Raw genomic sequence first — 57,671 nt, forward strand, 5'->3', positions numbered from 1 at the left:
TCCACATTTAGGGTAAGATTAATCTGGGTCATATTCATCCTCCATTACATTTTTTCTTGGTCGAAAACATTGTAACATGAGGGTGATATGACCCTTTTTCTATTTACACAATTATATGGACTTTACCCAAGATTTAAATATATCGACCGGAATCACAGAATATCGGTCAAGATTGCAATAAATCGGCCGAAATCATAGGATATCGGTCAAGATTTAAATATATCGGCCGAAAATCCAATATATCGACTTTTCAACAGGATTCGACAAGGATTACGCTCACCCCATGTAGTTTGCGCTCCCCGGGACATGGGTAAAAATGAGAAGATAAGTACGAACGAGCAGGAGGGGCCAATGAACGTTAACCGATATCAAATCCAAGGCGATAAAAAAATCAGATTGCCTCACTATGCCACTGCGGAGGACCATGGATACAGCGAAGAGGAGCTGCGGACTCAGCTCATTCCTGAGAGTGTGAATAAGCTGAAGGATTTACACTGGCGCCTTCATGCGGAAGGGAAAAAAGGGATTGTCGTTGTTTTGCAGGCGATGGACGCAGCCGGAAAGGATGAGGCGATCAGCTACATTTTTTCCAACTTGAATGCCCAGGGCCTGAAGACGACTTCGTTTCAGAAGCCATCAGAAACTGAGCTTAACCATGATTACTTATGGAGAATTCGTGAAGGCCTTCCGGAAAGAGGACAGATCGGTATTCTGAACCGGTCGCATTACGAAGATGTCATTGCCCCAAGAGTCCACGATCTGCTGGAGGAAGGAACCGTTCCGGAAGATAAGGACGAGGAAGAAATCTGGTCCATGCGCTACCGGCAAATCAATGACTTTGAGCGGTACCTTGTGGAAAACGGATTTGAAGTCGTTAAATTCTTCTTTAACATGTCAAAAGAAGAGCAGAAAAACAGACTGCTGGAGCGAATGAAAAACCCGAAAAAGAACTGGGAGTTTTCCTTCAGCGATGTGGAAGAACGAGAGCATTGGGACAGCTACCAGAATATCTTTGAAGACATGCTGAATGAAACATCTACAGAATATGCCCCGTGGTATATCCTTCCGGCAGATGATGAATGGCACTCCCGTTATATCATTACCAAAACCATGATCGAATGCCTGGAAAAAATCGACCCGCAATTTCCGGAGATTTCAGATGAAAACCGGAAGAAGCTCAATGAATATATTGAAAAGCTGGAAAACGAATAAAAAGAGGGGGAACGAAATTCGTTCCTCCGTTTTACGTTCTCTTCAGAACATAATGATTGAACGTCTCCCCATCCAAGAAAACCTTCCGCAGAAAAAGAAAACCGCTTTTCCTAATCACCCGGTTGGACGCAGGATTATCCTCCCGTGCAATCGCATTCAGGATATCCGCATGTTTTTCTTCAAAAAGGTAGCGGCTCAGTCCTTCTACAGCAAGCGTCGCATAGCCGCGTCCTGTAAAACCAGCAGAAACCGCATACATAATTTCCCGGTTTGGAGCAGGCAGCTCTTCTTTAATGCCCGTACAGGACCAGCCGATCAAACGTCCGCTTTCTTTATGGATGATCCCAAGCTTAAGATGCCGGTCTGCCAGTTCAGCCGCACCCAAAAACTCCTTGTTTGCCGGAATTTCATAATTCGTCACCCAATCTCGCCGCTGTTCCCTCGTAGATTTCCAATCTGGAAGAAAAGCGGAAACCTCGGGCTCGTTGGAAATACGGTAAATCTCGTCCGCATCCTCAACAGTGAATTCACGAAGAAGAATTTCTCCCAGGTCTATTGAAAAAATAGTCATCATTTTTTCTCCTAGCCGGTTATTTAGTCATCTATTATTCTACCTTAAAATAAGAACGGGTGGATATTTTTTCCTGAACACCCTTATATACACGTACAAAAAAACAAGCCGGAGGTCTGAATGATGAGAAAAGCGTACATGTTCATTTTAATATTGGGGGTGATTGCAATGACAGCTGCGGGCTGTGGTACGAGTGCGGAAGAGAAGGAAGAGCAGGAAAAAATTAAGGATCATGCTGCACCAATTGCAGTTGATTATGCAATGAAATTCTATCATAAAGAATTTATTATTGATGGATTTGAATTTTCATCACAAATTGGAGGCGGGGTTTTATTTGTTCGTGGACACTTTGAAGGTGAAAAACCAAACCAGAGAACTGTGCAAATATCCTATAATCCTGAAAATTATAAAGAAATGACAGCAGATGCTATGAAAAAGTCGAAGCTAGATTAGGAGGGGGAAGAGATCTATCATATAACAGCCTGCAGTTGAACTTGCTAAGGATAAAGATGATAAGGAATTCATTATTAACTGCTATGAATTCTCATCTAAAGTTGGCGGTGGTACAATTTTTGTAGACGGTCATTATGAAGGTGAAGAACCTAACTCTCGTTCTGTACAAGTAGTCTATAACCCAGAGAACATTCAGGATATGGAAGCTAGAGGTATGAACGAGTCAGAAAATTAAATGGAGAATAGTAGGGATCAGATTATTTATATAGTTATTTATCTGAAACAAGCCTATCGAGATGACAGTAAGACTAAAAAGTTTGTCCCAAAATAAGAGGAGAATACCAAGAGTGGAAAAGAATCAACAGCATCCAAATAAATGGTTTATTACAATAATTTACAGGGTAGTGATTAATAGTTCCTTTTTCTCTTGTTATAAACACACATTATCTACTAGTTTTAAAGAAGTAAAATTTTCCAAGAAGAAAAAGGGAGGTACTGATAGTGAAAAAGCTATTTTTTTAATTATAACAACGGTGGTGTTTATTGTGGTAGCTGCAGGATGTGGGAAAAGTGAAGAGGAGAAGAAAAACCAGGAGAAAATTAAAGAGTATGCTGCCCCTATAGCGGTTGAATTTGCAAAAGAAATGGATGGTAAAAAATTCATTATTGATGAATACGAATTTTCCTCTAAGATGGGTGGTGGCCTTCTGTTTGTTCGAGGACACTATGGAGGGGAAAAACCTAAAAAACGAACAGTTCAAATTTCTTTCAATACAGAAAATTATCGAGAAATGACCGCGGATGCTCTCAAACTATCTAAAGTAGAATAAACAGGAGATGAAATTATCATGATTACTGATAAGTCATATAGTGCTCTCTCGGATGCAGCATATGATCCAGATGAAGATAAACTATCTAATCAGATAATAGCAGGAGTGATTTTACTTCCCAGTGATGAATTTTTCAGCGGAGATACAAAGTGCGGGTTTGAAAAATCTTTAGCGTCCAATTAGATAAAGGCTTGTCAGATAAGCTCCCGCGACCGCGAAGGAGTTTTTTGTTTTTGCCAATAAGGATAGACCCTTCCTGTATGAGAGAAGGGTCTTACATATTTTTATAAAAAGGAGTCGTTTAGCTCCTGTTGCATTGCATCTGTCTTTGACTTGACAGCTGGTTTCGGAATCCTGTAATGGTTCTCATATTTACACATCTCGCAGGAACAATTTAAATGGGTCTTAGATAATTTCCCGGGGTGTTTCAGGTAGGGGTGAAGCATAGCGGCGCTTTCATCCAATCCCCAAACCTGTTTCAGAATTCCCAGCTTCCGGTTAACGGCTTTCTTTGGTGACGGTAATACGAACGTGATCAATTTTTCATAAATGAAACCCTCCCTAGAGTAGCATACCTCCTGCAGGGGGTCTCATAGGGTTCGTGAACCCTTGCAGGCAGGTACTTGAGGTTTTCATTTGATGAATTACTTTCTTCATAGATTTTTCTTAGCTGATGAGGGCAAAATTGTGATAGAGCGTATTGTGATTTAACCCTGCAGCGCAGTTCGTAAAGCTTAAAAGGAGCGGGTCCTTGGAGAGGCTATTTATAGAAATACCGGAAATGTTCTTCTATGTTCATCGCTCGAAATTTTTTTGGGAGGACCCGACAGCCCCCCTTGGTCATCAGCTCTTCATTCGGTATTTATCTATGCTGATCCACAAGAATGATGTTACCATCCGGATCTTTGAGGGTGAAACTGGCAGGACCTTCAGAGTCCGCATCGGCTTCCGAAAGCAAGGAGATTCCCTTTGATTTCAGCTCGTGCTGGAGGTCGCGTACATCCGTAAATGATTCAAGGTTCTCAGCCTTCTGATCCCAGCCAGGATTGAATGTGAGAATGTTCTCTTCAAACATTCCTTGAAACAGTCCGATAACGGTATCTTCGTTTTTCATGATCAGCCAATTATGTTCAATGTTCCCGCCCATTGAATCAAAGCCTAGCTTTTCATAGAACTCTTTGGACTTTTGAATATCCTTCACGCTTAAGCTTACTGAAAATGAGCCAAATTTCATCCCTGTTTCCTCCTCAATTAACGTTCTATATCCAGTATAAAATGATTTTGATCAAACTTCATTAACTTGGACAGAATTTCTCGATTTGGTGAAAAGTTAAAGCCTTTAAGGGGGAAAGTGTTTGAAATGATGCGGAGGATGATTTAATAAGATAACGGGGCACCCCGTCCCGCAGGATCTCCTATATCCTCGAAAACCCTGATATATCTCCAATAGTCACTGACTATCGATTTTTAGGGAAAGCTCGGCAAGCTGGCGCCAGAGTTTTTAGCCACCCTCCCAACTATGCTATAATACAATCACCATTTCACGTGCGAAAAGAGGGGTTTAAGATGTGGCAGGAACAGGTTCAGGTGGCGGCGCCTTATGATTTTGACCGGGTGCTGGAGCGGCTTTCGATTGATTCGATGAATGTGCTGGATTTGGCTGAGCGGTATGTGAAGGTTCCGCTGCGGCTGAACGGCTTTGAGCCGCATGTGGTTACCGTTCAGGCAACGGGGACAAAGCAGGAGCCTGCTTTTACCGTGACCGGCAGGACCGAGGCGGTCAAAGAGGAAGCGATGGCAGAGGTTCGCCGGATCTTCCAATGGGACTTACAGCTCTATGCAGTGGCGGAGCATTTTAAGCCGTCCACGATCGCTGAAATATTCGCCGAGCACGAGGGCACGCCGCTCGTTCTGGATTTCAGCCTGTACGGAAGCCTCATTAAATGCATCATCCATCAGCAGCTCAACATGGCTTTCGCGATGACGCTGACGAAGCGGTTCGTGCAGACATACGGAGAAGAGGTGGACGGGGTCTGGTTTTACCCCCATCCGGAAAAAGCTGCCGCCATCCCGGTGACGGAGCTCCGTGAGCTGCAGTTCAGCGGACGCAAAGCGGAGTATATCACCTCTATATCCGCGCTCGTCGCAAACGGCGAAATTGATCTCGAGAACATGCACAACCAAACTGACGACGAAATTTATGAACAGCTCATTAAAATAAAAGGGATCGGGCCGTGGACCGTGCAGAACATCCTGCTGTTCGGCCTCGGCCGCCCGAATCTGTTCCCACTCGCTGATATCGGCATCCAGAATGCACTGAAGCAGCATTTTCAGATGGATGCGAAGCCAACCAAGGAAGAAATGCTCGCTTTCAGCAGGGAGTGGGAGCCTTATTTAAGCTATGCGTCCCTTTACCTGTGGCGCAGCATCGAAAAAAGAACGGAGCGTTAGCATGAACAACAAGCGTACACATCAACCAAAACAGCAGTCCGGCATCACGATGGAAATGGGACAGACCTTTCCACTTACGATAAAACGCCTCGGCATCAACGGAGAAGGAGTCGGCTATTTCAAAAAGCAGGTCGTCTTCGTATACGGCGCCCTTCCCGGCGAAGAGGTCGTCGCGAGAGTAACGAAGCTTCATGCGAAGTTCGCAGAAGCGGAAATCAAGAAAATCCGGAAGGCATCCCCGCACCGGGTCAAAGCGCCGTGCCCGTATTTCGGCAAATGCGGAGGCTGCCAGCTGCAGCATCTTGACTACCAGCAGCAGCTGAAGGAAAAGCGCGATATCCTGATCCAGGCACTCGAGCGCCATACGAAATTTGATTTGTCCAAGCTTGAGATCCATCCGACAATCGGCATGGACAACCCGTGGGAATACCGGAACAAGAGCCAGCTTCAGGTCGGCAAACAGAACGGCAAGGTTGTCACAGGACTGTACGGCTTGAACACCCACCAGCTCGTCGCCATCGACCACTGCATGGTGCAGACACCGGCCACCGACCGCGCCACTCAGGGCGTCAAGCAGATTCTGCAGGACTTCAAGATCGAGCCATATGATGAACGGAAGCGCCAAGGGCTCGTGAAAAACATTGTTACCCGTGCCGGCATCGAGACAGGCGAGGTGCAGGTCGTCATCGTCACAGAAAAAGAGGCCTTCCCGAGGAAAGACCTGATTGCGGATGAGATCATGAAGCGCCACCCGGACGTCAAATCAATCGTGCAAAACATTAACCCGGGCAAAAACTCAATGATCTTCGGGGACAAGTCCGTCAAGCTGAAAGGGAAAGACACGATTGACGAAAAACTCGGTGAGCTCTCCTTCGGGCTGTCGCCAAGAGCGTTCTTCCAGCTGAACCCGGAGCAGACAAACAAGCTCTACAACGAAGTCAAAAACGCAGCCGCCCTGACCGGCAAAGAAAAAATCGCCGACGCCTACTGCGGAGTCGGAACAATCGGCCTCTGGCTCGCCGACGGCGCCAAAGAAATCCGAGGCATGGACGTCATCGAAGCCTCCATCCAGGACGCCAACCAAAACGCCAAAAACCACAACATCAACGCCACCTACGTCACCGGAACCGCCGAACACTGGCTCCCGAAGTGGACCAAAGAAGGCTGGAAACCAGACGTGGTTGTCGTCGATCCGCCAAGAACCGGCTGTGACCGGACATTGCTGGATACGATTAAAAAGGTAAAACCGAAGAAATTTATATATGTGAGCTGCAATCCGTCTACACTTGCGAAGGATTTGGAGTACTTGGCTAAAGAATACAGAGTAGAGTATATGCAGCCGGTGGATATGTTTCCGCAGACTGCGCATGTGGAGTGTGTAGTGCAGATGACACTAAGGAAAGGCAACTAACCCTAGTGGTGGTTGCTTTTTTATATTTATAATGAATTTACTAACTTGCAGGTTATTTTATCACTGCCATTCAGTTTAGAATTATTAAGTATCGTAGCTGTTGTGTTAATTTTTTGAGAGCCTTTCTCCGATGTTATAGCGATAAAAAGAAGTGTAACCGTTTCTAAATAATTGATAGATAAATATTGGTAGAAAAATGGTATAATAATATCAGGATTATATAACTAGACTTAATAAGACCAATAGACAAATTTGTAACTGATGAGGAGTATTAAATGAGCAGATTGATAGATAACAGCATATCAATATATGAGGCTTTACAAAATATTAAAGATGGAAGATATGTAATGCCTGCGTTCCAAAGACAATTTGTTTGGGGTACGGAGCAAATTGAAAAACTGTGGGATTCAATTTTATTGGATTATCCAATTGCAACATTTCTATTTTGGCATGTAGATGACTCCAATGTGTCTTGGGACACCTATTTTTGCAGTTTTTTATCAGAGGTCACATTTGATAGCAGAAAGCAGGCTGACACTGTTAATTACGAGCTGACGAGTATAAATGTTAAGAATACAAATATTGCAGTGTTAGATGGACAGCAAAGGCTGACATCAATGTATTTGTCATTGTTGGGGCATGCATACATACGTCCCAAAAATTCCAGAAAGAAGTCCGGTGATAAGATTGTTACTAAACTTCTTATAGAACTGAATAAAAATAAGATAACTGTCGATGAGGAAGAGTACAACAGCAAAAAATATGATATTAAATTTAGTGAAAAAATAGGAAGATTAAGTCCAACCCAGTTTGAAATAAAAAATATCCTTGATGATAAATTTCAGAATGATGCTACAAGAGAAACAGCAATTGAAGAAGCGATCGTTAATGTTCCGGGAGATAGTAAGGACTATGCACGGAGCATTTTAACAAAGTTGTATAATAAAATTTTTGTCGAAAAGCTAGTTAGATACACAGAAATTAAGGAAATGAAACAAGATGATGCTCTTGAGATGTTTGTAAGGTTTAATAGTGGTGGCAAAGCACTTCGTAAATCCGAAATAACAATGTCAATTCTAGAGGCATACTGGCCAAGTGCAAAAACAGAATTTGGCAAAATACTCGTTGACTCATATGCTGGCTTTGGAACGGACTTTATTATTCGTTCAGCTTTAATGTTGTATGGTGATGTAGTCAAGTCCAATATTAACAAAAAGATTGCAGAGGAATTGAAAAACGATTGGAATGGATTTAAGCAGGCACTTACAAATCTAGAAAGTCTGCTAAAGGAAATGAAAATTGATGTAAGCCGTTTCTCAAGCAGCTGGAACGTACTGCTGCCGATTATCTATTACATATATTATAGTTCTGATTACGTCAAAAACATCAAAGGTATTCAGGCATATTTATTGAGGGCGATATTCTTTACATATTTCCAATCCGGTACTACGGGTAAACTTCAGCAGATGAAGAGCAATATCATTAGTTTTGATTATGATATAACAATTGAAATGCTCGATCAGATGAATGACCTGAGAGTTACAGATGGTAAAATTGAGGATGTACTCAATTCGGAAAAAGGAAGCAGAGTTGCTGGTGAAGTACTGTATTATTTAAATCTTTCCTGGACAAACAAAAGCTTTAAATATGAACAAGATCATCTTCACCCAGATAATAGATTTAGCGAAAGTAAGCCAGTATCTGTATCTATGGAAGAGTGGAGAAAATGGCGTGGCGTGCGTAATCGGCTGCCCAATCTACATCTTCTGGAAGGCAGAAGCAACGGCAGCAAAAACGCTATGCGACTCGTTGATTATTACAATGATATGAATGATGAACAAAAGGCGGAATTTATTGAACAGGCTATGATTCCACAAGATCTTTCATTAGAAATAGAAGACTTTGAAAAATTATATGAGGCCAGAAAATCATTACTCGCAGAAAGGATACGTGAATTACTGGGGTAAGAGATTGCTTTAACGATAGGTAATCTATTTCTGATAGGCATCCTAGATTAAAGGAATCATCAAGTTTAATAGCGAGCTGTCATAACTGCTTCCAAGATTGTGGTTGATTTTCTAAACAGTCAGGGTAATAAAAATGATGAAAATTATGTTTTTGCTTGCAGTATTAAGTGTTGGCCTATTTGCATTCTTAGATAAGCATTTTTGGGGTTTGATACTTTGACTTGCATTCTTTGTTATCGGTTTATTTTTCAATAAACCACGCTTTTAAAAAAATAATGATTAGCGCAATTGCGATTGGAGAGAATTACCGAGGCACAAAATATCGGTGGAATCATTGTGCTTCCCGTCATAGGAATGCTCATCGGGCAGCTAAGCGGACTTTTCCTGCTTGGAATAGAGCTCATGCTGATGATCTCGGCTGCTGTCCTGCTGCTTAATGGTTTTCTGTTTTACTGGATTATGAAGTTTAATAATCGCAATTCACTGTTTGAGAATCAGATTGGATGAGATAACAACAAATGCAGTTCTTTCAGCTGTCAAAGTTTTTGCAATTGAATCCATTCCTTTTCCATCGAGGTATTCTCTAAAGATCCGTCTACCAATCTCCGGTGTATTAAAATTTTCAGCTTACCGTTGTCTGAGTAGTATCCACAAAAAACACGGGGACGGTTCTGCTGCTTCAGAAGCATCAGAACCGTCCCTTTATTTACTTGCTTGAAAATCATCTTTCAAAATATGGAGTTGCTGTGCTTAGGACCAATCCACCCCACCCCAAGAGGATTGCAGCTTCCGAAGCAGAACAATTTGCCCAATATGATACACAGCGTGCATTATGGCATTGCTTAGTAAACGCTCAATGGAGTACCTGTCTGCTGCATACGGTTCTTTTAGCTTTTCATCATTTAGTTCCGCGATCACGGCTTTTAATTCATTCATAACTTCGTTTAGGCGCTTTACGGTTAGGTTCCAGCCATTTTCGTCTTCCGGATTCCCTGGATTTGCGAAGGTTTCTTCATTATCCTTTGGTTTATGAGGATTTTCAGTGCCTTTGATTCGATGGATGACGTCTTCATTCCAAAAAACCAAATGGTTGACGATCTGCCAGATTGAATTGCTGGTTCCAGAACTTGTCCATGAGGCCTCAGCGGGGGTTACTCCATCAAGGGACTGCTCCAAGGATTTGGAATATAAGGCCCCGCACGCTTGTCGCCGTCTTTGCGGGTATAAACCTGGCACTATCGGGTGCCTTGCTGCAAGGGGTTATGCGGAATCCTATGGCTGATCCTCATATTATCGGTGTTTCCTCTGGTGCAGGTTTATTTGGTATCACCATGCTCCTGGTTTTCCCGGCTTATTCGTATTTGCTCATTCCTGTTGCATTTGTCGGAGCGCTGGCCTCGGCCCTGCTCATCTATCTGCTCGCATGGGACAAGGGAGTCTCTCCAATGAGGATTATCCTTGCCGGCGTTGCGGCCTCTGCTTTTTTAAACTCAGGCGTTTCAGCCCTGTATACATTCTATAGTGATCGGATTCAGGGGGCTGTTTCTTTTATGGTTGGAAACCTGTCAGCCAAAAGCTGGGGCCATGTCGAAATCATCGTTCCTTATAGTCTGATTGGCTTAGCACTGGCATTGCTAAGCGCGCAGCGGATGAATGTACTATTGCTTGGTGATGCTGAATCAAAGTCTCTTGGACTAAACACGGAAGGCTATCGTTTGTGGTTTATTGCTATTAGCGCCCTGCTTGCTGCCAGTGCAGTGAGTATCGTTGGTCTTTTGGGTTTTGTTGGATTAATTGTCCCACATGCTGCAAGGCTTCTCGTCGGGAATGATTATCGGATATTGCTTCCGGCTTCAGCCTTGCTGGGTGTAAGCGTTCTATGCTTATCTGACACCATTGGCCGTGTTGCCTTTGCACCAATCGAGCTTCCTGTCGGTATTATTATGGGGGTTATAGGGGCTCCATTTTTCCTATATCTGTTACGAAAGAAGAGAACGATATGACTATTGAGGCAAAGAATGTGCATATTGGATATGATGAAAACGAAGTCATTTCAAGTTTATCTCTTCAGTTTGAATCAGGAAAAATTCACAGTATTCTTGGACCGAACGGCTGCGGCAAAAGCACGCTTTTAAAAGCACTTGGAAAGCAAATTCAGACGACTGCTGGAGAGATTTATTTTAAGAATAGTGAAATCAATAAATGGAGCAGGAAAGCCTTTGCCAGAGAGCTTGCTTTCTTAATGCAAGTCCATGCGAATAACCCCGAGATTACGGTAAGACAGTTAGTGGAATATGGACGTTTCCCTCACAAAAGGAAATTTGAAAGGCTAAATCAAGAAGATCAGGCAATTGTGGAGCAAGCGATCAACCTGACTCATTTAGAAGATTTAGCTGAGAGAGCAGTAGATCGGCTGTCTGGAGGGGAGCGTCAGAGGGCATGGATTGCAATGGCACTAGCTCAAAAGCCTGCTGTATTATTACTGGATGAGCCTACGTCTTATTTAGACATCCACCACCAGCTTGAGATAATTGAACTGATTAAACAATTAAATATGGCTCATGGCATTACGATCATTCTAGTCCTCCATGATATTAATCAAGCAGCCATGATTTCAGATCAATTGGTTGTGCTTCAATCAGGAAAACTTTATGATAGTGGAATTCCAGAGAATGTGATAACAAAGAAGATGCTGCGTGATGTTTTTAAAGTTCATGCTGAAATAAATTTTTCATCTGATCGTAAATCAATTTCTATCAGCAATTTTCATCTTCTGGAAAAATAACACACAAAACCTCTGAAAATCAGAGGTTTTTTCTATCGAAGGAATAGGTGGAAGACTGGGAAGCTTTATACCGCAGAAAGATTTGGGATTCTTTCCTGCTTGAATAAAACTGAATCTTTTCTGATTGCGAATCTTTCAATGGATGAGCCTCATTTAACTGTGCATAATTGACGTAGTTATGGACTTTGAAAACAGGATGGGGGTCAGTTACTTTTAAAACTACCTTACAAACTTGATGCATGGAATAAGAAGCCGATAATTTAATTTGAACTATAAAAAATGTGGTAGCCGTTAAAAAACTTTTTTCGGCTATTCATTTTTTGGATTGGATATGGCGGCAGGTATTTACATTGGAATTTATCCATATGACTTATCTGCTATAATTGATAACCACCCCCAAACCATGATATAAGTGTAAAGGAGCAAAAAATTGTTTGTTCCTATCAATTGAACTTTATGATCCACCCATATAGAGAGGAATGGAAGAACAAATGAGTACTAATTTTTGGCGTGAATTGCCGCGGCCGTTTTTTGTGCTGGCTCCGATGGAGGATGTGACGGATGTGGTGTTTCGTCATGTGGTGAGTGCGGCGGGGCGGCCGGATGTGTTTTTCACGGAGTTTACGAATTCGGATAGCTATTGTCATCCGGATGGCATCGAAAGTGTGCGCGGGCGTTTGACGTTCACGGAGGATGAGCAGCCCATGGTGGCGCATATTTGGGGAGACCGTCCTGATTATTTCCGCCAGATGAGCATCGGCATGGCTGAGATGGGCTTTAAGGGCATCGACATTAATATGGGCTGTCCGGTTCCGAATGTGGCACAAAGAGGGAAGGGCAGCGGCTTGATCCTCCGTCCCGATACGGCAGCAGAGCTGATTCAGGCTGCGAAGGCCGGCGGACTGCCTGTCAGTGTGAAAACAAGGCTTGGTTTTAAGGAAATTGATGAGTGGAAGGAGTGGCTCGCGCATATTCTGAAGCAGGATATCGCGAACCTGTCCGTCCATCTGCGGACAAGAGACGAAATGAGCCAGGTGGATGCTCACTGGGAGCTCATTCCTGAGATCAAAGCACTGCGTGACGAGATCGCTCCGGATACGCTGCTTACGATCAATGGAGACATTCCTGACCGTCAAAAAGGATTAGAGCTTGCTGAGAAGTATGGCATTGATGGCGTGATGATCGGACGGGGGATCTTTAAAAACCCGTTTGCCTTTGAAAAAGAGCCGCGGGAACACACCAGTGAGGAGTACCTGGATCTGCTGAGATTGCAGCTCGATCTTCAGGATCAATACGCCGAGACCGTGCCGCGCTCCGTAACGGGCCTTCACCGCTTTTTCAAAATTTACGTCAAAGGCTTCCCTGGAGCTGCTGAACTGCGGAGCCGGCTGATGAACACGAAGTCGACAGATGAAGTGCGGGCTTTGCTGGATGGGTTTAAACAGGAAGGTACTGCTTAAACTAGCACGTTTACCCTTGGGACAATGAATCCCGGGGGTTTTTATATTGGAGAGCAAGGAAACACACGTGCTATACTTACCCTACCACACCACCAAAGGAGGAACGCACATGAGACTCGGGATTATCGGACTCGGTGACATTGCCAAAAAAGCGTACCTGCCCGTGCTGTCTGAAAGGGAGGATATCGAGCTTGTCCTCTGTACGCGAAATCCGGATACATTAAAGCAGCTGGCGCAAAAGTACCGGCTGGATGAAATGGTTCAGACAGTGGACGAGCTGGTGACGAAAAAGATGGATGCTGCGGTCATCAGTACAGCGACAGAAGCGCATGCGGAGATTGCTGAAAAGCTGCTGGAAAACGGGATCAGCGTTTACATAGATAAGCCTGTTTCTTTGAATTACAGGGAGACGAAGAGAATCTCGGAGCTTTCTGAAAGCAGCGGGAAAGTAGCGATGACCGGCTTTAACAGGCGTTTTATACCGCGGGTTCAGGAGTTGAGAGAACACGGGAAGGCGAGCCTGATTCTGATGCAGAAAAACCGGTTTGCTGCACCGGATCATGTCCGGAGGTTTGTTGTCGAGGATTTTATTCATGTGGTGGATACGCTCCGGTTCCTGATGGATACAGAAGTGACGGATGTCAAAACGCAGTTTTTGAAAAATGGAGAGCTGCTGGATCATATCGTCGTCCAGCTGAATGGGGACGGATGCACGGCCATCGGGATCATGAACCGGAACGGCGGGGTGACGGAGGAAATCATCGAATACTCAGCAGGCACCCATAAATATGTGGTGAATAGTCTGGTTGAAACGACTCACTACCATAATGAAGAGAACAGTGTCACGAAATTCGGAGACTGGGAACCGACCCTGCTGAAGCGCGGGTTTTATCAAATCATGGATCATTTCATAGAATGTGTAAGAGAAAGCCGCACACCGGATCCATCCATCCAGGACTCCCTCATTACCCATGAAATTTGCGAGGAGATTGTCCGCCAGATTGATCCTGAAGCATGAGCGGGGTATTTTCGGTGAAACAATGGAATAATTACTTTTATAATAAGCTTTTTTAGAGGATGACATTGATTTTAACACCTGTTGATTGGAGCGGAAGGCGTGAGACTCCGTGCTGAGAGCAGCGGGACAGGTGAGACCCCGCATTCGCGCAGCGGCGAGGAGGCTCACCGCCCAAGGATAAGCGAATGCCGGCAGCGCAAATCAACAACTAAGTTCATAAGAGCGTTATTAAAAAGAAAAAGAGGGAGAAAACATGATTGCGAAAACAGAAGAAGATTTTAACGGTTTAAAGGAAATTGGCAAAATTATCGCGTCCATTCGGGACGAACTGGTCCAAAAAACGGTTCCCGGCATCACGACGAAAGAGCTTGATGATCTGGCAGGAGAGCGCTTTGAAAAAGCAGGGGCCATTTCAGCACCAAAAGGCGAATATGATTTCCCGGGGTTTACGTGCATCAGTGTGAATGAAGAAGTGGCGCACGGGATTCCGGGTAACCGGGTCATCCAGGAAGGAGACATCGTCAATATCGACGTATCTGCTTCCAAGAACGGTTATTTCGCGGATACGGGAATCTCGTTTGTCGTGGGAAAAGGCGAAGAAGTTTTAACGAGAATATGTGACGTGGCGAAAAAGGCATTCGAAGCGGGCCTTGAAAAGGCAAAGCCTGGTTCCAAAAAAAGCAGGATCGGAAAAGCGGTCTTCGAAACAGCGAGAGAGCATGGGTTCACCGTTATTAAAAACCTTACCGGACACGGAATCGGACGCACGATCCACGAAGCTCCTGACCATATTTTAAATTACAATGACCCGTGGGATGATGAGATTTTAAAAGAAGGAATGGTCATCGCCTTTGAACCGTTTATCTCCACCTCAGAGGAAGAAGTGTTCCAACTGGATGACGGCTGGACCTTTGCCACGGAAAAGAGCTTTGTTGCTCAGATTGAACATACAATCATTCTGACAAAAAACGGTCCGGTTATTTTAACCCAGTAGGAGACCTTGAAAACGGATCAAATTGTGCGGTATGCTTAGACATACCATTCCAACGTAAGGCTGTGATGAACATGCGTATTAATAAATTTATAAGTGAGTCCGGGAAGGCGTCCCGGCGCGGGGCGGACCGGCTGATCGAAGAAGGCCGGGTCATGATCAACGGCAAGAAAGCGAAGATCGGGGATCAGGTGAAACCTGGGGATGATGTCCGGGTGAGCGGCGATCAGATTCAAGTGTCCCGGAACAATGTGTACATCGCATTGAATAAACCGGTTGGCATCACGAGCACCACCGAAAAAAATGTCAAAGGAAACATTGTCGATCTCGTCAATCATCCTTTGAGAATTTATAACATCGGACGCCTGGACAAGGAATCCGAAGGCTTGATTCTTCTCACGAATGACGGTGATATCGTCAACGAAATCCTGCGTGCCGAAAACGAGCATGAGAAGGAATACATCGTTTCCGTGGATAAGCCAATCACACCGGAGTTTGTTGAAAAGATGGGGAGCGGCGTCAAAATCCTTGGAACGAAAACCCTCCCATGTGAAGTGGAGCAGCTTTCAAAATTCGACTTCAAAATCATCCTGAAGCAGGGACTCAACCGCCAGATCCGCCGCATGTGCGAAGAGCTTGGCTATGAGGTGTTCAGGCTGCAGCGGGTCCGCATCATGAACATCCACCTCGGAAACCTTCCACCAGGGCAATGGAGAGATCTGTCCAAGAAGGAAAAGAATCAGCTGTTCAGTGAGTTGGATTATTATCCGAATGAGTGGTAAACAGAAAGGATGGGCCGGGGCCCATCCTTTTTTATATGTAGATATGGAGTGTATGTTTCAAATAATAAATTAAAGAAGAACAAAACTTTAAGTGGAATATGGTGGAATTAGTCCCTATTAATAGTGTAATATAGGGTATAAAGGAGTGGGTTAAAAGTAATGGAAAATAATGCAGCATTAGCCGATCATAACGCCATCATTAATCAAAATCATTCATTTACAGACACAGAAGCACGTTCTTATTTTGATGGGGGATTGTTTCAATTCATTGGTTGGACTTTATTGGGCTTACTAGTAACAGTATGTACATTGGGTATTTGCTATCCTTGGTCAATCACGATGATTCTTGGCTGGAAAGCACGTCACACTGTAATCAATGGTAAAAGACTAAAATTTACAGGCTCAGCAGTAGGACTTTTTGGAAATTGGTTTAAATGGTGGTTCTTTACAATCATCACTTTAGGAATATATAGTTTCTGGGTTTTTATTGCAATGGAAAAATGGAAGACTAAAAACACCACTTTTGAAAATTAATCAATTTTTGGACTAATTCTTTCTATTATTCTTTAGACATAAATGACCACTTTAAGGATCAAATGAAAATTTATTCTCACTCTGCAAGTCCCCGAACTCCTTAATAACCGGATAAAGTCGAAACGTGTTTTAAGGAAATTCCAGTGTACTTAATGATATGTACTGAAAAAAGAGCACCGGTATCCGGGGCTCTTTCTTGTCTATTTTTGATTAAATACGGCATTTGAAATCAGCCTGAATAAATAATCCGTATGGTTCCTGAAGCCCGCTTCAATGCCGATTAAGTGAACCTGTTAAACTCCTAATGGATTTTCCAGTTGTTATACCGTCATCTTCCAGCTCGACCGCGCAAGCCACCCCTCATCTTCCTTATAATCCGGAACCATTTTTCCAACAAGCCGCCAGAAGGAGCGGTCGTGGTTGAGGTGGACCATGTGGCACATTTCGTGCACGACCACGTAGTCGATCACTCGCGGCGGGGCCATGGCGAGGCGCCAGTTAAAGGTTAGCCGGAGTCCGGAGTCGCATGTTCCCCACGTTGTTTTGCTGTCTGTGATGCGGATGGAGCGCGGTTTTGTTTTAAAATGCTTTTGATGGACGGAGATTCTTTTTTCCACCAGTGCCTTGCATTGCCGGTAATAGAACCGCTTTAGCGCCTGTTTGATTTTTTCCTCTTCAAGCTGCGCTACCACAACGTGCAGTTCGTTTCCTTTCATGCGGACAGAATCCTGCTTGGCCTGAGGATCGTGGTGAACGTTCAAGGGGCAGGCCTTTCCCAGATAAAGAAAGGTTTCTCCCTGTTCATACTGCTTGACCTGAGGCCCGAGCAGCCGTTCCTTGTTTTCTTTCACTTTTTGCTGAATGAGCTCCCAATTTTCCTCGATGACATACAGCACTGCAGCGTCCAGTGTCCCTTTTGGAGCGTGGACCTCTATGTTTCCGTAAACATCTACATAGATACCGATGGCCGAACGCTTCTTATATTGAACGTCGAAGCTGATGGTCTCCCCTGAATACTTATGAATCATTTTTTTCACTATCCCCGATACTTGATTGCCAGTCCTTTTAGAAAATTGCGGGCATATCTGTCTCCGCATTCCTTATAGTTTTTCTGGCCTTCTTTTCTAAGCAAAGCACCGAGCTCTCCCTTTGTGACGGTCACTCCGGCAAGCTCCAAAACGTCCAGCATTTCCTCGGTTGTAAGAGATAAAGCGATTTTCACTTTTTTAAGTAAAACGTTGTTTGGATGTCCGTGGGAGATGGCAGGCTGAACCGGCTGCTCCTCCTGCTTTCCTCTTCTAAATACAATGAGCCCATTCAAAAAGGACTCATATAGGAGAGGACTGCAGCTGAGGTGGTTTTCCTCATCCTCTTTTGTCAGCAGCATGCCGACCTCTTCTCTGGAAACGTTCACGCCGCCATATTTAAAAATCTCTTCCATCTCTGAATTCCTCAAATCAAGTGCATATCTCAGCCGTATTAACCGGTCATTATTATCCATAGTCATCTCCTGGTTACGCATTTTTCGTTCTTTTAGAATAACACGTTGGTAACCATTTATACAGCCGCGTCCTGCCCCTCTTCAGCCTGCTGCCACCTTAGCTAAATCTGCTGGATAGTTAGCGCCTCACAGCTATAGATGAAACGACTGTTACCCCCAATGATAAACGTCGAAGTATTCTTCCGTAAAAAACGGTCCACAGGTATTTTCCACACTTGATTTTAAATATTAGTTTATTTATAATGTAATTGATCAATAAATAACTACAAGTAGGTGTTTGTCATAGCTAGGTCTACTAAAGAAAATCGTATGGATGAAATTCTTGAAGCTGGATTAGAAGTGTTTGCAAAAAAAGGTTATTATAATACAACTACCGCACATATTGCAGAAAAAGCTGGCATATCACAGCCTTATGTTTTTCGATTTTTTAAAACAAAGGAACAGTTGTTCATTGCAGCTTTGGAGCGAGCGTTCGAAAGAATTCTTCAAACTTTTAAAAATTTGGATGCTGGTCCGGATCAACTCGTTTCAAAAATGATCGCTGCATATGAAGAACTTTCTGAATTATATCCCAATGAAATTGCCTTGCAGGTGATAGGCATATCCGTAACAGAAAACGATGTGCGAAGTGCAACTCAAAAAGGGTTGTCGAGTATCCAGAGCTACACTTTAGAGCGGTTTAAAGCAGCAGGGATAAAGAACGCAGAGAATGAAGTGACTACCTTTTTAGCGAGAGGAATATTATGTAATATAGCTTACTTCATCGACACCCCTGAGCTGATTGATGGAAAAAAGTGAATAATCAAGTTTGATTATTTATTTTTAAAATATAATTTATTAATTGATTACTAACAAGTGCAAGGAGGTGAAATGATGAGATTAGCTACAATTGACTATGCTTCAATCGCGGTAATTGCTGTTTGTGCGTTAAGTTGGCTCGACTAATTTATATGACTAATTGCTTTAAAGGGGGCTGTTGCAGATGAATAAAAGTAAGGAGGATTCTATTTTCTCATTGTCCATTGTATTAGGTATGATCGCCGTTGTAATTGTTTTATTCACATTATGGGATTAAGTTGGATCAGGCATGGGGACTTGAGCATCATGTTTCGTATGTAATATAGGACAATGACAATTATTTTTTTATAAATTTTAGTTATTGATTAATCACTAAATAAATGAGGTGTTATAAATGAATAAAGCTATAGTATTAGGTGCAACCGGCGGGTCAGGTCAGGTCATTGTTTCGGAATTATTGAACAGAGGAATAGAAGTGATTGCTTTCGGACGTTCTCAACGTAAATTGAATGCTTTAATGGAGGAACATGATCATAATCCCAACTTAACATATAAACTGGGGGATATATTTGATCATCAGACGATTATAGAAGCGGCAAAAGAGGCGGAAATCATTTTTCAATGCGCAAATGTGAAGTATCAAGAGATGAAGGATAAACTTCTGCTACTTGGTGAGAGTGTGATGAAAGCAGCAGATAGTCTAGGCAAGAAGATTGTTATAGTTGATGGAATTTATGTATATGGGCGTCAAGTTGCAAAAGGAGATGAAAGTCATCCACATTATCCACATACAAAAAAAGGTAAGACTAGAGTGGAATTCGAGCAACTGATATTTAGTCCTGAATGGAAAAGAGCTAAAGCATTAATCGTCCGGTTACCGGATTATTATGGTCCTACATCGCAAAACTCTTATCTGCAACCCACTTTAGAAGGAATAGCAGCCAATAAACCTTCTATTTTTATTGGAAATCTGAAAACACCCCGGGAATACGTTTACTTGCCCGATGCGGCTAAAATGATTGTAAACATAGCGGAAAGAGAAGACTCTTATGGCGAGAACTGGAATGTACCAGGTGCAGGATTGATTTCGGGAAAAGAAATTATCCACATAGCCCGTCAAATAACAGGAAGTCAAAAGCCAATCATTCCATTGACTAAAAGTGCCATTCGTTTTATTGGCTTATTCGATCTATTTATGAGAGAAATTGTTGAAATTATGTACCTCACTAAAGAAGGATTTATTTTGAGCGGCGAAAAATATGAAAAACGAATCGGTCCCATTCCAAAAACCGCTTTCAAAAAAGGACTTGAAGAAACGTTAGCAATATTAATGCGTAAAGAATAACTGCACAGGGCTCTTTACCTGCATGTATCCCATCTGGAAATTTTCTGTTTAGGAAGCCGGACCCTCTGTATGGACAATTGACTGTACAGAAGGTCCGCCTATAGCTAGAAGAAAATCGCACCCTTCTAATCTAAGAAGTCAGGATTGTAATATAGCGGCTAAATTGATAAAGTCTAAAAGGCTTTTTTTATATTTTTTAGTTTAATGATAGCTTTGAAAAAAGGAAAAGCATGAAACTTGTCCGGATCCTCGTATGCTTCTTTTGGCTGTCAGTCCTGCTCTCCACTTCAGTAAGCCGTGCCACCGCAGATGAATAACAGAACGTTCAACGTTCACATCTATATACCTTCCATTCTGTCATTAAAGCAAATCTTGAAGCTGTTCATCATGTTCCTGCAATCAGTAAAAACGCTGGCCATGAAGGCAAAGCCGGCCCACAGGCGGAAAAGCCAGCCGCCAAAACCCGAAAAGCTGCCTACATCACGTTTGATGACCCTTTAAGCCACTGCCTCAAATTATTAATTATTTGAAGGGCAGGGAATACACGCTGATGCCGTATAATCCGAAGCAGCATGTGGTGAGTAATTTTTGGGGGGATGGGAGGTTTTAAGGGGGAGCAGGCTATTCTTTTTACAAAACTCATGTAAAAAGAATAGCCTGCTTTTTATCATCTTAGGCGAGAAGACCCACATACCCTTCATGGAGGTATTCATTCACTTTGAGCTCCTGAACCATTATGTTGAAATTCTTTACGAGTTCTCCGTTCTCATCTTTTCCTTTATGATGGATGTGGACGTCGAACATTCCATTGGCAACCTGAATCGGCTTACATTGTTACAGCTGGAAAATTAAGAAGAGAGCCTAAGATGATGGGCGTCAGGAGTTTGCCATGATTCAGCCGCCTAGTACACGTTTTTCCTGTCCCGCTTTTGTTTTCTCAGCTGATAAAGCCGGAATGAACTAACTGCGATGACAATTGCTGCGATTATCATAGCGCTTGCTGTTGCATAATTCCACCCTTTGGGTGGTGGTGCGGACCCCAGCCTCTGGAGCATTGGCTCAGGTATTCCTCTTTCTTTTGCCTGCTGTTCAAGCTCCGGAGTCAGCCCTCCGTTTTTATTAACTTCTTCCATGAACCGCTTTACTTCAGCGATATTAATATTTTGGGGTAATGCCGCCCCAGTCATCTCTCCGATTAGAGGTAAGCCTTTCGGTATTGAAGCGGGACCTGCAGCATCGGGTTTCATGAAGAAAGGAAGTGCAGATAGAATTATGACCGTTACGGACAATCCAATTAAACTGATAAAAAACCATTTTGAATTTCTCATTTTTTCTCCACCCAATCTGATTTCATTTTCTTCTTTTTTACACTCATGTTTTATCCCTCCAATTATGTGATGAGTTAAAACTACTAGAGAATTATGAACTGATTATGAATTTCTTTACGAAAGCTGCCGGGGACATGCTGCATCCTTAAAGGCCGCCGGAATGCAGGATGGTTAAAGGGAGATTGATAGAATAATGAATTCAGGCTATGGAATTTCTGTAATATGAAAAATAAGGATGCAGGAATCTGTAAGAATTTGTTTTTCGCTTGTATCAAACGCACATATAAGGGGAATTTTGATGTCAAGTCAGTATGATCAAGAGGAAAGCCTTACAGGAGGAAATGTGTCGAGCGTTTGTAGGGTGGGAGATACGGTCCGGCGCGGGCGAAAGCCGGATCGTGATCAGATTCATGCTTTACTCAAGCATCTTGAAATGAAGGATGTGGAAGGTGTGCCAAGATTTCTTGGCATTGACGGGAAAGATAGAGAGATTCTGTCTTTTATAGAAGGAGAAGCAGGAAATTATCCATTGAAGACATACATGCGGTCGGATGAGGCGCTAAAAAAATTGCGGGAATGCTCCGCACCTATCATGATGCGGTAAGTGATTTGCCCCTTGATTCGGGCTGTAAGCCGATTGATAACACCCCAAAGCTGCTGGAAGTGATTTGCCACAATGATTTTGCGATTTACAACCTGATCTTCAATGAAGAAGTGCCCGCAGGCATCATTGATTTTGACATGGCTGCTCCGGGCCCAAGGCTTTGGGATATCGCTTATACGCTGTACACCTGTGTGGCGCTGAGCAGGCTCTATTATAAGGAATCAGGTGAAGCAGCTATTACGATCGAACAAAAGATGCCGTCCGGATAAGGCAAAGAGTAAATTTGTTCTTTAATTCTTATGGGATCCAAGGAATGAAAAGTGGCTTTCTGGAGATGGTGCTGCTGCGGGTGGAAGGATTATGCAAAACGTTGCAAAGGAAGGCAAAAGAGGGCGATAAAGCCTTTTAAAAAATGATCGATGAAGGACATTATGATCACTATCAAGAGGACCTGCGCTTTATCCGCTAACATGGGAGAGAGTGGGTTTGAAAGCAGGAGCAGGAATTATTCCGGCTTCACGCCTCCTCTAGAAAGAAGGTATCAGCTTGAACTGGAGCCCATTCAGAAAAAATAACACTTCCCCGGATGATCACATCTCCTATCAGGATAAAGAAGATCTGCTGCAATCCCTTTTTACAGAACGTGATTATACAAAGCTTCCTGCTGCGTTCCCCATGCTCCTGGCGAGCTCCGCTGAATACAGGACAAGAACAGCTGAGGCGATCCATTCATGTGTATCCAAACTGACAAATGCGGAGTTATTGCTGCTGGATCCGCTTTTCCGGGAGATGTATTTTGATAGTCATGACAGTTGGAGAAATGAGTTGCTCCACAATTTACATTTTGCTGATCGGCCAGCTGAAGAGAAAATCTCGATTTTAGGGCTGTGCACGTTTCATCCAAATGGATATGTTCGGGAAGAAGCCATGACCATCTTAGCTTCCTTCCATACAGGAAGAGAACTTCCATTTTTGCTTATGCGGTGCAATGATTGGGTCTCAGAGATTAGGAGACTGGATAAGCGGCTGGCAGAGGAGCGGATTGAGGACAGCCAGGTAGAGGCGTTTGCTGCGAATTTACCGGTCGTATTCAAACTGAAGAACTCCAATCGCGCAGATCATGATCTGCTTTTTGAAAAAATATCAGCGCTGCTTTCCCGGCCGGAGGCGATCCCGTTTTTGCATGAAGGCACACAATCCAAAGAGCATAAAACAAGGTTGTTCTATTATGAGATGATCATTCGATCCAGGCAGGTCGATAGAAACTTTGATGTATTACTTCAGGCGGGAAAAGGAACCTCATGTTAGGCTGATTTTATTCCAGGAGTTCATGAATGAAATCAGTGAATCAGCGTTTCAGCGTTTCTACTGCGAGTTAAAAAAAGATAAGTTTACTAGAATCCGGGCTGCAGTTTTGCATAAAGCTGTTGTGGTTTTTCCGAATCAAAGCATCATTGAGCTTGAAGCAGCTCTCTTTGATAAAAGCGAAACGGTCAGATCTCTTGCAAGATATCTGCTAAGTAAAAAGAACATCACGGATTTTGCATCCTATTATACGGAAGCCATTATGAAACAGTCCGTCGGAAACCTCCGGGGAGCCCTGTTAGGGATTGGAGAGACCGGCGGCAAAGTACATACGGAGCTGGTCCTGCCGCTAGTAAAGTGGGATGAAGCGGGAATCATCAAAGCAGCAGCCCGTGCGCTCGCTATGCTCGATCCAGACCCTAATCGGGAGGTCTTCATCAGCCTGCTGAGCCATGATCATCCGGGAGTTTCAAAAGAAGCGGGACGGTCCTTGCAGGCAGCACGTTATGAGGACAAAGCAGAAGATCTATACAGAATTTATAAAGAGGCCGAGGCTCCTCACAGCAGATATCAGGCCGCTGTCTTACTGTGCTCGCTATCAAAATGGGTGTCCATCCGGTATATTCCTGAACTCTATGTAAACGAGGAAAACCATGCAATCAGCAGGTTAGGCCAACAGCAAGCATCAAAGTGGCTTGCGGGCTATAACCGATCCTTCTCCGTCCCAAGCAAAGAGCAGGCGGTCTCCGTCCGAACCGCGCTAAGCAAATATGGAAGCGGACTGAGGAAATGGGAAAGGGAGCAGCTTGAGTTTTGTTTGAAGGGGTTTTAAATATAGCAGAAAGAGGTTTTTCTATGAAATCAATATTATTAATCGGACAGTCAAATATGGCAGGCAGAGGATTTATTGAAGATGTTCCACCGATTTATAATGAAAAAATAAATATGCTGAGAAATGGCAGATGGCAAATGATGTCGGAGCCCATCAATTTTGAACGTCACGTAGCTGGGGTTGGTCCTGCAGCTTCATTCGCTCAGGCTTGGACAGAGGATCATCCGGGAGAGTCCATTGGGCTCATACCATGTGCCGAAGGTGGAAGCTCGATTGATGAGTGGTCCATTGATGGACTGTTAACAAGGCATGCGATCTCAGAAGCCAAATTTGCTATGGAAACAAGTGAACTAGCGGGGATACTATGGCATCAAGGGGAAAGCGACAGTTACGGAGAACGGTACAAGACGTATAAAGATAAATTGCTTACTTTATTTAAACACTTGAGAGAAGAACTCAAGACTCCGGATGTCCCTATCATGATTGGTGAGCTGGGACATTTCCTTGGAGAGACGGGATTTGGAAAAAGTGCTGTGGAGTATAAGCAAATCAATCAGGTATTATCTGAAGTGGCCCGTACTGAAGGGAATTGCTATTTTGTAACCTCAAAAGACTTAACAGCAAATCCGGATGGAATTCATATTAATAGTCTCTCTCAGAGAAAATTCGGAATAAGATACTATGAAGCTTTTTCAAAACAAAAGCACGTTTTTGATCCTTTAGACAGTGAGCATGCATGGATGGAAAAGGCAGCGAAACGTGAACTCACTAAAAATGAGTATCTATTTGTCCAAAGTACGAAGTTTGCCTTAGGGCAAATGAGCTTTGAGGAGTTTTCCAGTAATCTCTCCACTTTGGATGAAAGAAAGTGAAGTCCGGATCATACTGGAGAAGTGCAAGCCATAATGGTTTGCACTTCTTTTTTATGTTCCGTTTTCAATGTTTATTTATTCTGGACAAAAGGATGCACACGTACAGTTCTGCTGCTTTAATAGCAAGGAAACCATCAACTTTGTTAGTGATGTTGATTTAACGCCTGAAGATTGAAGCGGAAAGCGAGAGACTCTTGAGGGAGCAGCGGACTTTACACGTAAACAGGCAGACGCTTAGAATACGTCTGCCTTCATGTTCCTTTCCAGTTATCCAACTATATAACTGTTTTGCATGAAAGGAGATCAAATTTTTTAGCAAGGAACGAGAAACCTGCTTACTTACTGGTTTTACTTTCTATTTTTAGGAAATATGTCCATATTTCATTCCTGCCTTATCAACTAGATAATAAAGTTATTCTCATAAAATAAGGAATATAGTGTATAAACGCAACAATTTCCTTTGAAAACTAGTATTATCGGATTATAAAATTGTTTCTAATATAATATAAAATTATTATAACAATCTAAAAATTTTGTTTTCTTCTCTGCCTAAAGGGTAGAAAATCAATGTAATACAAAACAATGAATTGGAGGAGATTTTATGAAAAACCTAAAACGTACTGTTGTCACCTCTGCTTTGGGATTATCTGTACTGGTTGCTCCTTTAGCTCTTCCAGCTAATGGCACTTCCGCCGCTCCTGCTCAATCAGCAGAAGCCAGTGCCGAAATTCCTGTTGATCCAGTAGCCATCGGAGAAGCGATTGCAAACGCTGTTAAAACAGCGGAAAACCGCGACGGATTTGTGAAAGGCGCCATGGAAAATGCGTTTTATGCTGCAGATGAGAACTACAATGTAATGGTGATGAACTTAAGCCAGGGATATGATGAGCAACTAAACGGTGTTGAATTCTTCGAAACGGTAGAATATGACGGGGTGACCTTCGGTGTCTGGGTGTTCGAAGATGGAGAATTCACGAATGAAGGCGATGGAGGATATATCAACTGGGCGTTTAGAGGCTGGTTTGAACGGGACGATATGACCGTTAAATTTTCCAAACCTTAAAAAGTATGAATAGAGGAAGAGAAGCGCGGACAATCGTCTTCGCTTCTTTTCTCCTTTGTACAGATTCGGCCTGGATTAGTTATTGAATCAGCACCTGCTATTTACGTTCCGTGAATTCATAAAAGCCTGCTTTAAAAGCACTATATTGATTAGTAACATTCGTTGATTGGAGCGGAAGACGTCCTCCCCGTGTAAAGCGAAAGTCTGCCAGCTGCAATCAACAACTAAGTTCTAAATCAAAGATAATTCGCCACAACTGCAGTCAGGATGGTAATTGATCCATTGTAGGTCGCATGGACGATAACCCCGGGCCAGACGGAGCCCGTCCGGTAAAACAAATAACCGGCGGCCAAACCAGTCACAAACGCAGAAACCCATACTTCATTCAAACCGTGGACCGCAGCAAAAATAAGAGCACTGCCAATAATGCTGATCCATGGACCATACTTTTTAAGCGCATTCGTTAAAACGGCCCGAAAAGCAAATTCTTCACCAAGCGGTGTCAGTACAGCAATCATCAGAAATTGAGCGATAAATGCAAGGGTTCCTCCGCTCGCTGCGGATTCATAAGACGCCTGGGTGTCATTGCCGCTGACTCCTGTATAAAACATAACCAGAGCGAAAATACGAGTGACGAATAAGACACCGATCCCGAAGCCGATGCCAGCCAGCAGCCACCTTACAGATGTCCCCCGGATGCCAAAAGCTTCCCTTGAGCGAATACGTAAAACATAAGCCGCAAGGAAAGCGCCTAATCCGGCTATCCCGGATAATGCAGCAAAACTGATTCCGCTACTAACCGAAGCATCCTCCGTGGTCCAATTAATGATTTGGGCAATCCCCAGCACTAGTAGAAAATAGGCAAGGCCCATTACACTGATTTCAGGCCATCCGGGCTCTTTGCTTTTCCTTACAGTTTTTCCTGATGTATGTAACGGATTGGACGTTAACATAGACGGTCACCCCTTCATGGAAAAGCGTTTGTATGCTGCAATCCTGTAAAACAATGGCATGGTAAAACTCTTATTCTTTCATAAATGGATTGATCATCTCATTTCACTTCATGAATGAAACGCAACACTCCCGGGAAAGGTTACACTCGATTGAACGGAAAGGCTGTTACTCTTAAAAATACCTGCTCCATACCTAGTATGTGGATTGTAATAAGGGTACATTTTAAGTATCTATTTCATATCATTCGTCAATCCCGTCTGCTCTGCAGCACCAGCCCGCCGTTCGCGTATCCACACAAGTGCGACCATAGCGACATTGACTGCGACTAGGATGAGCAGGAAGGGACCCCCTGTTTCAGTGGAACGGTCCAGAGTAAATACCTCGCCGCCCGCCATGAGCGAGTTGACGGTCGAGGCCATGACATTGTTGGCGATATGGAACGCAATCGACGCTTCCATGCCGCGGCTGATGATCGCTATTAACGCTGTTGAGGCACCGAAAACGAAGAGGTAGCCAAACAGCCAAGGGTCGGTCGATCCGTGCATGACCGCGAAGTGAAGGCTGGAAATCAAGAGCCCGAATGCCAAGGCAGGGAGGACTGGACGCACCCATGACGCAGCGGCCGGCATGACGGCGCTTCGATACATCAGCTCTTCACCTGCGGACTGAATCGGAGTGAAAAAGAAGGTGACAACAAGCATAGCCATCGTTGTGCCAGTGAAACCGAAGGTCGTCCATCCCGTAGCTTCGGGTGCGACGAGCGCGACTACACCATTCCCGGCACCGACCAGCAGTGCCGCGCCAATCAGGTACTGCACAAAGCGTTTTCTGTCCCATCCCCGCGGTGAGCTGAGCAGGCTGCGCCAAGGCACTTTGGCCATCCAGACGAGGAGCAAGACCGCAAGTACTCCTGTGACCCCTATGCTCAAGCTGTCGGATAGATACCTCAACGGTGTATAGGCAGCTGACAGCGGTTCGTCGCTGCCTTCAATGAGGCCGACGACCATGCGGAACAAGACTTGCACGACAATCAGCAGCACCGACGGGACCACGATAATTGCGAGTGGCTTCCACCAACTCATACGGATGTGGGCACCGAATGGCCTCGTGCTGTCATAGGCCGGCCGGGCATTCTTCAAAACTGCACCTTCAGCTGCATTGTTTTCCACTTCATTTCTTTTTTCTTGTGACATCGTTTTCATCCTCTGATTTAGTATTTTTCATTTTCTAAAGACTCCATCATGCAGTAGGGGACCGTGGATTCATTTATTGCATTGTTCATTTTTCAAACTCCTTCCTAACCATTAGGAAGTTTACATTCTATTACTCAGTATAGTTCGCCTATATTTCTCTCGAAGAAACAGAAGTTTACTTTCTGATAAACTATTTGGAAAGTTGTTAATATGCCGGTAAGGTTCGTGTGCTAACATAGTGACCGAGGTGGATAAAAGTGGAGAATGCGGAAATTTTGTTAGTAGACGATGAAAAAACAATCGTAAAATTAATGGAAACTGTTCTGAGAAAAGAAGGATTCAGCCATATACATACAGCTTATACTGCAGAAGAGGCGCTTGAGTGCGTGTCCCGTCATCCGATCGATATCGTGGTGCTTGATGTTACGCTTCCCGGACAGAGCGGTTTCACGATTTGTCCGAAAATCAGGGAAATCTCCGATGCTTATATTCTCTTTTTGACAGCACGCGTATCCGACCTTGATGTGCTGACAGGATTTGCGATCGGCGGGGACGATTACATAACCAAGCCCTTCAACCCGCTTGAAATCGCAGCGAGGATCAAGGCGAGGCTCCGGCGGAACCATGCGCCATCGCCTGCCTTGAAAGAGACTGGCAGGAGGCATGATTTCGGGCGCTTTATCCTGGATGAAGAGGCAGGGGAACTGATTGTCGGGGACAAGGCTGTGCAGACGCCTGCCCAGGTATTTCTTCTGCTGCAGTATCTTTGCCAGCATCCGAACACGGTCATCTCCAAGACGAAGATGCTTGAAGCTGTATGGGGCTTTGACAGCTTTGTGGATGACAATACGGTTACTGTACACATTCGAAGAATCCGGGAAAGAATCGAGAAAGACCCGGGCCATCCTGAACTGCTTGTGACCGTGCGCGGCCTGGGCTATAAGCTGGTCAAGGGGAAAAAGGTCTGATGTCACTAAGGCGGAGGCTGGCTCTACACTTCTCTCTTCAGTTCATTTCAATCATTGTATTTGTCTCAATTATTTCTCTCGTACTTCTATTTGTGCTTCTGACGCATTTAAACAGAGAAACAATGAAGCAAAACTTCCCTGCCGGCGCCCTTGAAAACATTGCGGTCGATACGCAGATACAGGAAAATAAGGCCACCATAAGTGATGCGTGGAAAAAACAGCTGCGAGAACGAAATCTCTGGGTGCAGGTTGTTGATATGGAAGGAGACGTCATCGGGTCAGAAAATACACCTGGACTCCTTCCAGACTCCTACTCAGTCGCCGAGATTCTGCAGATTGAAAAAACGAACTATTATGAAGGTTTCTACGTATACTCTCAGGTTGACACCACCTTTAAAGATCCTTATTTTTATATGCTCGGATATGAAAACAAAGAGCGGGAAAGCCTCCAGCGCTGGTTTTCACTATATTCAAGCAATGGCAGGATTTCCGGTGAAACCCTTGTGAAGCTGGAAAAGGAATTAGAAAAAATAGAAGGCTCCATCCAGGTGATCAACGAGGAGGGGAAAGTTGTTCAGTCGACCGGATCTGGAAAAGTGAAAAAGGACTACAAGCCGCTGGACGTGCTAGTCAGGACAACGTTACCGGGGAAATTCGATACGAACTCAACGATCTTCATTGATCCGAAATCCGGTCTCACATGGATTCTAAATACACCGAAGCAAGGTGCAGAGACAGTGGCCTTCTCCATTTTTTCCGAAATGATAAGGCTCATCATTATCGCAGCAGTTGTCCTGCTCACCTTAACGTTAGGCATTTCCTTCTGGCAGGGCTTCAGGTACAGTCAGCCCCTCCTTCTCTTCACCAGCTGGCTTGAAAGAATGGGTCAAGGAAAATACGGGGAAGTACTCACAGAAAAAGAGCGCAAAAAAGTCTTCAAGAGCAATGGGGTGGTGCGCCTGAGGTACAAGCTTTATCAAGAAGTAATCGGGGCTTTTTATGAAATGGCCGAGAAGCTTTCTGCCGCAGACAAGGAAAGAGACCGGCTGGAAAAAACGCGTGAAGAGTGGATGACCGGCATTTCCCATGACCTTAGGACACCTCTTTCAACAATCCAGGGCTATGCCCATTTGCTTGAAAGCGGACAGTACCGCTGGACAGAAGAAGAGCTTCAGGACGTGGGACAGATGATCAGGGAAAAAGGGGATTATATGACATCCCTGATTGAGGACTTCTCCCTAGCCTTCCAGCTCAAAAACCAATCACTCCCCCATCAGCTGAAGCCAGCCGAACTGAATGAACTTGTAAGGGACATCCTTCTTAAATTTGCCAACGACCGTACCCTTGAAGAGGTTCCCTTTCATTTTAAAAGCACAGATTCAAACCTTTACATCCATGCGGATCGGCGCTGGTTTGAGCGGATGCTCGATAACCTGATCTATAACGGCATCAAGCATAACCCAAAAGGCACAAGCATCACCGCCTCAGTCAGCAGGCAGGGCGGATCCGCCATTGTCACCATCTCTGACGATGGTGCGGGGATGGACGAAGAAACGGTCCGGCACCTCTTTGACCGCTACTTCCGCGGCACAAGCACCAACGAGCGAACAGAAGGCGCCGGCCTCGGCATGAGCATCGCCCGCGCCATCGCCGAGCTCCATGGCGGCAGCATTGATGTCTCTTCTGTTAAGCATAAGGGGACTGTTTTCCGTCTCTATTTTCCTCTGGAAGGGAAGCAGGAGTTTTTTAATAGTCCGGCAGGCAAAAATACGGGAGAGCTGAGGAATTTTCAGGAAGATTCTTCATGAAGTAAGATTACCGATCCAAAATAATCAAAATCCAAGCAAAACGAAGCGCTGTTTTCGTATATTTTAGGGCAGAGTAACGAATCCCGCCATTTATCATTTTTTCAGCTTTACCCGTGTTTGGTAAAACATTAGGATCATATAACACCCCCATTTTGACTTATCATTGACGATTTTCCTCCGAAGGAAATTTCTGCATGGATAAATCCATCTCAACACAAGTACCAACAATTGGTATAATAAAATAAACTAGCTGAAGGTCAGGTGAGGAGGATGTTTCGCCAGTTACTGAATCGTAACTTCTACCCCTGGATGGGGAAGAAATCTCTATATACTGCGGTAAAAGCAAATCTGGATGGCAATGGAAAACTTCAGAATGAAGCTTTACCGGATGATGAAGAATTTTGGGAGGGGGAGCCGGTTCGCTGGGTATCGGGCGGATTGGATGGAGCACTTGGTCATCATGCCTCTCCGGATGAAAATCAGGCAGCGGCAGCTGAACTTGTCGATCTCCTTGCAATGCAGAGCCATCATCCTTCCAGAAACATAAGGAGAAAACTGTATCTTCTACTAATGAAGGAAGATGTATTAAGCATGATTGACGAGGTTTTGGAATCGTTACGCAAGAAGGAAGATGTAGATCCTTCGAATTTGTATGAAGAAGCGTATTGGTTCGCTTCCAAGGGAGCTCACCGGAATCCGGTAAAGTTCGGAATTGCGCTGCTTGGCCTTTTTCAAACGGACGACCACTTGGAGCTGATTATGACGTTAGGAAAACATGATGAGTTCACTCTGTTTTCTGCGACGGCTATTCAAAACAGCAGCAGCGGGAACGAGAAGCTGTTTGAATTAGCTAAGTCTGTCGATGGGTGGGGGAAAATCCATTTAGTTGAACGGCTCTCGCCAAATACGCAGGAAATAAAGGACTGGCTGCTTTTAGAAGGCTATAAAAATGATATCATGCATGAGTATTTGGCCTACACCTGTGCCGTGAACGGGGAGCTGCATAAGGCGATTGCATCAAAGGACTTGGATCCGGCGCTGTACGAAGGGGCCGGCGGTATCCTTTCCGCCTTAATCTCCGGCGGACCTGCAGAAGATATCGATGACTATGAACACGCCCCTTTTGTCACTGGTGAATACTTACGGCATTCTGAACGATTGTGCCATACTCTGGAGCATTTGGCTGTGATTTTAGATCTGCATCAGTTTTTGAGTGACGAGGAAGGCTGGATGGACAGGCACTCCAATCAGTGGTCAAACGGGGAACAAAAGAGACAGCTGCAGATTTGCGAAAGGATCATGAACCATGCTCACTGGGAAGCCCTCATTTGGCTAGCTGTGAAGGCTCCTGATTCAAGCGGCCGGCAGCACGGCTATTATGCTGCCCGAATGCTTGGGGTGGATTTATGGGAGGAACTATTCAGCCAGCTCCAGACGAGCCCACTTGATGAAGGGCTGTATTTTGAACTCATGAAAACGGACAATCAAGACCGTGTCCAAATCCTCGCTGCCTTTGCTGAAGCCCATCTTCCTCTCGATGAAATTGCTGCGGGCCCGCAGGAAGAAATGGGACTGGGGGAGGAATTGCAAGCTCACAGCTGTTTGGACTTTATCCTGCAGGAACTGGACCGGTTTGAAGGCACAGGCCACAAATTGATTTCCGCCGGTCTAAACAGCGCAGTCGTAAGAAACCGGAATATGGCACTAAATGCACTGGAAGAGTGGCCAGTTTCTTCCTGGAATCCTCAATTAATGGATGATGTGAAAAAGCTCTATGAAATCGAGCCTGACCCTTCCCTTAAAGAAAGATTTGGGAGTCTAATAGAGGCGAAGAATCTGGCGTAAGCGAAATAGAAAAGGAAAGAAGTGTTAACATGCAGCTGACTATTCATGCTTCAGGGAATGATGTGCAGGCCATTTCGTATTTATTGGCTACGTATCCAACGTATCCAAATAACTGCTAACCCAAGAACACATTCATCGTTTAAAGTGAGTTGAACATGGTTGGAATCTATCTATATTAATGGAAATATTTACAAAATGGATTGGGTCGATTTTGAGGACAAAAGTGAGAGGGACGAAGATGGATTATATGAGTATTACCATAAAGGAATCCATCTTATTTTTTATAGAGACAAAGAATTAATAAAAGCTAGAATCTATGATGACGAGCAGTCCATATCATTTATGAGTAACCCCATCCTTGCATTTGGTGAGGAATATGAGGGCATCATACAATATATTTGCGAAAAGTTTGAAGTGAATAAAATCAACCACTTGGATAGTAAGATAGGATTTATAAAGTCTGAATAGAATGCCCTATATACTTACATAAGGAGACCGATATGAAAGCATTATTATCAACCGCCTCAATTGCAGTTATGATGATATTCGCGGCGGCCTGCATGCAAAAGGAGACAATGGTGCTTCTGGATGAACAAATTTCAGAGGTAAATGTCTCCGTATCAAAAGGAGCAGGGGAAATGAACCAGGATATTCTGTTTTCTTTTACGGACCAGGATGAAACCTGGATTTTCGAACAAGCTATAAAGACCGCAGTAAAGGATTCCTCCTCCTCAGGAACAAGGGAGACGCCTGATTATGATCTGGCTATAGAGTATGGAGAGGAATTTCCTCCTCATGGCATCCATTTATGGCTGGGAGAGGAAGAGACGCCAAGTACGTTTAGCTATGTTACCGATGATGCGGTTTTTCTCACCTCTACTCATACGACAAATAAGCTTAGAAAGTTGATTCTAAGCAGAGATAAAAAGATATAGTCTAAAATAAGATAGGGCAGGCTTAAAACGCCTGTCCTATCTTATTTCCCCACTATTATCTTGCTCCAACCGCCTGTCTTTCTGCAATCAAGTCTTCCAGTCGCTCTTTCTGAGACACAAGATCTTCAATGCTGAGCTCTGCCTTTCCTGGTGAAAAACTTACTTGCGGTGCCTGCTGAACAAGACTTCTAAGCTGGCCATTGTTTTGTTCATATACTCGGTAGCCGACTGCTCCAACTACAGTTCCTGAAGTAAATCCCATTAAAAAGTCGCGATTAAAATTCATTTTCCTTCATCCCCTTGAAAGTTGATTTTATATTTGGAGAAGCAGAGAGCTTCTTCGCATATCACTAAATACTTCGAGCAAATTGACAATCCAGGTAACCATAGCTACCTGCAGGATATTTTCTGCGCCGAGAGACAGCATGGAAATAATACCTGTCAGGACATCGGGGTGGCTTAGTTTGTTCTCTCCGTGGGATAACACAGTGTAAGATGTTGAGATGACGACCAGATAATCAAAGGCATCAGGTCGGCGTTTCCCATGTTTCCGTAAAAATGCGGCCAGGAGCAGAGCCCCTGAAATAAAGGATCTAAGAAGATCTGCGGCTGTTTTTTTTGGTGCTGCCTGGTGTCTGAACCTTAGATTCAACAAAACCTTGGAAGAAGAGACTAACATACCGGAGAACATGTTTGCTAGTTAAAATCTGATTGTTGTAGTGGATAATTAGTGATTGGATTACCGGTTCAATCCTTACTTGTACAATCCCTCTAATGGATTCAAACATCTCTTTAATGGCTGAGTGCTCGGCCACGGCTGCCAGTGCCGGAACCGACAATCTCATTCTGCCTGCTATGGAATGAAGGATTCGGTATTTGAAATACATTCGGCTTACCTCCTGAAAAGATAAGTTTGGCCCTGTTGAGAACTGCAGCAATTGTGGCCGCATTGTGGATGGCAGCACCGGCAACAGGCCTGATGATCCCAAAGGTTCCAAGTAAAATGGCGCCTGTATTAATAATCAAAGTGGCGGCGATGTTCTGTTTCATGATCTGCATCGTTTCTTTTGAAATATTAATGGCTTCGCTTACCAGCATCGGGTTATCAGAGTGAATGACAACATCTGCCGTTTCCATTGCAATGTCTGTTTTTTTTGAACCGATGGTGACTCCGATGTCTGCGTATGCCAGGGCAGGGGCATCATTGATTCCATCGCCAACCATCATAATTGTCCGCTCATAATCTTTTTTCAGCTGCCGTACAATGTTTGCTTTGTCCTGAGGCATCGCCTCTGCAATGTATTCATCTACACTGATTCGGGATGCTACTTTTTTGGCAGCCTGTTCGTAGTCCCCGGTAAGCATAATGCATTCGTCGATTCCGTTTCTCTTCAGCTGGGTTATTGAGCGGTTCATGCCGCTTCTGATTTTATCCTCTATTTCGATTACGCCCATCAGCTTACCGTTCATTGCTGCATACACACCAGTTTGAAGCTGCCCCGGTAATGCAATCCCATGATCATCCATAAAATTTCGGCTGCCAACAATTACGTGTCTTCCCTCGATCGAAACGGAAACACCTTTCCCTACATAATTTTCTACGGACTCGTCCTCATGGTCAGGAATCGCAATTCCACGAATTTTCGCTTCCGCTAAGATGGCCTCAGCAATCGGGTGTGAGGAGTGCTCTTCTGCAGAAGCCGCATAAGCCAGCAGCTGTTCCTCTGAAAAGCCATTAACCGTTAGAATTTCTGTCACTACCGGTTTGCCTTCTGTAACGGTTCCAGTCTTATCAAAAATAACCGTATCTGTCTTGGCCAGCTTTTCAATAATGTGACCGCCTTTAATTAAAATTCCATTTTGAGCGGCCTTTCCGATGGCTCCTGAGATGGCGGCGGCAGTGGAGAGCTTTACGCCGCAAACATAATCAATGACCAGCATGTTCAGGACACGGTTCCAATCCCTCGTGATAATGAGGATAAGGCCTGCCAAAATAAATGAAAATGGAACCATTTTGTTAGTGAAACGTTCAGATACCGTTTGAATAGGTGCTTGGTTATCCTGAGCTTCTTCAATTAGCCTAATCATTCGGTTCACAGTAAGATCTGCACCAATTTTATCTACCTTAATTCCTATTTTTCCTTCGGTAACGATGCTGCCTGCGTAAACATAGCATCCCTCTGATACATGAACGTGTGTGTATTCGCCAGTTATTGATGATTGGTCAACCTGTGCGTTGTGACTGACTACGGTACCGTCAAACGGAACTTTTTCACCTTGAAAAACTGCAACATGGTCTCCCGCTTTAACCTTATCTGCCTCGACTTTAATTTCCTGTAAATCTTCCGTCACCAGCCAGGCATGTGGTGTTTTAACTTCCATCATTTCCCTTATGTGTCCTCTTGTCCGGTTTAAAGTAAAATCCATCAGCCATTCACTAATGGACGACATTACATAAATAACAAGAGCGGACTGGGGGCTTCCCTTTAATATAGACGCAATTAAGGCAGTGGAAGTAAGTAAATCAGGATTAGGCTTCCTCCATGATTTGATTCCATTAGAAATGATGTTTCTGGAAGCATACATAACTGCAAGTGCAGAGGGTGTAAAAAGGTTTGCCCATTTCCCTGTTAAAAACGGCGGCAAGCCGAGCAATTTTTCAGTTGCATAAGCGGACGCTACGATTGCGAGTCCACTTACCGATAGTAAAGCTGAAGAGGATGTCTGCGCCTGGCTATGTGAGTATTCTTTAGAGATAAGTTCAGGTTTTCTGCTTAGGGCTTTGGAAGAATGGTGAAGGACAGCGGAGCGGGAGATGGGAGAATATAAGGCTGAAATGACTCCGGGAATGGACCTAAGCTTTGCTTCAATACTGGAGATTGAATCCTCAACGCCGTTCCATTTGATTCTTGTTCTTCCTGGAATGGAGTGCAAAATCTCAATCTGTGAATTCATGTCCCATTCCTTTCCTTTTTGTCTTTAGAAATAATAGTGTAGGCCCAATAAAGCAGGCTGCTTGAATAAACAGGGTTTGCCGGCAATTTTAATAAACCGCTTACAATAAGGAGGACAGATAATAGAGAATCCGTATCCACCCGGCCAGCTGTTTGCTTTTTTAGTCCTGAGTCAAGGGTCTTCAACAAGTTTGATAGAATTTGAGCGAGGTCAGACTGAACCTCAGGATATGAGGCGACAGATGTGTTCACCGCTCCTTGTACAATCTCATCAAATTGCTCCTGTGTTATAGTCGGCTCATGGAATTCGATCAAAAGCGTACCTGTAACAGCAGAGGCTTCGACTCTCTTTACAATCGGGACTTCAGTAAAGACCTGGGTAAGATTGGAAGCCGTCACCTCATTCTTCCATCTGTCGCATTTAAGGCGCACTCGTCCAGGAATAGCGTGGACGACATTTACTTTTTGATCTTTTATGGCTGATAGAACTTTCGGAGCAGCTAATGAAGCTCCAATTCCAAGCATTGTTTTTATCATATGGTTTGACCCCGCCTCTTATGTGTATTTTTCGATAACACGAAGCCATCGTTTTAGAGCAAGCGGCTGGGCAGCAGCTTCCGGATTAAATAGGATAAGAGCGGAGCCAGTCTCTTTTGTAAAATCGATGGAATGAATATCCGGATCCTGCTTCATTTCTTCAATTAGCATCCACATTCTTTTTTCGTAGTCTCTCCAATTTGGAAACAGCAGCCTCATCCTGCCGGGTATAAAGTGTTTTAAGAAAACTCCATTTCTTTGAAGTACAGTGTTCATTCTTTTTGCGAAAAAAAAATCCCGAACGGCAGTCAGCAAATTCCATACCCCTTTTTCATGTATTTTTTATACTTTTCTGAATTTTATATCTAATTCATTTAGTAGTCAATATTTTCCTGTTATAACGTGACTAAAGTCACTGCGCCTTATAATAAATGGACTGCAGGAGATTAGGATTCTAGTTGAATTAAACCAGCTGAAATTACTAGAAATGATGGATGGCCAGGTGTTTTTTAATAAGCAGTGAATACAGGAAAACTCAGTTCGATTTGAACTGAGTTTTTTTACGATTTTACCCTATATTCCATTCCCAGTCTGAAGAGTTAAAATGTGCTCTTCAGTGCTTCTGCTGTTTCAGTCGTGTCATTCATAAAATAAGAAATTCTTTTGAAATCATCGCTTAGAGCTTCGATGGTGGCGCCCATTTCCTGCAGTCCTGCTGTCGTCTGTTCGAGAATAGCGGCCAGTTCATTTGTGGCCATTTCTACTTTCGATGATTTATTCGTTACATCTTTTGATAGATCCTGAAAATGATAAAACTCCTCATTGCTGTTTTTAAGGATAGCCGTTAATCTGGAGAATCTGGATAACACATCATTTGCTGTAGCGACGCTGTTCTCAATTTTTAAACTGCTGATCTTCATTTTCTCCAGGGCGTTCGTGTTGCTGTTATTAACTTCAGTAAGGTTGTCATTGATTTTTACTGTCATTTGGCTCGTTGTTTCAGCCAGCTTTCTAATTTCTTCGGCGACGACTGCAAAACCCTTCCCGGCATCCCCGGCTCGCGCTGCTTCAATCGAAGCATTTAATGCCAGCAAATTTGTTTGCTCTGTAATCTGTGAAATCATCGCTGTAAATGAGTTGGTTTCTTCAATTTTTGAAGTTAGCACATGAAAGGTGCTGTTCAGCTCATGATTGACCCGATGAAGCTCTGAGATCTCGGTGCTGAGCTGTTTCACTTTTTCTTCCCCGTCTGTAGAAAGCTCATTGGCATGATTAGAATCTTGAGACAGCTTGATGGATGCATCAGACAAGGTTTTCATGTCTTTCATCGTATCCGTTGCATGATGAGCGATATCGATGACTTGCTCGCTTTGGGAAAGGCTCCCGGCTGACACTTCTGAAATGGCCGTTTTCATCTCCTCACTTGCCTGCAGGTTTGTCTGCATCTGGGCGTTTACCTGCTGGAGGTTGCTGATCATATTCGAGACATGGCTCTCTAATTCTGTTTTCTTCTGTGCCTTGTAAGTGGCTTCTTTATCAAGCTCTGTCACAAAATCCTGAAGCTTCTTAAATTGCGCTTCATTCGTATGGATTAAAATGAGCAGCGTGATACCTGTCAGCAAATAGGCGGCAGCAATTACGGGAAAGGATTGATCCAGAATTGTACGATCATCGCCCGCCGCAAACAGCCAATTGCACACGAGAGCTGCTAACCCAAGCGGGTATCCTGTGAGAAATATGATCCTCTTGAAAGGGATGGCTACATAAACGGCGATGAAGAAGATAATGGCTAAGTAAGTTACAGAACCGCCAAACATCAAAATGCCATTAAAGACCGAAGCGATGAAAATAATCATGCTGACAAAAGGAAAAACAATATACTTTTTCCAAAGGACTACCAATAGAATATAAGCAGCTGCAGCTCCTGCCAGTTGAACAGAGTACACCACACCCCTGCCCACATCGCCTGTGCTAAAGAAAAAAATCCCCCCAAGGGCCGCAATCAAAGTGGTCAAGATAAACATCAAAAGACTTTTTCTCTTCAAGTCCTGTTCAACTAAGTTAGTAATTGGTTCCATGTTGTTCTCCTCTTATTATACAATTTTCGACAATAAGATAATTATATAGAACTATTTTTAAGGGGGTAATAACTTATTGTTAAGTTTGATAACGTGCAGTATAGGCCGGATAAGAACCTTTATAGGATAAGGATAGTACTACTTAATTACCGAAAAATGTCTATAAAAATTTGTCAAACCACTGCTAAAGGAGGATATTGAGCATTAGTCATACATTACATGTTCCAGATGCAAATTTAACAAAGCTCAATGATGACACTAGAGAAAATTTGAAGTTTCCTATTAACTCAACGAGTCGGAATGAGCTCATTTCGTAGCTACTTAAAGAAAATCATTGAAATTATCATATGGAATACCTCTGAAAGAATATCACTTATATAATATGGTATTATAATGAATATATGGTTATTATAGGTATATAAAAAATGCTTTCTATAGACATTAAGGAGAATTACCGTGAATAAACAGTATTTGGACCTAATGCAATTTTTTGAGGGGTATGTTCGAAATTACAGGAGATTTAATCTGTCGAAGATTCATAACCGGTCAATGTTCACCCAGAGAGAAATCGAGTATTTTTCAAAACTTGGAGAAATGCTGGGTTTTGACGCATTTATAGAGGATTCAAAATTTGATAGATTAAAAGGCCGTTCAAGGCCTATGGATTTGGCACTGTGGAAATGGGATAAAAGAAAGGACCATGAAAATTACATCTATCTCGCGCTGCATTTAGAAAGAGAAAATCAGTGGGATAAGGATGAAGACACCATTGATAAACTATTCTCAGATACAGAGGAAGGCTACATTCCGCACAATGCAATTGGAATCCAGTTTGCTGAATCAAAGGAACGAATTGAATACTTAAATTCACTCATTGTCGAAAAAAATAAAGAGCAAAAATCGAATGTACTTATGATCTACCGGTTTTACGATATTGTCAGTGATCTTAATAAAGTGGAGGCATACAATTTCAAACCGGATAAGGCTTATCAAGTCAGAACCGCAATCTGCAAAACGGATGAATTCGGCTATTGGTTTATGTGTTTCGAAGAGGAATATGCAGGACCAGTCGGTACCATCAATGATACCAAAGCATTAAAGTCTTTTCTGGAAATATAATCCAAGTAATGAGGCTGTTGTTGGAAAGGAGATTGTTAATGGGGGGATAGAAATGGTTCAACCACTTGCTTACGGTACCTTTACTCAAAAAGGAAATGACATCTTTCGAACATCAGCCTATATTCAATGGGGAAGTTCAACGGAATCCTTAGGAGCGTGTCTGTTGCTTAATCCAGGTTCTTCAACAGGAAGTTCAACTGGTGAAATAACAGAAATAACAATAGATCCTACAATGAAGCAGCTTGTCTCATTTGTCCAAAGAGTTTATGAGGGGGAGCAGCCTATTTCAGGAAGGCTGCATATCTACAATTTGTTTAATCTTCGCGATGCCAGTTCTATAAAGGCTATCGAAAAGTTCGAAAAACTTGTTTCATCCGGAGAATATCATCCAGAAGAGTCTTTGATAACTATTGATGATTTGAAAATGCATCCATGGATTCTTCTAGGATGGGGTGTCATGTATAAGAGCAAGTGGAGACACTTAAAAACGATTAAGGATAATTGGATAAAATTAATTTTAGATTCAGATATTCCTTCATTCGGAAAAACACATAAGAACAGGAAGGATTTCTACCATCCATGCCCTTTAATTTCAACGCAAAGGCCGTTAATGCTGGAAGAACTCATCCGTCATTATAAGTCAACACTCACTCAAAATGCAGGAACAGAAAAATCTCAAGAAGAACAGGCCCGATTTGGACTATAGCTTAAGTGAGCCGGATTTCGCCGGACCTATGGCCACTAAAAAAGAGGAGGAGTTTTAGCTCCTCCTCTCCTTAACCAATTCATACCTCTCCAAAGAAACATCTTCAAAAAATGGACTCGGTTTCCCGGCACTAAAGAGCTGCAGAACATGCATAGCCCGGGTGCATGCGGTGTAAAACAGCCTGCGCTCACTTTCAGCTCCATAAACATGTGCAGAGGCGTCGTAAATGATGACCGCATCGAATTCGATTCCTTTAGCCAAATAGGCCGGAAGTACAACTACACCTTGCTTGTATTCATTTGTCCCGCTTTTCACGAGCGTACAATCGCCAAAGTTCTTTAATGAATCAAAGGCAGCGGCGCTTTCCGCAGCGGATTTGCAGATCACCGCAATGGTGCGGTAATGCCGGCCTTGAAACTCCCGAATTTTCGCAGCGATTACCCGATGCAGAAGATCCCGGCTGGACAGCTGGGTGAGAACCGGTTTTTCCCCGTCCCGTTCAAAAGCGTGGATTTGTTCTCCGTTAGGTACGAGTGCGCGTGTAAATTCGACGATCGGTTTGGTCGACCGGTAGCTGCGGGTCAAGTTGATGACGGACGTTTCATCCGCACCGTATAAACCGCTGAGCGTATTAAAGTCAGCCTTCTCACTGGCATGGGCAAATATGGCCTGGTTAAAGTCTCCCAGCACCGTCATCCTTGCCGAAGGAAACAATCGCTTCAAAAACTCGAATTGAAACGGAGAATAATCCTGGGCCTCGTCTACAAGAATATGCCTGATAGAGCTGTTCGTCTGGAAGCCCTGGATTAGCTCCTTCAATAAGAGAAACGGGGTTGCATCCTCATAAAAAAGCTTTCCTTCTTTCAGCTGATTCACGGTCAGACGGCAAATATCCGGCCACTCTTCTGGAAGTTCCCCGTCCAGCCATTCCTGAATGCTTAGGGGATTAGTGAAAAACTGATTATAAATTTCTTTTATCCTGACAAAATCCAGGGTTTTAATCCGTTTCCGCACCGGTTTTAATTTTTGCCGGACAACTAAGCGGGCCAGCGCTTCAGGCTCCATTTCATAGTCATGCATCGCCTCCCCTTTAAAGCCGCGCTTTTCCGCCAGGTACTTATAAGCCTTCTGATAATCTTCATTGCTGAGAAGTTCGATTTCCTCTTCCACCCAAGGCTTATTCCATTCATGCTTGCCCGCTTTATCGATTTCTTTCAGGAGCCACTCCTTTAGTTTTTCCAGCCTGTTGGGGAAGCGAAGGGAGGGTTCATGGCTATAGAAAGCTTCCGTAATCTGTTTTCCGGAGACGATTGGTTTTCCCCGGAAGATGATATCATCAAAAATCATTCCAGAGGCCTCAAGCGATTTTCTGTAAGCAAGTATGGCTTCAAAAAAACGGGGGGAAGCCTTTAAACGAATGCCGGCAACCCTGTATCCATATGAGGGAAGGTCTGTTTCTGTCAGCACAAATTCCAGCTGATCATAAGGATTCTCCGTATCCACTTCCTTTTTTAGACGGTGGTCCAAGTATTCCTGAAAGGTGACCTGCTGCATGTTCTCTTCTCCGAGCTCCGGCAAAACATTCGAAACGTAGTGATTAAACAAGGAGTTAGGGGAAAAGAGAATGATTTGATCGGCAGTCAGTTTTTCCCGGTATTTATAAAGCAAATAAGCAATCCTCTGCAGGGCAGCCGATGTCTTGCCGCTTCCGGCAGCGCCATGTACGATCAGCATTCGTCCGCGATCATGGCGGATGATCCGGTTTTGCTCCTGCTGAATGGTGGCCACAATGCTGTGCATTTGTTTGTCTGTACCCTGGCCCAGCACTTCCTGTAAAATTTCGTCCCCGATGGTGAGGCTCGTATCGAACATCGATTGAATTTTGCCGCCACGGATAAGATATTGCCATTTTTTCTCGAGCTTACCGCGGACAGGACCTCCCGGCGTTTCATATGAAGCGGGTCCAGGGGGGAAGTCATAATAGACACTTGAGACCGGAGACCTCCAGTCGTATATAAGAAAATTCTCGCCGCTTGGGTCCGTCAGGGTGGAGATGCCGATGTAAATTCGTTCTGCATGGGGTTCTCCTTCTTCCGCAAAATCAATCCGTCCGAAATAAGGGATCTCCTGCATGCGGTACAGTGCAGCTAATCTTTTGGAGGCATGTCTGTGAGTGCTTTGGCTGACAGACAACGCTTGAGCCTCTTGTCGTAAGCCAATAATCGTTTCAAGAAAATCATCAAAGGTATCCAGATTCACCTTTACTTCATCCCAAAAATATTTGCGGATGTTCACAACTTCCTCGCGGCGCCTTGATGTCTCGTCCTCCACGTTAAAAATCTGCTCTGAAATGGCATCCATGATCCGGTTTACACGCTCTTGCTCCTGTCGAAGTTCTGTGCTCATACAGTCACTCCTTAAGTAAGTATTTCAATGAACAGACATGAAAAATATTGTTTGACGGAGTAGGGAGTTAGGGGATATAATGATAATAGGGATACTTTGAGTAATATTTGATTTCGATTTAATTTATCTATATAAATTTACCATAGCATACAGGTTTTTTCAATGACATGATACGATCCAAAGCCCGGTTTCTCAGAAGCCGGGCTTTTTTGCGGCTTTAACAAACTGCTTTTCCACAGCTTATTAACAGTCGGCATCATGTGGGGTGTAACGATCATTTATTCGAGGCCGGCAACCCTGCTATAATAGATAGTAAAAGAAATTCATGAAAAAGGGAGATGGTTTTAGTATGAGTATGCCAAAAGAAAACCATATACCCATTGAAGAGTATTTTAAAAGGCGCGGGCAAAGTGATGCACTGATGGAATACATAGATGGAGCGATCTACAAGACCCCCTCTCCATCAGCTGCCCACCAGCGCATTTCAGGCCGCTTGTTTGTGCAGATGTACCAGGTTTTAGAAGGGAAAGAGAGTGAAGTCTTTCATGCACCATTTGATATTGAGTTGAAAAAGGATGATTCAGATAATAAAGTGGTTATTCCAGATCTTTCGGTAATCTGTGACAAGTCCGGGTTAAGGGAGAACAACTATATAGGTGTCCCTGCTCTCATTATCGAAATTATTAGTCCATCGAACCAATCGCATGACCTGGTTACGAAGTTAAATCTGTATATGCAGTACGGTGTCCAGGAATACTGGATTGTTAATCCGCTCATTCATACCATACAGGTGTATACCTTATCCGATACTGATCAATACGTTCAAAAAGATGTAGTAAAAGAAACAGGGATCATTCAATCGAGTTTGTTTGAAGAGTTCCGGGTAAATGCTGAGAGCTTATTTAGGGATTAAGGCATAAAGCAGTTTAGATTACGGAACTTGAGGGCCGGTTGGCTCACCTTATTATGAAGGATCATTCTAAGAACAGGAGTGGATTCCAATAAAAACTAAAAGAACGTACTATCAGCTGCAAATTACCCTGCAGCACATCGAGCCGCCCATTTGGAGAAGAATGCTTGTACCAGGTGGGATTACATTTCATAAGCTGCATAAAATAATTCAAGCTGCCTTTGACTGGCAGGATTATCACGAATATTCATTTCAATTTGAAGATTTTCTAGTCATCCTTCCAAATCCTGATTTTCAATTTCACGAAACAGAGAAGAATCCAAAAAAGTTTAAATTAGAACAGGTAATAGATGAATACTGCCAATTTACATATGAATACGATTTTGGGGATGGATGGGAGCATGAAATGATTTTTGAGAAAGCCGTCCAGCTGGAGGAGGAAGTCCATCATCCTGTGTGTTTGGATGGAGAACGCCACCGGCCGCCTGAAGATGTTGGAGGACCAGGGGGTTACGAAGAGTTTTTAAGAGTGATTCGCGATCCGGAGGATGAAGATCATGACCACATGCTGTTATGGGCAGAAAAGGATACAGGCGGAAGAAAATTTGATCCTGAATACTTTTATAGGCAGGCAGCCAACCGGAAGTTAGCGAAAATTACATGCTAAGACCAGGCACTTGCACCGTAAATGAAGGTGCAGGTGTCTTTTTATTTGAATCCCTCTCCTGATCTTTTTTAGGAAATCCAGTCATATGTGATCTTTTTTTCTCCATAGAATGGATGCATCACAGGTTTTTGCGGAAAGGGGCTTTTTATGCACACATCGATGTACAGGAGTAATGGAAATCAGCAGGAGATTGTTGCATTTGCCAGAAAGGATGTCACTGGGGACCGGGTCCCGGACAATGTGTATTTGACGGGTAAGAAGACGGCCGGCAGTCCGTTTGTTCAGAACATTGCCCTTCATGTACAGAATGGAAGAACGGGAGCGGTCACGAATGTCCCGCTCCGGAATAATGCCGGATATGATCCGGCACTATTTTTAGGAGATTTTACAGGGAACGGGGTGGCAGATATTTTAATCAGCATCAACACGGGCGGAAGCGGCGCAATTATGTATCATTATGTCTACTCGTTCATAAACAGCCATCCCCGGCTGCTTTTCGATTCGGATGTATACAATGAACGCTATCTGTACACCGTTGACTTTCAGAATCAATACAAAGTAAAGGTCGTCAGCAAAATCAACAATCTAACTTATATAATCGATATTTCACAAAAAGACCCGGAGTACTTGAATGAGATTTATGAGGCAGACGGACGCTTGAAGATGCCTGTAACCGGCTTTGTTAATCCCTTAAGCGGGCTGTATCCGGTTGATTTTGATTCAGATGGCGTGTATGAGCTGCTGGCCTATCAAAAAATTGCCGGAAGGTTTAACGCTGATTCGCTGGGCTATATGCAGAATACTTTAGGATGGGGAGCGGACGGTTTTGCTTTGCAAAATCAATATACTGCGATATTTGGAGTGTAATTAATAAGGATAAAAACAGTGAAAAAACGAAGCGGCTTGATTTAAAAGTATGTTGCATTCCAGAGGGCTTTAGGCTAATATTGGAAATGTTTACTGAACGTACTTATTTTTGGAAGGGTGATCAAAGGGCGATGATCAGCTGATTCTTTTTTAGAAAAACGGGCGCATCAACGGGAATGACGAGCTATTTTTCTGGAACGGATTAGTTTTGCCTTTTGAGACATGCTGAAACACAGAATGCCTTAGGGGATTTCTGTCTTCCTTTGTTATCAAAACAAAACCTCCTGTCCAGAATGAATGGATAAAAGGAGGTTTTTTTATGACAGAAACAGCTGAACAGGAGAAATTCGGCATGGGGGCTTTATTCCGGAATCAAGTGATCAGGACGATTCTGCTGTCCGTGTTTTTTCTCCAGATTGGAATTTGGGTAAGGAATTATTCCATTCTTTTGTATGTAATTGAGAAGACGAATGAAAATCCGGTAGCGGTATCGCTTATTTCAGTAGCTGAGTTTGCCCCGATCTTCCTGTTTTCGTTCATAGGCGGCACATTTGCTGACAGATGGCGGCCGAAAAGGACGATGATCTGGTGTGATCTGCTTAGCGCCATCTCCGTATTTGCCGTTCTGCTGACCTTGTTTTTCGGAAGCTGGAAAATGATTTTCTTTGCGACCTTGATCTCCTCGATTCTTTCTCAATTTTCCCAGCCTTCCGGTATGAAGCTCTTTAAGCTCCATGTACCGGAACAGCTCGTCCAAATGGGGATGTCCATGTATCAGACGATGTTTGCCTTATTTATGATCCTTGGCCCGATTCTTGGAACCTTCGTTTTCCAGCGTTACGGTATTCTCGCCGCTGTCGGTGTGATGGGGGTGGCCTTCCTGCTTTCAGCTGCAATCCTGCTGATGCTCCCTAAGGATCCGGAGCCGGAAAAGGAAAAACCGAAAACGACGCTGATGCAGGAAATGAAGCAAGGCTTCGGCTATGTGCTGAACAGCCGTGTCTTAACTCTGCTCGGCGGTTGCTTTGCAGCTGCGGGGCTTGCGATTGGCCTCACACAGCCGCTTGGTGTGTTCCTCATCACGGAGAGGCTCGGCCTTCCTAAAGAAAATCTGCAGTGGCTGATGGCTGCCTTTGGAATCGGGATGATTCTAGGAGGGGGAATCACGATTGCGGTCGCCAAAAAAGTCCTCCCGCAAATGCTCCTTTCCATCGGAATGGCGGCCAGCGCCATCGGAATGGTCGGAATGGGATTGTCGACAGAACTTTGGCTGACCCTGGGCTTTCAATTCTTTTCCGGATTGTTTATGCCCTGCATCCATATTGGAATCAACACGATGATTCTGCAAAATACGGAAGAAGCCTTTATCGGAAGGGTGAATGGGATCCTAAACCCCTTATTCATGGGGGCGATGGTCATCACAATGTCAGCGGCAGGCTGGCTCAAAACGAATCTTTCCATCGTCTATATTTATGAGGCATCCGCCATCCTCCTGTTTATCGGAATTATTACGCTCCTGCCAATCATGAAAAAGCCGGCAGCCAGCAGGGGATTAAAAGAGGGAATGTAAGCAGGAAGCGTACAGCTGATGCTGTACGTTTTTTACGTGCCGAAAATTTTTGTTGATTGACAAGCCCGCGACCCCTGCAAATCACCTAATTTTTGCCGATATAAGCTGGGTAGAGAAAAATGTGGGGGAATCGAAATGAAAATTGCATCGTTGTTAAAAATCGTCCTTGCTTCCGTGCTGGTGCTGTCTCTTGGAATCATTGCCTGTCTGACCTTGTTAGTAAACGGCATGATTGGACGGGGAGAAGCATTTGACCGGCAGCTTGAATATCAGCAGCTTGCTGCAGAGCTTGAATCTGCCTCTGATTATTTAACAAATGAAGTCCGGAATCATGTTCAGTTTGGAGAGCAGGAGCATCTGGATAACTATTGGAAAGAAGTCAATGAAACGAAAACCCGGGACCGGGTGGTTACTCGGTTAAAGGAGCTGGGAGCGCCGGAAGAACTGCTCTCGCTTGTAGAAGAAGCAAAGAAGAAGTCAGACACGCTTATTCAGCTTGAAGATGCGGCAATGAGAGCGGTTGAAGAAGAGGATTTTGATAAAGCAAGAGAGCTAGTCTTCGGCAAGGAGTACGAGGAGGGGAAAGCGCAAATCTTAGTTCCGATTGATAAATTTCAGAAGGATTTGGCTGACTGGGCTCATGCCCAAACGGAAGAAACGAGCATCGCAATGAAGAACTATTTAATTATGACGTCTGTCTCTATGGTTCTCCTAATGCTTGTTATCTTATCAAGCTTGCTTCTGTTTATGAGAAAAATCAGTCCGCTGAAAGAAATGACCGCTATCGCTGAGAGCGTATCCGGCGGAAATCTGGCTGCCGGAAAGGTGAAGGCCGATACGAAAGATGAAGTCGGGGTTCTCGGCCGTTCCTTTAATACCATGGTGGACAACTTAAGGACGCTGATTCAAGAAATCGGACAGACTTCTGAGCAGGTTGCGGCAAGTGCTGAAGAGCTTTCAGCGAGCGCCGAGCAAAGCAGTACGGCGGCCGAGGCCATTACAAGCGTGACCCAGGAGCTTGCATCCGGTTCAGAAAAGCAGCTTAACGCAGTTAGTGAAAGCTCTGGCTATCAGGATCAAATGGCAGAAAACGCCATCCAAATTGCAAGCCGGGCAGATTTGGTTTCCGCCTCAGCCAGAACGGCATCTGACAAGGCCCTGGAGGGGAACGAATCCATCGTCACCTCTATACAGCAAATGGAATCCATTCAGGAGAATGTCGCTGAGCTTGCAGATGTCATCAAAGAACTGGGGAGCCGTTCTCATGAAATCGGCAAAATTGTCGATGTCATCACAGGCATCGCCGACCAGACCAACCTTCTGGCTCTAAACGCGGCGATCGAAGCGGCAAGGGCCGGCGAACAAGGGAAAGGCTTCGCTGTCGTAGCAGACGAGGTTCGAAAGCTAGCAGAACAATCCGCTTCCTCTGCCAATCAGATTTCAAACCTCATCAAACTGATCAGGCAATCCACCAGCTTGGCCGTGTCAGGAATGAATACCACGACCCGGGAAGTCTCAGAGGGCATTACCGTCGTCAATAAAGCGGGAGAATCCTTCAAAGGCATCATCCAATCTACAGAAGGTGTTGCGGATGAAATGGAAGCCATGTCCGGCACAGTGAAAGACCTTGTGAAAAGCATGGAAAAAGTCGCCGACGCTGCCAAAGCCATTTCTCTCGTAGCCGAGCAAACACTCGAAGGAGCGCAAATGAACGCTGCATCATCTGAAGAACAGCTGGCATCCATGGAAGAAATCACCTCCTCATCAACCATGCTTGCCGCCATGGCCGAAGCAATGCAAACGGCCGTTGCGAAGTTTAAGATGTAGTTGATAGGAGCTTTACTGCTTTATCAGGGTGGAGGACAGAAATCCCTTCGATTATTGGTTTCTGAAAAGCAGGTTTTCGATTTTGACCTGACATGTAAAGTGAGACCAAGAATGCTGTAAGATCAGCATTCTTGGTCTTTTTCTTTTTAATTTGTATGTGTTTTCGCAGGTAGTGTATGGATTTAACAGTGAAACTTACAGCGTATTTGTTGCGAATTCTGACGATTTTTGTCGAAAAGTCTTTATATGGGTGAGTACGGACAATAAAAATAAAATACGGACAATAAATGATAGAATACGGACAATATAAATAGAATACGGACAATAAATGATTGAATACGGACAATATCCTGATTGTTAGTAGGCTGATGCCGCTTTTAAATGCAGCAAAACGGTCCAAAATGTACTTCGCAAGTCCGGGATATCCCGTTTTTTTAGTTTAAACAGCCTTTTAAGGAAAAAATGGATTCAATATGGAGTTGATCGCAAAGCACCGGCCCCCGTTACGGTAAAGCACCGGGGGAAGGAGGAAGAATTCCATTACCCCAACTGCCCCAACGCTTTTGAGGTGCTGGGGACAGAGCCTAACTAGTAGACATAATCAGGGACGGAGGCATCCTCCGACCCCGTTTTTCGAATATATTGGGGACAGAGCACACGCCTGGAAATCCCGTGCGCTGCAAGGGTTCATTTAGGATGGTGCCAAAGGTTTAACGCTTTAGCAGAGCGGGGGACGGAGGCAAGCATGCGTGCACATAGTACTTTGTCCAATATAAAGTACAGAGCGTGGGCGCGCACATAGTACTTTCTCCAATATAAAATACAGAGCGGGGGACGGAGGCAAGCATACGTGGACATAGTACCTTCTCCAATATAAGGTACGGAGCTCGGAAACAGAGGCAACCATAATCAAACAAAGTTTCAACTCCAATGGTACAGTCCCGTGAACAGAGTCAACACCGCCACCACCACCACCACCTAGTTTCAACAAAGCCCTTAAGCAGCCTATTTCCCAAGCCGTAGAAAAATCCACTCCCACGTTTGTATGCTTTATATGAGTTAAGAAGGGAGAGGGTCGCAAGTGAAAAAATGCAAAATGTGCAAAAGGGAACCGGGGATGGCAAGGCGGATTAATAATGAGGGGCTTTGGTTTTGTTCAGATGACTGCTATGAAGAATTCGATCAGTCTCCGAATGATCACGATCATCCGTACATAGATGACTATGAGTCGGTAAGATTTGAATATTTGGGGTGGATGAACGGCTGGGAACGGGATCTGTACAAAGGGTATTGGTCCGGAACTCCCAGAAAAGCGGATTTGCTGGAAAGCATTGATGAGATGATTGGTGAGTTCTGGGATTACTGTGGATTAGAAGGCTCGGACGGGTGCTTTTCATCTGAAATATACCGGTACTTGCTGGAGCTTGAGGATTTAAAGGGGAGCATCGCAGCTTGGAAACCTGATGAAAAGATGGCTGAGGAGTGGCGATAGATGTTTTCAGCGCTTCGGCAAGGTGGAAAAGGTATAATGGAGACACTAAAGCAGAAACTTATTTCGGAGCGAGATGAATTTAAGTAAGAAAGGGAGATTCAATGGCACACAATTCAGGTTGGAACTTAGAAAACAGCTATTCCCGTCTGCCGGCCCCATTTTTCTCAACGATGGAGGCGGATCCTGCGGATGACCCGGCGCTGGTGATGTTTAATGAGCCTCTCGCCAAAGAGCTGGGTTTGGATGTTCAGGAGCTTCAAACCGAAGCGGGAGCCGCTATTTTTACGGGGAACACTTTTCCAGATGGAGCCGTTCCTCTCGCCCAGGCTTATGCAGGCCATCAATTTGGCCAGTTCACAATGCTTGGGGACGGACGGGCGCTGCTGATCGGCGAGCAGATCACGCCTGGCGGTGAACGGGTGGATATCCAGCTGAAGGGTTCAGGTCCGACACCGTATTCACGGAGGGGCGACGGCCGGGCGGCGCTTGGACCGATGCTGCGTGAATACATCATCAGTGAAGCGATGCACGGACTCGGTATTCCAACGACCCGCAGTCTGGCAGTAGCGGCAACCGGGGAAGCAACGATCCGTGAAACGGCGCTGCCGGGAGCGGTTCTGACCCGGGTTGCGGCGAGCCATTTGCGCGTCGGGACGTTCCAGTATGCAGCGAATTGGACTGCGGCGGAGAACCTCCAGGCACTTGCTGATTACGCAATTGAGCGGCATTACCCCGAGATAGAAGAGAACGGGGAACAGCGTTATCTTTCTTTCCTTGAAGAGGTCATTAAGCGTCAGGCTGCGCTCATTGCAAAATGGCAGCTAGCCGGATTTATCCACGGGGTGATGAACACCGACAACATGACCATCAGCGGGGAAACGATCGATTATGGACCGTGCGCGTTCATGGATACCTATAAGCGTGAAACGGTCTTTAGCTCCATTGATGTACAGGGGCGCTATGCTTACGGGAATCAGCCGGGTATCGGAGGCTGGAACCTGGCCCGTTTTGCTGAAAGCCTGCTGCCGCTCCTTCATGAAGACCAGGAGGAAGCGGTCAAGCTCGCCCAGGAGACCATTTCCCGCTATCCCGAGTTGTATCGGAAGCAGTGGCTTGAAGGAATGAGAGCCAAGGTCGGATTGGTCCATGAAGAAAAAGAGGATGAGGCGCTTCTTCAAGACCTCCTCAGCTTGATGGAAAAGCATGAAGCCGACTACACGAACACGTTTCGGTCCTTAACCATCGATCAGCTTGATGGGCAAGAGCTCTTTCAATCCGATGAGTTTTCAGATTGGAGGGGGCGCTGGCAGGAGCGTCTCGAAAAGCAGGAGGCATCCATTAAATCTGCAAGAGAGCTTATGCGCCAAAGCAACCCTGCGGTGATCCCGCGGAACCATCGTGTGGAAGAAGCACTGGAGGCAGCTGGAAAAGGGGATTTCAGTTTGGTGGAGCAGCTTCTTGCCATCCTATCCGAGCCCTATGCCTACTCAGCAGACCAGGAAGAATACACGAAGCCACCTGGACCGTCCGGATGTGATTACCGGACGTACTGCGGTACGTAAAAGGGGTGTTTAAAGGTCAGCCGTCCAATGTGCGGCTGGCCTTTTTGCATTAAATGGAAGTGAGTCAAAAGTCTCATTATGAATATTAAAGTTATGTAAAAACAGGACTTTTAACATGATTTAATGGTATATTAAAATAAAAAAACGGACTATTTATGTCTTTTTACCTATTAACGTTAACGGAAAAAGTACAGAAAGAGGAGTGCTTATGATTCTTATAGAAAATGACTTTTTCAAGCTGGAAGAAGAAAAAGGGACGGTCAGTCTCTGTGCGTTTCAGAAGGGCTTTCTCCTTTCTGATGTCAACAAAATACTCGACCAATTCCCCCGAGTCTCCATTACATCCTTCCAAAACCTTAAGAAAGCAATCGCTGAAGCTGTGAATCAGCCTGTAAATATTGGGGTATATCTCCCGCTCGTTACCCATTTAATCAGCAAGGATAAAATGACAGCGAACCTTAAAGTGCTCGCAACGCCGGCAGAGTTTGATCAATTGAAAACAGACTTGGCTGAAAAGGCACTGGAAACGTTAAATCAGGCAGGTATTACAGAAGGGCTGAATTTGAATGCCATTCAGGACGGACTTGTTCCGATGCAGTGGGTGGAGGCGGCAAAGGGGATTGAGCCGGTCCACGGAAGAGACGCATCCGTCCGCTATTATGAGCTTTCTGAAAGGAAACCGACGATACAGGAAACAGGCAAAGCGGATTTTTATCATCTGAATTTTATCGATGAAGTCGAGCAGGGAGAATGGCTGGGAGAAAAAATTCCCCCTACTGACGGGACGGATGGAGTGAACGTTCTAGGTGAAGTTCTGAAGGCAAAGAAGGGAAAGGATAAGAAACTTCTGTACGACCCGAAGACGGTCAGGGTGGCAGAGGAAGACGGCCGGTTCATCTTAAGAGCTGCAATCCGCGGTATTGTATCCTCAGCCGCCGGGAAAATTTCTGTCGCCAATCATTTACGGATCGATGGGGATGTAGGGATCGCCACCGGCAATATTGAATTCGATGGTTCGGTTACGGTTAACGGGACCGTGCATGAGGGGTTTTCAGTTAAGGCAGGTGTCGATATCGCGATTCTTTCAGAAATGGGGGTTCGTGAGGTGGAACGGATTGAATCCCTAAACGGCGATATCTTTATCAAGGGCGGTGTGTTCGGAAAAGGAATCATCAGAGCCGCAAAAACCATTTTCGTTAAGCATGCCAATGAATGCACCTTGGAAGCAGGGGAGGACATTCACATTGGATTCTATTCTAAAGGCAGCCGGCTTATCGCTAAAAACGTTATTACAGAAGAGCATAAGGGGAAAATCTTCGGCGGGGTGATCGAAGCGAAAGGCCGGGTCTTTGCGAATGAAATCGGAAATAAAATTGAGCTCAAAACGATTATTCAAGTAGAGGGGTTTGACCGCATCCGCCTGCAGGAGGACTATGTCGCGCTGCTGACAGAATACAAGCAGTCGGTCCAGATGATCGAAGAGATTCAGCGCCACATAGATGTGTATGAAAGCTTTTCCTTGAATTTGAATGACCGGCAGCAGGCCCATCTTCAAAATTTGAAGAAAGCTTATGATGAAAAGCTGAAAGAGATCTCCACACACGATCAGCACCGGGAAACATTGATGAAGATGCTGAAAATTAAGGGGGACGGGGAAATTTCCATTTGCCGCAGCGCCTATCCGGAAACGTACATCGAGATCAAAAACATGAAGAAAAAAGTGGAGTCTTTAACGAGAGGAACCTTTTATGTTACCGGACGGGAATTGAAATATGAATAAGGAGCATTTGTGATGAGCTTTGAAAAATCATATCGATATGAAATTTTACTTCAGGCAATAGAGGTTTTTACACAGAGATATGACGTTCATTCGCTGCTTAAATTTGCTTTTGATTTTGCCAATGAACTTTTGACTTTAAACCGGTCCGCCCTGTTTCAAAGGGAAAACAACCATTTTAGCCTTGTGCATACGAGAATCTACGGGTTTACGGACTATACTTTTCCGGCTTCCGAAAAGCTTGATGAGCTTCCTCTCTATCATGGCAGGCCGCTTGCAGCCGAGCAGCTGAAGGATTATTTTCCAGACTGCTTTATTCAGGATTTCTCTGCTCATTACGTAATCCCCCTGATCAATGACACCGTTCTTGCCGGGTTTATTGTGACAGATGGAAAGTCGATGGGGGAGATGACGAAGGATGATCAGATCAGCTCGACAATCATGATGAGCCTTGTGAATTCATCCCTTGAAAACAACCAGCGTTTCCTTGACTTTCAGGAAGTGAATTCCCAGCTGGACCGGAAAATCTTTAATCTTTTTGTTTTAAATCAAAGCATCAAGGCGCTCCTCTCTGAGCTGAATGTCCAAAAGCTGTATGAAATGGCCACCGATGTGTTCAGTGAAATTTCAGGAAGCCGGGTCACGAGTTTTGGAATTTATGACCCTCTCTCCAAAAAAATAAAAATAAAAGGGTATCGCAATGTCCATTCCTTCCAGAATTTATATGCTGAGTTGGAGATCAGCGATCCGGAATGCTTTTCTGGCCGGACGGTCATTCATTTAAAGGAAGAAGATAATTGGGCAGAGCGGGCGTTCATGAACGCTTCTGCACTTCAAGAGCTTGAAACACACTATGTTATTCTCATTCAGAAGGAAAAGCTGATCGGCCTCGTAACGCTGAGCGACTCCCGCCAGCAGTCCACCTACGACGGAGGCACAATCGAACTCATTGAAACCCTGGCTTCCTCTACGTACATTGCCCTCAGCAACGCCCAGCTTTTTGAGAAACAGGAAAAGCAGAAGAAGGAGGCGGAAGCAAAGCTTGGCGTCCTTCAAATGTATAACCGGCTGATCAGGACAATCAATTCATGCCGGACAAGGGAGGAGCTTTTGAACCTTTCCCTGACTACGCTGGAATTGGGATTCGGGATAAAAAAAGCTTTTTTCGCCTTTAAGAATGGGGAAGCGTACAAGGTGGCTGCGTCCATTGGATCCGGCATGGCGGGAGAATCCTTTTCATTTGATGAAGCCATGCAGGAAAAGCTGAAGGACGAAACCCACTATGATTTTAAATCGGACCGCCTATCCTATTATTTTCCTGATGAACGCTTTCGAGCAATTTTGGGAGAATCATCAGGGGTGGTCGTTTCTCCCATTCAGTGGAGCACGGGGGATTTTGGGCTTACATGGGAGCATACTCCTTATGGTTACCTGGTTGTCACCGAAACGACCGAGAATCTGAAGGAAGAAGAAATTGTCTTGATTGACACCATCACGAGGAATATCACACCGCTAATCTACCACATGGACCGCAGAGATACACTGGAGGATCTGGATTCCCAGAGGGTGTTAAATGGAGGAAAATAAGGGGAACTCAATGGAATATATTACAATCGTGACAAAAGACCACAGGACCCTCACCGCAGGCCTTCATGAAATTAAAGGCGAGCTGATGAATGTGGTCGTTAAGGATAAGACCGGAATCAGCCTGGGGGACAAGCTGACATGCAAATACAATCAGCAATCCTTTCACGCCTATGTCCTTAAACAGGAGGAATTCAACCTGTACCTTTACCTGCCGCTTCAGGAACGGAAAGCACCGAATGAGCGCAGAAGGTTTTACAGGCATCCGTGCCAGCTGAATGGAGTAATCACTTCAGAAGCCGGACCGGAACGCAAAGTGACAATCATCGATCTCAGCTTCAACGGGTTCGGGTTCATCTCGACCCGCCCGCTGACTATGAATGAAGCCTATTCCTTGCAAATCTTCGCCGGAGAAGAAGTCATCCATGCCCGGATCTCCATTCAGAACACGATGACGCTGCCGTCCAGCCTTTACCGGTGCGGCTCTCAAATCCAATTTCTCAGCAAGGAAAACCTATTTCTGTTACGAAAATATATAATCAATGAGCAGCTGAACGAAAATGGATAACAAAGAGAGGGAAACAGCCGCTTTCCTCTCTTTCCATCTTTGTTAAAATCCGCGTTCTTTCAGGGCGAGACCGATTCCAATCGCAAACATCATCACAAAATACAGCACATCATACGGTTTTCCGAGCTTCCCTTTACTCCGCAAATGCCTGTTGCCCATAATCAACGCCGGAAAATAAAAGATGATTGCCGTCCCGGAAAGCATAAGGCAAGGAAGGAGCAGTCCTTCATCGAGCGTCGGGTCGAGCGTCCAGCCGAATGCCTCTGCGGCATACATAAAGGTGATCATCCAAAGAATGGATAGATAAAGAAAGAGGAAGCCCGCCAAAATGTTAACAAGACCTGTTAATCCAAGCCATCCCGCTTTAATGGCAAAACGCGTACGCCTATTGTCCAATCCGTTTCCTGCTCTCTTTATCGCATACGACATACAGCTTTGTGCCGGGAGCGAGCGGGTGATCAAGCTTTTGCAGCACGTTGATATGCTCCTGATCCGACAGCAGCAGCGCATTTTTATCCTTTAGGCTTTCAAACGCGTCGCGATAGGTTTTCCATTCCGGAAGAGCGGAAACTTCATGAAGCTCTTCCCCGCCCCGGCCGTTGTTCAATAGCTTGCCGAAAATCGTGCTCGTTCCATGATGACGGGCGGACCTTGCCATCAGATGGGAGGCGGCATGTTCAGAAAGGATGAATTCATCTACGCTAACATGCTTAAACATTTTCACGTGCTGTTTATTGAGAATTTCGGCAATCGTATAAATATTGGATTCCGTACCTGTATCATACTCCTCAATGCTTGAAGCAATCAGAAGTGTCCTGCCATCGGCAAGATCCATATCCTCCACATGGGCAGGGGCAAAGATGAGAACTGCCTTTGCCCGGGCAGCCCCGGCCTGATCCAGGATGGCCGTGTCTGTGGCACTTCCCTGTATGTAATGGAACCGTTCGTGAGTCATAGGTGACTTTTCAAGCTCGTCAATCAAAACGAGATCCGCTTCCGGCTCCTCCAGCATCAATGCCTTCGCTGCTTCCCTAGACTTTTGTGTCCAGCCGATCAAAACATAGTGGTGCTGTCCCCGATACATAAGCCTTCCCTCTTCCTTCATTTGTTTATGCTTAGAAAACGAATCGACGATCATGCCAATTACGATTCCGAAAATGCCGATCCCGAACGGATAGATGACGAGCATCGTCCACACCCGTCCAGCTGCGGTAACAGGGGATACATCCCC

General features: G+C 44.5%; 56 protein-coding genes and 1 pseudogene (1 of these 57 running past the window's edge). 39 read left to right on the top strand and 18 right to left on the bottom strand.

Annotation, left to right across the window (positions count from 1 at the left end):
- Positions 1 to 351 precede the first annotated feature (351 nt).
- On the top strand, positions 352 to 1,212 hold the full coding sequence (locus ACQCVE_RS16820; protein WP_426863448.1) for a PPK2 family polyphosphate kinase: 861 nt from the start codon (positions 352 to 354) through the stop codon (positions 1,210 to 1,212).
- A gap of 31 nt (positions 1,213 to 1,243) precedes the next feature.
- On the opposite strand, the gene ACQCVE_RS16825 is transcribed toward ACQCVE_RS16820, so the two are convergent.
- Positions 1,244 to 1,786 carry a GNAT family N-acetyltransferase gene (locus ACQCVE_RS16825; protein WP_426863449.1) on the bottom strand — a complete coding sequence of 181 codons (543 nt, stop codon included), beginning with the start codon at positions 1,784 to 1,786 and terminating at the stop codon, positions 1,244 to 1,246.
- Positions 1,787 to 1,906: 120 nt separating this feature from the next.
- Between ACQCVE_RS16825 and ACQCVE_RS16830 the strand changes: the two genes are divergently transcribed.
- The 3 genes from ACQCVE_RS16830 (at position 1,907) to ACQCVE_RS16840 (ending at position 3,249) form a co-directional block, all read left to right on the top strand.
- Positions 1,907 to 2,236, top strand: coding sequence for a hypothetical protein (locus ACQCVE_RS16830; RefSeq protein WP_426863450.1), 330 nt, complete (start codon positions 1,907 to 1,909; stop codon positions 2,234 to 2,236).
- 347 nt (positions 2,237 to 2,583) lie between these two features.
- Positions 2,584 to 3,066 carry a hypothetical protein gene (locus tag ACQCVE_RS16835; RefSeq protein ID WP_426863451.1) on the top strand — a complete coding sequence of 161 codons (483 nt, stop codon included), beginning with the start codon at positions 2,584 to 2,586 and terminating at the stop codon, positions 3,064 to 3,066.
- Between the two features lie 18 nt (positions 3,067 to 3,084).
- Positions 3,085 to 3,249 (top strand): hypothetical protein, encoded by a 165-nt coding sequence (locus tag ACQCVE_RS16840; protein ID WP_426844665.1) that lies wholly within the window; start codon positions 3,085 to 3,087, stop codon positions 3,247 to 3,249.
- A gap of 679 nt (positions 3,250 to 3,928) precedes the next feature.
- Here ACQCVE_RS16840 and ACQCVE_RS16845 read toward each other — a convergent pair.
- On the bottom strand, positions 3,929 to 4,300 hold the full coding sequence (locus tag ACQCVE_RS16845) for a VOC family protein (RefSeq protein ID WP_426863452.1): 372 nt from the start codon (positions 4,298 to 4,300) through the stop codon (positions 3,929 to 3,931).
- Positions 4,301 to 4,632: 332 nt separating this feature from the next.
- On the opposite strand from ACQCVE_RS16845, the gene ACQCVE_RS16850 reads away from it, so the two are divergent.
- From ACQCVE_RS16850 to ACQCVE_RS16865, 4 genes are all read left to right on the top strand, one after another.
- Positions 4,633 to 5,517 carry a DNA-3-methyladenine glycosylase family protein gene (locus ACQCVE_RS16850; RefSeq protein ID WP_426863453.1) on the top strand — a complete coding sequence of 295 codons (885 nt, stop codon included), beginning with the start codon at positions 4,633 to 4,635 and terminating at the stop codon, positions 5,515 to 5,517.
- A 1-nt stretch (position 5,518) separates the two neighbouring features.
- The gene (gene rlmD / locus ACQCVE_RS16855; protein ID WP_426863454.1) at positions 5,519 to 6,928 is read left to right on the top strand and encodes a 23S rRNA (uracil(1939)-C(5))-methyltransferase RlmD; all 1,410 of its coding nucleotides are present in this window, start codon (positions 5,519 to 5,521) and stop codon (positions 6,926 to 6,928) included.
- Positions 6,929 to 7,203: 275 nt separating this feature from the next.
- Positions 7,204 to 8,895, top strand: coding sequence for a DUF262 domain-containing protein (locus tag ACQCVE_RS16860; protein WP_426863455.1), 1,692 nt, complete (start codon positions 7,204 to 7,206; stop codon positions 8,893 to 8,895).
- 336 nt (positions 8,896 to 9,231) lie between these two features.
- Positions 9,232 to 9,402, top strand: coding sequence for a hypothetical protein (locus ACQCVE_RS16865; RefSeq protein WP_426863456.1), 171 nt, complete (start codon positions 9,232 to 9,234; stop codon positions 9,400 to 9,402).
- Positions 9,403 to 9,645: 243 nt separating this feature from the next.
- Here the strand turns inward: ACQCVE_RS16865 and ACQCVE_RS16870 are convergent, their stop codons facing one another.
- Positions 9,646 to 10,131, bottom strand: a complete 486-nt coding sequence (locus ACQCVE_RS16870; protein WP_426863457.1) for a DinB family protein — start codon at positions 10,129 to 10,131, stop codon at positions 9,646 to 9,648.
- Between ACQCVE_RS16870 and ACQCVE_RS16875 the strand changes: the two genes are divergently transcribed.
- From ACQCVE_RS16875 to ACQCVE_RS16905, 7 genes are all read left to right on the top strand, one after another.
- Positions 10,029 to 10,898, top strand: coding sequence for a FecCD family ABC transporter permease (locus ACQCVE_RS16875; RefSeq protein WP_426863458.1), 870 nt, complete (start codon positions 10,029 to 10,031; stop codon positions 10,896 to 10,898). The genes ACQCVE_RS16870 and ACQCVE_RS16875 overlap by 103 nt on opposite strands.
- Complete coding sequence (locus tag ACQCVE_RS16880) at positions 10,895 to 11,680, top strand: ABC transporter ATP-binding protein (RefSeq protein WP_426863459.1); 786 nt, start codon at positions 10,895 to 10,897, stop codon at positions 11,678 to 11,680. Before ACQCVE_RS16875 ends, ACQCVE_RS16880 begins: the two co-directional genes overlap by 4 nt.
- Positions 11,681 to 12,171: 491 nt before the next feature.
- Positions 12,172 to 13,140, top strand: coding sequence for a tRNA dihydrouridine synthase (locus ACQCVE_RS16885; RefSeq protein ID WP_426863460.1), 969 nt, complete (start codon positions 12,172 to 12,174; stop codon positions 13,138 to 13,140).
- A 109-nt stretch (positions 13,141 to 13,249) separates the two neighbouring features.
- Positions 13,250 to 14,158: a Gfo/Idh/MocA family protein gene (locus ACQCVE_RS16890; protein ID WP_426863461.1), complete on the top strand. Its 909-nt coding sequence runs from the start codon at positions 13,250 to 13,252 to the stop codon at positions 14,156 to 14,158.
- Between the two features lie 253 nt (positions 14,159 to 14,411).
- Positions 14,412 to 15,152 carry a type I methionyl aminopeptidase gene (gene map, locus ACQCVE_RS16895; RefSeq protein WP_426863462.1) on the top strand — a complete coding sequence of 247 codons (741 nt, stop codon included), beginning with the start codon at positions 14,412 to 14,414 and terminating at the stop codon, positions 15,150 to 15,152.
- A gap of 71 nt (positions 15,153 to 15,223) precedes the next feature.
- Positions 15,224 to 15,931, top strand: a complete 708-nt coding sequence (gene rluF / locus ACQCVE_RS16900) for a 23S rRNA pseudouridine(2604) synthase RluF (protein WP_426844652.1) — start codon at positions 15,224 to 15,226, stop codon at positions 15,929 to 15,931.
- A 159-nt stretch (positions 15,932 to 16,090) separates the two neighbouring features.
- Positions 16,091 to 16,465, top strand: a complete 375-nt coding sequence (locus ACQCVE_RS16905) for a hypothetical protein (RefSeq protein ID WP_426863463.1) — start codon at positions 16,091 to 16,093, stop codon at positions 16,463 to 16,465.
- A gap of 320 nt (positions 16,466 to 16,785) precedes the next feature.
- On the opposite strand, the gene ACQCVE_RS16910 is transcribed toward ACQCVE_RS16905, so the two are convergent.
- Both ACQCVE_RS16910 and ACQCVE_RS16915 read right to left on the bottom strand, forming a co-directional pair.
- Entirely contained in the window at positions 16,786 to 17,493 is a 708-nt protein-coding gene (locus tag ACQCVE_RS16910; RefSeq protein WP_426863464.1) for a M48 family metallopeptidase, read from the bottom strand.
- An 8-nt stretch (positions 17,494 to 17,501) separates the two neighbouring features.
- Positions 17,502 to 17,966, bottom strand: a complete 465-nt coding sequence (locus ACQCVE_RS16915; RefSeq protein WP_426844649.1) for a DUF1456 family protein — start codon at positions 17,964 to 17,966, stop codon at positions 17,502 to 17,504.
- A gap of 309 nt (positions 17,967 to 18,275) precedes the next feature.
- Here ACQCVE_RS16915 and ACQCVE_RS16920 point away from each other — a divergent pair, with 309 nt between their 5' ends.
- Both ACQCVE_RS16920 and ACQCVE_RS16925 read left to right on the top strand, forming a co-directional pair.
- The gene (locus ACQCVE_RS16920; RefSeq protein WP_426844648.1) at positions 18,276 to 18,764 is read left to right on the top strand and encodes a TetR/AcrR family transcriptional regulator; all 489 of its coding nucleotides are present in this window, start codon (positions 18,276 to 18,278) and stop codon (positions 18,762 to 18,764) included.
- A 394-nt stretch (positions 18,765 to 19,158) separates the two neighbouring features.
- Positions 19,159 to 20,109: an SDR family oxidoreductase gene (locus ACQCVE_RS16925; protein WP_426863465.1), complete on the top strand. Its 951-nt coding sequence runs from the start codon at positions 19,159 to 19,161 to the stop codon at positions 20,107 to 20,109.
- A gap of 672 nt (positions 20,110 to 20,781) precedes the next feature.
- Here ACQCVE_RS16925 and ACQCVE_RS16930 read toward each other — a convergent pair.
- A complete protein-coding gene (locus tag ACQCVE_RS16930) occupies positions 20,782 to 20,913 on the bottom strand; it encodes a HAMP domain-containing protein (protein ID WP_426844646.1) in 132 nt (43 codons plus the stop codon).
- A 98-nt stretch (positions 20,914 to 21,011) separates the two neighbouring features.
- Positions 21,012 to 21,437 carry a hypothetical protein gene (locus tag ACQCVE_RS16935; protein WP_426844645.1) on the bottom strand — a complete coding sequence of 142 codons (426 nt, stop codon included), beginning with the start codon at positions 21,435 to 21,437 and terminating at the stop codon, positions 21,012 to 21,014.
- Positions 21,438 to 21,735: 298 nt separating this feature from the next.
- Here ACQCVE_RS16935 and ACQCVE_RS16940 point away from each other — a divergent pair.
- From ACQCVE_RS16940 to ACQCVE_RS16960, 5 genes and pseudogenes are all read left to right on the top strand, one after another.
- A pseudogene (locus tag ACQCVE_RS16940) lies at positions 21,736 to 22,510 on the top strand (phosphotransferase).
- A 77-nt stretch (positions 22,511 to 22,587) separates the two neighbouring features.
- Positions 22,588 to 23,349, top strand: a complete 762-nt coding sequence (locus ACQCVE_RS16945; protein WP_426844644.1) for a hypothetical protein — start codon at positions 22,588 to 22,590, stop codon at positions 23,347 to 23,349.
- A gap of 22 nt (positions 23,350 to 23,371) precedes the next feature.
- Positions 23,372 to 24,178 (top strand): HEAT repeat domain-containing protein, encoded by an 807-nt coding sequence (locus ACQCVE_RS16950; RefSeq protein ID WP_426844643.1) that lies wholly within the window; start codon positions 23,372 to 23,374, stop codon positions 24,176 to 24,178.
- Positions 24,179 to 24,201: 23 nt separating this feature from the next.
- The gene (locus ACQCVE_RS16955) at positions 24,202 to 25,050 is read left to right on the top strand and encodes a sialate O-acetylesterase (protein WP_426863466.1); all 849 of its coding nucleotides are present in this window, start codon (positions 24,202 to 24,204) and stop codon (positions 25,048 to 25,050) included.
- Between the two features lie 601 nt (positions 25,051 to 25,651).
- Positions 25,652 to 26,113, top strand: coding sequence for a stress protein (locus ACQCVE_RS16960; RefSeq protein WP_426844641.1), 462 nt, complete (start codon positions 25,652 to 25,654; stop codon positions 26,111 to 26,113).
- A gap of 236 nt (positions 26,114 to 26,349) precedes the next feature.
- On the opposite strand, the gene ACQCVE_RS16965 is transcribed toward ACQCVE_RS16960, so the two are convergent.
- Positions 26,350 to 27,066, bottom strand: a complete 717-nt coding sequence (locus ACQCVE_RS16965; RefSeq protein ID WP_426863467.1) for a CPBP family intramembrane glutamic endopeptidase — start codon at positions 27,064 to 27,066, stop codon at positions 26,350 to 26,352.
- A gap of 231 nt (positions 27,067 to 27,297) precedes the next feature.
- Positions 27,298 to 28,260 (bottom strand): CPBP family intramembrane glutamic endopeptidase, encoded by a 963-nt coding sequence (locus ACQCVE_RS16970; protein ID WP_426863468.1) that lies wholly within the window; start codon positions 28,258 to 28,260, stop codon positions 27,298 to 27,300.
- 257 nt (positions 28,261 to 28,517) lie between these two features.
- On the opposite strand from ACQCVE_RS16970, the gene ACQCVE_RS16975 reads away from it, so the two are divergent.
- From ACQCVE_RS16975 to ACQCVE_RS16995, 5 genes are all read left to right on the top strand, one after another.
- Positions 28,518 to 29,228 carry a response regulator transcription factor gene (locus tag ACQCVE_RS16975; RefSeq protein ID WP_426863469.1) on the top strand — a complete coding sequence of 237 codons (711 nt, stop codon included), beginning with the start codon at positions 28,518 to 28,520 and terminating at the stop codon, positions 29,226 to 29,228.
- Entirely contained in the window at positions 29,228 to 31,036 is a 1,809-nt protein-coding gene (locus tag ACQCVE_RS16980) for a sensor histidine kinase (RefSeq protein ID WP_426863470.1), read from the top strand. Before ACQCVE_RS16975 ends, ACQCVE_RS16980 begins: the two co-directional genes overlap by 1 nt.
- A 270-nt stretch (positions 31,037 to 31,306) precedes the next feature.
- Positions 31,307 to 32,881 (top strand): limonene hydroxylase, encoded by a 1,575-nt coding sequence (locus tag ACQCVE_RS16985; protein WP_426863471.1) that lies wholly within the window; start codon positions 31,307 to 31,309, stop codon positions 32,879 to 32,881.
- Positions 32,882 to 33,040: 159 nt separating this feature from the next.
- Entirely contained in the window at positions 33,041 to 33,349 is a 309-nt protein-coding gene (locus ACQCVE_RS16990) for a hypothetical protein (protein WP_426863472.1), read from the top strand.
- A gap of 32 nt (positions 33,350 to 33,381) precedes the next feature.
- Positions 33,382 to 33,816: a hypothetical protein gene (locus ACQCVE_RS16995; RefSeq protein ID WP_426844634.1), complete on the top strand. Its 435-nt coding sequence runs from the start codon at positions 33,382 to 33,384 to the stop codon at positions 33,814 to 33,816.
- 55 nt (positions 33,817 to 33,871) lie between these two features.
- Here the strand turns inward: ACQCVE_RS16995 and ACQCVE_RS17000 are convergent, their stop codons facing one another.
- The 6 genes from ACQCVE_RS17000 to ACQCVE_RS17025 form a co-directional block, all read right to left on the bottom strand.
- On the bottom strand, positions 33,872 to 34,102 hold the full coding sequence (locus tag ACQCVE_RS17000; protein ID WP_426863473.1) for a hypothetical protein: 231 nt from the start codon (positions 34,100 to 34,102) through the stop codon (positions 33,872 to 33,874).
- 307 nt (positions 34,103 to 34,409) lie between these two features.
- Entirely contained in the window at positions 34,410 to 34,703 is a 294-nt protein-coding gene (locus ACQCVE_RS17005) for an HMA2 domain-containing protein (RefSeq protein ID WP_426863474.1), read from the bottom strand.
- A complete protein-coding gene (locus tag ACQCVE_RS17010; protein ID WP_426863475.1) occupies positions 34,609 to 36,771 on the bottom strand; it encodes a heavy metal translocating P-type ATPase in 2,163 nt (720 codons plus the stop codon). Before ACQCVE_RS17010 ends, ACQCVE_RS17005 begins: the two co-directional genes overlap by 95 nt.
- Positions 36,768 to 37,307, bottom strand: a complete 540-nt coding sequence (locus ACQCVE_RS17015; protein ID WP_426863476.1) for an HMA2 domain-containing protein — start codon at positions 37,305 to 37,307, stop codon at positions 36,768 to 36,770. The genes ACQCVE_RS17010 and ACQCVE_RS17015 overlap by 4 nt, the downstream gene beginning before the upstream one ends.
- 18 nt (positions 37,308 to 37,325) lie before the next feature.
- Positions 37,326 to 37,622, bottom strand: coding sequence for an HMA2 domain-containing protein (locus ACQCVE_RS17020; protein WP_426844629.1), 297 nt, complete (start codon positions 37,620 to 37,622; stop codon positions 37,326 to 37,328).
- A 284-nt stretch (positions 37,623 to 37,906) separates the two neighbouring features.
- On the bottom strand, positions 37,907 to 39,385 hold the full coding sequence (locus tag ACQCVE_RS17025) for a methyl-accepting chemotaxis protein (protein WP_426863477.1): 1,479 nt from the start codon (positions 39,383 to 39,385) through the stop codon (positions 37,907 to 37,909).
- 456 nt (positions 39,386 to 39,841) lie between these two features.
- On the opposite strand from ACQCVE_RS17025, the gene ACQCVE_RS17030 reads away from it, so the two are divergent.
- On the top strand, positions 39,842 to 40,504 hold the full coding sequence (locus ACQCVE_RS17030) for a hypothetical protein (RefSeq protein WP_426844627.1): 663 nt from the start codon (positions 39,842 to 39,844) through the stop codon (positions 40,502 to 40,504).
- A gap of 52 nt (positions 40,505 to 40,556) precedes the next feature.
- Positions 40,557 to 41,210, top strand: a complete 654-nt coding sequence (locus tag ACQCVE_RS17035) for a hypothetical protein (protein ID WP_426844626.1) — start codon at positions 40,557 to 40,559, stop codon at positions 41,208 to 41,210.
- 54 nt (positions 41,211 to 41,264) lie between these two features.
- Here the strand turns inward: ACQCVE_RS17035 and helD are convergent, their stop codons facing one another.
- The gene (gene helD / locus ACQCVE_RS17040; RefSeq protein ID WP_426863478.1) at positions 41,265 to 43,616 is read right to left on the bottom strand and encodes an RNA polymerase recycling motor HelD; all 2,352 of its coding nucleotides are present in this window, start codon (positions 43,614 to 43,616) and stop codon (positions 41,265 to 41,267) included.
- A 349-nt stretch (positions 43,617 to 43,965) separates the two neighbouring features.
- Here helD and ACQCVE_RS17045 point away from each other — a divergent pair, with 349 nt between their 5' ends.
- From ACQCVE_RS17045 to ACQCVE_RS17090, 10 genes are all read left to right on the top strand, one after another.
- A complete protein-coding gene (locus ACQCVE_RS17045; RefSeq protein ID WP_426844624.1) occupies positions 43,966 to 44,529 on the top strand; it encodes a Uma2 family endonuclease in 564 nt (187 codons plus the stop codon).
- Positions 44,530 to 44,644: 115 nt separating this feature from the next.
- Positions 44,645 to 45,193, top strand: coding sequence for a plasmid pRiA4b ORF-3 family protein (locus ACQCVE_RS17050; RefSeq protein WP_426863491.1), 549 nt, complete (start codon positions 44,645 to 44,647; stop codon positions 45,191 to 45,193).
- A 147-nt stretch (positions 45,194 to 45,340) separates the two neighbouring features.
- The gene (locus tag ACQCVE_RS17055) at positions 45,341 to 46,060 is read left to right on the top strand and encodes a VCBS repeat-containing protein (protein ID WP_426844623.1); all 720 of its coding nucleotides are present in this window, start codon (positions 45,341 to 45,343) and stop codon (positions 46,058 to 46,060) included.
- A 319-nt stretch (positions 46,061 to 46,379) separates the two neighbouring features.
- A complete protein-coding gene (locus ACQCVE_RS17060; RefSeq protein ID WP_426863479.1) occupies positions 46,380 to 47,630 on the top strand; it encodes an MFS transporter in 1,251 nt (416 codons plus the stop codon).
- A gap of 135 nt (positions 47,631 to 47,765) precedes the next feature.
- Positions 47,766 to 49,457, top strand: a complete 1,692-nt coding sequence (locus ACQCVE_RS17065) for a methyl-accepting chemotaxis protein (protein ID WP_426863480.1) — start codon at positions 47,766 to 47,768, stop codon at positions 49,455 to 49,457.
- A 1,081-nt stretch (positions 49,458 to 50,538) separates the two neighbouring features.
- Positions 50,539 to 50,949, top strand: coding sequence for a hypothetical protein (locus tag ACQCVE_RS17070; protein WP_426863481.1), 411 nt, complete (start codon positions 50,539 to 50,541; stop codon positions 50,947 to 50,949).
- 101 nt (positions 50,950 to 51,050) lie between these two features.
- Positions 51,051 to 52,511 (top strand): protein adenylyltransferase SelO, encoded by a 1,461-nt coding sequence (locus ACQCVE_RS17075; protein ID WP_426844619.1) that lies wholly within the window; start codon positions 51,051 to 51,053, stop codon positions 52,509 to 52,511.
- Positions 52,512 to 52,719: 208 nt separating this feature from the next.
- Positions 52,720 to 54,291, top strand: coding sequence for a DUF342 domain-containing protein (locus ACQCVE_RS17080; protein WP_426863482.1), 1,572 nt, complete (start codon positions 52,720 to 52,722; stop codon positions 54,289 to 54,291).
- A 12-nt stretch (positions 54,292 to 54,303) separates the two neighbouring features.
- Positions 54,304 to 55,875, top strand: a complete 1,572-nt coding sequence (locus tag ACQCVE_RS17085) for a GAF domain-containing protein (RefSeq protein ID WP_426844617.1) — start codon at positions 54,304 to 54,306, stop codon at positions 55,873 to 55,875.
- A gap of 10 nt (positions 55,876 to 55,885) precedes the next feature.
- Positions 55,886 to 56,440: a PilZ domain-containing protein gene (locus tag ACQCVE_RS17090; RefSeq protein WP_426844616.1), complete on the top strand. Its 555-nt coding sequence runs from the start codon at positions 55,886 to 55,888 to the stop codon at positions 56,438 to 56,440.
- 42 nt (positions 56,441 to 56,482) lie between these two features.
- Here the strand turns inward: ACQCVE_RS17090 and ACQCVE_RS17095 are convergent, their stop codons facing one another.
- Together ACQCVE_RS17095 and ACQCVE_RS17100 are read right to left on the bottom strand one after the other, a co-directional pair.
- The gene (locus tag ACQCVE_RS17095; protein ID WP_426844615.1) at positions 56,483 to 56,836 is read right to left on the bottom strand and encodes a hypothetical protein; all 354 of its coding nucleotides are present in this window, start codon (positions 56,834 to 56,836) and stop codon (positions 56,483 to 56,485) included.
- Positions 56,826 to 57,671 carry the 3' portion of an ion channel gene (locus ACQCVE_RS17100; RefSeq protein ID WP_426863483.1) on the bottom strand. 183 nt of this gene lie beyond the right edge of the window, so the window shows 846 of its 1,029 coding nt (coding positions 184-1,029); its start codon lies beyond the right edge, outside the window; its stop codon occupies positions 56,826 to 56,828. The genes ACQCVE_RS17095 and ACQCVE_RS17100 overlap by 11 nt, the downstream gene beginning before the upstream one ends.

Origin of the sequence: Metabacillus sp. 113a (assembly GCF_050107635.1) — a bacterium.
Lineage (GTDB): Bacteria > Bacillota > Bacilli > Bacillales > Bacillaceae > Metabacillus_B.

Coding starts and splice junctions, on each gene's coding strand:
- ACQCVE_RS16820 (WP_426863448.1), top strand. CDS start 352: ATGAACGTTAACCGATATCAAATCCAAGGCGATAAAAAAATCAGATTG.
- ACQCVE_RS16825 (WP_426863449.1), bottom strand. CDS start 1,786: ATGATGACTATTTTTTCAATAGACCTGGGAGAAATTCTTCTTCGTGAA.
- ACQCVE_RS16830 (WP_426863450.1), top strand. CDS start 1,907: ATGAGAAAAGCGTACATGTTCATTTTAATATTGGGGGTGATTGCAATG.
- ACQCVE_RS16840 (WP_426844665.1), top strand. CDS start 3,085: ATGATTACTGATAAGTCATATAGTGCTCTCTCGGATGCAGCATATGAT.
- ACQCVE_RS16845 (WP_426863452.1), bottom strand. CDS start 4,300: ATGAAATTTGGCTCATTTTCAGTAAGCTTAAGCGTGAAGGATATTCAA.
- ACQCVE_RS16850 (WP_426863453.1), top strand. CDS start 4,633: ATGTGGCAGGAACAGGTTCAGGTGGCGGCGCCTTATGATTTTGACCGG.
- rlmD (WP_426863454.1), top strand. CDS start 5,519: ATGAACAACAAGCGTACACATCAACCAAAACAGCAGTCCGGCATCACG.
- ACQCVE_RS16860 (WP_426863455.1), top strand. CDS start 7,204: ATGAGCAGATTGATAGATAACAGCATATCAATATATGAGGCTTTACAA.
- ACQCVE_RS16875 (WP_426863458.1), top strand. CDS start 10,029: ATGAGGCCTCAGCGGGGGTTACTCCATCAAGGGACTGCTCCAAGGATT.
- ACQCVE_RS16880 (WP_426863459.1), top strand. CDS start 10,895: ATGACTATTGAGGCAAAGAATGTGCATATTGGATATGATGAAAACGAA.
- ACQCVE_RS16885 (WP_426863460.1), top strand. CDS start 12,172: ATGAGTACTAATTTTTGGCGTGAATTGCCGCGGCCGTTTTTTGTGCTG.
- ACQCVE_RS16890 (WP_426863461.1), top strand. CDS start 13,250: ATGAGACTCGGGATTATCGGACTCGGTGACATTGCCAAAAAAGCGTAC.
- map (WP_426863462.1), top strand. CDS start 14,412: ATGATTGCGAAAACAGAAGAAGATTTTAACGGTTTAAAGGAAATTGGC.
- rluF (WP_426844652.1), top strand. CDS start 15,224: ATGCGTATTAATAAATTTATAAGTGAGTCCGGGAAGGCGTCCCGGCGC.
- ACQCVE_RS16905 (WP_426863463.1), top strand. CDS start 16,091: ATGGAAAATAATGCAGCATTAGCCGATCATAACGCCATCATTAATCAA.
- ACQCVE_RS16910 (WP_426863464.1), bottom strand. CDS start 17,493: ATGATTCATAAGTATTCAGGGGAGACCATCAGCTTCGACGTTCAATAT.
- ACQCVE_RS16915 (WP_426844649.1), bottom strand. CDS start 17,966: ATGGATAATAATGACCGGTTAATACGGCTGAGATATGCACTTGATTTG.
- ACQCVE_RS16920 (WP_426844648.1), top strand. CDS start 18,276: ATGGATGAAATTCTTGAAGCTGGATTAGAAGTGTTTGCAAAAAAAGGT.
- ACQCVE_RS16925 (WP_426863465.1), top strand. CDS start 19,159: ATGAATAAAGCTATAGTATTAGGTGCAACCGGCGGGTCAGGTCAGGTC.
- ACQCVE_RS16930 (WP_426844646.1), bottom strand. CDS start 20,913: ATGTTCGACGTCCACATCCATCATAAAGGAAAAGATGAGAACGGAGAA.
- ACQCVE_RS16935 (WP_426844645.1), bottom strand. CDS start 21,437: ATGAGAAATTCAAAATGGTTTTTTATCAGTTTAATTGGATTGTCCGTA.
- ACQCVE_RS16950 (WP_426844643.1), top strand. CDS start 23,372: ATGAATGAAATCAGTGAATCAGCGTTTCAGCGTTTCTACTGCGAGTTA.
- ACQCVE_RS16955 (WP_426863466.1), top strand. CDS start 24,202: ATGAAATCAATATTATTAATCGGACAGTCAAATATGGCAGGCAGAGGA.
- ACQCVE_RS16960 (WP_426844641.1), top strand. CDS start 25,652: ATGAAAAACCTAAAACGTACTGTTGTCACCTCTGCTTTGGGATTATCT.
- ACQCVE_RS16965 (WP_426863467.1), bottom strand. CDS start 27,066: ATGTTAACGTCCAATCCGTTACATACATCAGGAAAAACTGTAAGGAAA.
- ACQCVE_RS16970 (WP_426863468.1), bottom strand. CDS start 28,260: ATGTCACAAGAAAAAAGAAATGAAGTGGAAAACAATGCAGCTGAAGGT.
- ACQCVE_RS16980 (WP_426863470.1), top strand. CDS start 29,228: ATGTCACTAAGGCGGAGGCTGGCTCTACACTTCTCTCTTCAGTTCATT.
- ACQCVE_RS16985 (WP_426863471.1), top strand. CDS start 31,307: ATGTTTCGCCAGTTACTGAATCGTAACTTCTACCCCTGGATGGGGAAG.
- ACQCVE_RS16995 (WP_426844634.1), top strand. CDS start 33,382: ATGAAAGCATTATTATCAACCGCCTCAATTGCAGTTATGATGATATTC.
- ACQCVE_RS17000 (WP_426863473.1), bottom strand. CDS start 34,102: ATGAATTTTAATCGCGACTTTTTAATGGGATTTACTTCAGGAACTGTA.
- ACQCVE_RS17005 (WP_426863474.1), bottom strand. CDS start 34,703: ATGTATTTCAAATACCGAATCCTTCATTCCATAGCAGGCAGAATGAGA.
- ACQCVE_RS17010 (WP_426863475.1), bottom strand. CDS start 36,771: ATGAATTCACAGATTGAGATTTTGCACTCCATTCCAGGAAGAACAAGA.
- ACQCVE_RS17015 (WP_426863476.1), bottom strand. CDS start 37,307: ATGATAAAAACAATGCTTGGAATTGGAGCTTCATTAGCTGCTCCGAAA.
- ACQCVE_RS17025 (WP_426863477.1), bottom strand. CDS start 39,385: ATGGAACCAATTACTAACTTAGTTGAACAGGACTTGAAGAGAAAAAGT.
- ACQCVE_RS17035 (WP_426844626.1), top strand. CDS start 40,557: ATGGTTCAACCACTTGCTTACGGTACCTTTACTCAAAAAGGAAATGAC.
- helD (WP_426863478.1), bottom strand. CDS start 43,616: ATGAGCACAGAACTTCGACAGGAGCAAGAGCGTGTAAACCGGATCATG.
- ACQCVE_RS17045 (WP_426844624.1), top strand. CDS start 43,966: ATGAGTATGCCAAAAGAAAACCATATACCCATTGAAGAGTATTTTAAA.
- ACQCVE_RS17055 (WP_426844623.1), top strand. CDS start 45,341: ATGCACACATCGATGTACAGGAGTAATGGAAATCAGCAGGAGATTGTT.
- ACQCVE_RS17060 (WP_426863479.1), top strand. CDS start 46,380: ATGACAGAAACAGCTGAACAGGAGAAATTCGGCATGGGGGCTTTATTC.
- ACQCVE_RS17065 (WP_426863480.1), top strand. CDS start 47,766: ATGAAAATTGCATCGTTGTTAAAAATCGTCCTTGCTTCCGTGCTGGTG.
- ACQCVE_RS17075 (WP_426844619.1), top strand. CDS start 51,051: ATGGCACACAATTCAGGTTGGAACTTAGAAAACAGCTATTCCCGTCTG.
- ACQCVE_RS17080 (WP_426863482.1), top strand. CDS start 52,720: ATGATTCTTATAGAAAATGACTTTTTCAAGCTGGAAGAAGAAAAAGGG.
- ACQCVE_RS17085 (WP_426844617.1), top strand. CDS start 54,304: ATGAGCTTTGAAAAATCATATCGATATGAAATTTTACTTCAGGCAATA.
- ACQCVE_RS17090 (WP_426844616.1), top strand. CDS start 55,886: ATGGAATATATTACAATCGTGACAAAAGACCACAGGACCCTCACCGCA.